The organism is Candidatus Hydrogenedens sp., assembly GCA_035361075.1.
Lineage (GTDB): Bacteria > Hydrogenedentota > Hydrogenedentia > Hydrogenedentales > Hydrogenedentaceae > Hydrogenedens.
Genome location: DAOSBX010000007.1, coordinates 1 through 57,671, shown reverse-complemented (window position 1 = coordinate 57,671; position 57,671 = coordinate 1). Strand labels below are relative to the sequence as shown.

Sequence of the window (57,671 nt, the reverse complement as noted above, 5' to 3'; positions counted from 1 at the left end):
AACGCTTTCTCTATCTCTCCTCGTCTCAAATAAGAATCGGCTCGTTGATAATGCCATCTCGCCAAATCTGGCTCAAAAGGAACCCATTTTACAGAGATAAAAATAAAACTTATAAAAAGAACGGATAACCAACGAGTCAAAACTAAATAATTTTTATTTTTAAGGCATAGCCATAAGAAATAAATGACGTTTGCACCTATTAAAAGAAATAGGGGTATTACAGGGACACGTGCTCTCCCATTTACAAAAAACATAAGAAAACTGCCTAAATATGTTGCAATAAATAAATAGATTATGAGTAATAATTCCACAGAATATGTGCCATCAGAGTAAACGAAAAGTTGAGATAGTTTCTTTTTTTTAAATCCAGACTTGATATTGAAAATCAGAAGCATTGTTCCTGTAATAAAGAGACCACCTGCCCACGGAAATGTTGGTAGATATTTTAACGGGGGATAATGTTTTATCTCATAATAAACAACTTTATTACATGTAATTTCGATAGGACACCAAAGAAGAATTGCTTTTTTTAAAACCTGTATTGCGGTCTCCTTAGGATGATTTTTAATATACTCTATTGCCATTTGTGTAAATATTTTTGAAGCATCAGCATGCTTTAAATTTTTTATTCCTAATTCTTTTCCCAATCCCTTTACCACATTCACATAATCACGTGCAGTCCAGTTTCCTGTTCCCTCCAATTTTTGCAAATATTGATTCCATGGCGTTGTGCCATCAGCCTCTGGATTGTTGCCGATAAATAAATTTTCACCAAAGTACGTTGAAATAAGAACCCACTCCCCCGATGCCACATAATTTCGAAGGGTAATTGGTATGATAGGAATAAAAGTAAAGATGAAAAGAGCAATCCACGAAGGAACAAATGCAAAATACTTTCTCTCTTTTAATGTAATCCAAACCATCCACAAAGCTATAAAAGGACCAAAAGAAAGAATATTTGGCCTCATGGTAGCATAAGCACCAATGACTAAGCCTAATAAGATACACCAGTACCACTTTTTATAAATACTCCACCGATATAGGATATAAAATATAAGCACGACAAAAAAGACAAATAATGCGGGGTCATTAACCTCTCCTTCCCAATATACAAACACACCATAAGTAGCGACTAAAAAACTAAATATTACGCCTACCCATTCATTAAATATCGCTTTACCTAAATAATAGGACAATAAGACTGTCAATATTCCCGCAATAGCGTTGATAATTCGGGGAGTCATGTAGCTATCGGAAATAAATCGATATAGGAAACTTAAAAAATAACCATGCCCTGGAGGACGAAAAAAAGGAGTTGTTCGCATTTCAGGGTCAGTTACACCTTCAGGAACACTCCAATCACCTGTCAAAATAGCCCGTGCAAAATAATCCTGAACTTCTGGGTCTTGTTGTAATGCTGAATAATCAGGTGCATAGCGATAAATCTCATACAAATACCAAACCCTTAGAAATACCGCAAGTAAAAGAATACAAAATAAAACAAACCGAACATTAAAAACCTTGGTCATTGCTTATAATTACCTTAAAACGGAAAAGAACAACCTCTACTTTTATGAAAGAACATGACTTCCCAAAAAAAATTATAATGCATAAATAAACGGGGAAATCACGCCTGCATTTCCAGCAAATATAAATAATGCAGCCAATAAAAGTAGTGTAATGATAATCGGGGCAAGCCAATATTTCTTACGAACTTTCATAAAATCCCAGAATTCTTTAATCAATTCTTTCATGAACAATGCCTCCATAAGAGTATTATTAGTTAATATTATACAAAAAATAAGTTCTCATTACTGCACTATATTCTTTACCCGTGTTAAGAAAGGAATAACTATTTCTTGTAACTCAATGCCAATTTCTTCTACCCTACGTATATACAAATGATAAGCCATCAATGATGGAATAGCAATAATAAGTCCCACTACTGTTGTAATTAAGGCTTTGGAAATACCTTGTGCAAGCATTTGAGCATTTCCAAGCCCTCCTACTGTAATTACATTAAATATATCAACCATCCCTAAAACAGTTCCCAACAGTCCCAAAAGAGGACTAATCACTGCAATTACCTGCAAGAGTGTTAGCCCCCGCTCAAGATTGGTTATTTGCGTCCTACCTAAAATATGAATATGTTCAATCAAAACTTCTTTAGGTTCGTTCTTCATGTTTATAATTTCATTAATAAGCGCACCTAATGGCGACGAAGACTTTTGAGAAGTTAATCGAATAGTCTCCAAATCCTTTTCTGTATGTACATAAGATAACGACTGAACAAGATGTGAAGGAATAACTTTTAACTTACGCAATGCAAAAAACCGTTCACAAATAATAGCCAATGAAAGAATTGAACATAACCCTAAAGGTATCATAACCCATCCACCTTGATACAACATATTCCACCAATTCATCATTAAACTCCTTACATAAAACGGAAAGTCCAACGTATTTGCAAGTTTTTATTCTGATATATATCTGGCACCTGAAATGAAAATGGAGAAAACGGTGAAGCCTTTTGCAAAGCTTCTTTACAAATTGCCGTATAAAATGGGTCATCAGGTTGCCCGACCACTTCTATTTTAACAATTTTACCTTCTGAATTTATCTCGCAATCGATAATAACTTCTGTAGATTTTGTTCCTGAATAACGAGTAAGCAAAAAATGAATCCAGTATTGTTCTACCTTCTTTTGAATCTGCCTTAAATAGGGTGCTAATTGGTCTTGGAGAGCTTCAAAACCAAGGATTCCCTCTTTTTTTACTTGATTATATATTTTACCTTGGGGTTTCTTAGAAAAAGATTTTAATAAATCTGATGGATTTTCTGTATCCTCCTGTACTTGTTTGGCACCTGTCTTATTTTCTGAATCCGTATCTTTTGGTTTAAAGGGACTACTTTTTTCTTCCATCACTACCTTAGGACTATCATTATTTCCCTTTAATATTTTTTTTGCTGAAACACCTTTTTTATCTGTTATATTTTCTGACGTTATTGTTTGAGATAAATCTTTTTTAGGAATTACATTTGCAACTTGCATTTTTTTAGATTCTGAACCTAATGTTTCATAATCCGACTTCTCGTTTAAAAGAGGGCCTGGTTTATCTCCTTGTTTTACCTCGAGACCTGATGCAACTGTATTTACTTCAGCAATATTTTCTGTATTTTGAGGTTTCTCTTCGGAAGGTTGAGATACTTCCACAAGTTTCTTAATTGATTTTTGTTGTTCTTGATTTATAAATTTAACTACAATGGGTTGTGTCTTTTCTGGAAATAATGCGACTTGAGAACGAACAGGAAGTTTCATCAATAATGACAAAAAAAGAAAATGCATTGCTATTGAAGTCACAATATAAAAACTCATACGACGTAAGTACAACGATTTTTTATCCACTGAAATTGAAGTAACCCTTATAATCATCGAGAGACATTCTTTTTAACTTTATTGTCCCGATTTCATAAAAACTATTGTTTCGTCTTTGATAGTATATATATATGTTTTGTCTAACCATTGAAATGTAATTAAGTCAAGAGCCGTTTTTAATTTCAGTTTATTTAAATAACACGGATTTACAGGAAGCATCTCTGTACCTGGCATTATTTCTATGGACAAACCTGTTTGATTGGCAATCACGGATACAACCTTTGATAACGGTTCTGCTCCATAATAAAAAGGTAATGATATTCTATTGTTTAATGTTACTGGCTTAGGAAGAGAAATAAGGACTTCTTTTTCTAATAAAGGATTTTTGGTTTCATTCTCAAAAGCCTTACAATTTTCCAAATCATTTTTGCGATTATTTAATATAGAATAATAAAATATAAAATTATCTGTGGCACAATATTTTAAGTTTTGTGGGACAATTCTGGCACTTTTTAGTATCATTTCTAAGGCAACAGAAAGTGGCAAGTTAGATATTACAATCTCACCCGACGGCAATTCAGCAATACTATTATCAGCAACAATATTACATCCATAAGTAAAATTAAGACTATTAAAGACATTGAATAATTGTGTGCCAGTTCCAAATGCAGCAGATACGATAATTGTGTCGTACTTATTAGGTAACCCTTCCATAGATAGGGCTGTCATATTTTCATAGATAGTTTGTTCCGCGGGATATAAAAAGAAATAATTGTTACTATTTTGTATAGACATATTTGTAACATTTGCGATTTGTGAAATTAACTCTGGAATTTCCTTTGCAGGTTTTTCAATTTTTACCCAACGCGTCTCTGAACCATTTAATATAGAAATTGAAATAGGCTGTTCAGTACCTAAACGACGTATAACTACATTTAACAAAGCAGACTCTTTTAGTATCTCACTAAGAGATTCATTTAATGTTATTACGTCATCATTTGTTGTGTTATTTATCGGCTTTTCTCTTGCAGATGTAGATTTGCATGAGAAATAACTTATAATCAAACCTATAAAGATTGTAAATAAAAATAAAGATTTTAATTGTTTCATATTCATTTCTGGATTATTTTATAGAACATAAATAGTTTAATAGAATATCATACAATCATATATCATATAACGAAAAAGAATAAAAAGGCGATACGGTTTTTATATCCATGAATTTACTAATAACATATATGACTATTATAAATATAATCAGCGGAGTAGTAACATTTTACGGAGAAATCCCTGAGGATGTTCCCACATTTCTTATTAAAACTTCAAAAGAGCAAACACAATTTTACGGTGCTATTATTATTCAAAATCAATGGCTCAAAGAATCTACCCTCCCAGAATTAACTGGAAAATCTGTAGAAATTGTTATCGATACTCCATGGGATACACCTCAAATACATCGACGGGAAATGGGACATCGTATTGAAATATCCTATGAGGCTCCTGTATTACGAAGAAAACGTTTAGAAGAAGGCTGGAGAAAAAATGGGTATACCCTAATTGATACAAAAAATGGTAAAAAGGTGATTAAAAACTCACTATATCAACAAGCACTTCAAGCAATAGAAATGGCTCATAATATTTATAACACAACCCTTCCGCCACACCTCTTACAAGAACCCACTCACTCCGAAATAGAAACAGAGGTGCAAAATACGACACTATTAAAAATTTGGGGACTACATATATTTATAATAACTATAGGAATTATTTGCTTATCTTTGATTATCTGGAAGTATTTTTTAACAGAATCAGAAATTTAAGTTATTAAATACTGATATCTTAAAAATTAGAGTTATAAAAGTTCTTTTATCTCGTAGGCAACAATAAATTGCTCTTTGTTCTTTACCTTGAATGTTCCGATAGGGACTCCTCTAACCCTATCTTTTAATTCTAACCATGTTTCATTCCCAACAACAATACTTCCGGGATTTGCCATATCACACAATCTCTTTGCAATATTGACCCTATCCCCTACAACTGTATATTCCATCCTTTTAGGAGAACCAATAAATCCTGCAATAACATCTCCAGTTTCTATTCCTATACCGAGTTGGAAAGCAGGTTTACCCTCTGAAATTCGGATTACATTTAATTCCTCATTGGTCTTAAGGATATTCAACGCAGCACAAACAGCCGCATATGCATCATCTCCAGTAGAAATAGGTGCACCAAAAACCGCCATTATTTCATCACCAATATATTTATCTAATGTGCCATGCCATGCAAAAACAATCTCGGTTATAGCGGTGAAATGTTCATTGAGTAAAGCTACTAACTCCTGCGGAGAAACACTCTCAGCCAACTTCGATGAACCTCGTATATCACAAAACATAGTAGTTACTCTTTTCTTATCACCTCCCAATTGTATATTAGAACCCGCTTTAAGAATTTCTTCAACAATCACATCTGGCAAAAATCTTCTAAAATTTTCACGCCTTTTCTCTTCTTCAATCATTTTTTGGTTAAGCTGAGCATTTTCTATGGCAAGAGCAATCTGATTGCTCAAAGAGAAGAAGAGTTCTAAATCTTCATCATCAAAAAAGGCTCTTTTTTGGATAGAATCTATGTAAATAGAACCTAAAATTCGATTTTCAATTTTCAACGGAACACACATAGCACTTGTAATCTTACGCATAATAACACTTTCTCGATTTCCAAACTCTGGGTTGGCTAACCTGTCAATCATAAGTACAGGCTCTCCATCAATTGCCGCTTTACCTGCAATACCCATACTCGGAGATGAGGCTTCTAATCCATTTTCCATCGCTCGTGCTACTTTGGTTACTAATGACTTCCCAGATTCATCTTTAAGCAGGATAAAACCTCTATCTGCAGAAAGAACTTCTATAACTAAGTCCAGTACTTGAGCCAACTTTGTATCTAAATCTGCAGCTGAACCCATTATTTGTGTCGCTTTGTAAAGCACATCTAAACGACGATAGGCACGACCTAATTTCTTAATATCAACAATAGGTGTATATGCTGTATCTAAAGCTTGACTATCTTCCTCCTTTTCTTTATTAATTTGAAACAGTGTACTTTCCACTTCTTCTATCTGTTCTCGAATATGCTCTACATGATGAATTATCTCTTCCTTTGTATCATTGATAGTATCTTCTTTCCACGTTTTCCCATATTGTGTGTCATCTCTAAAAATAATTCGACATTGACTACCTAACCATATTTCATCCATATGTTTCAATATGTGCTCTGTAATCCGCTGTCCATTTAGATATGTACCATTTAAACTTTTTAAATCTACAAGCACATAGTTAGCATCTCTCACAACAATTTTTGCATGGTGACGTGATATTTCCCCTGCACTTAACACAATATCACACTCACTCGACCTGCCAAGAACAATGTCCTTGTCTCCAATTGGCACCGTCTGAATAGATATTCCCGGTTGCTCAATAACCAGTTGCGGCAAAGCTAAATTATCTCCTTATCTGCTATCCACTTATAAATATATCAAACATTTAAATAGTTCTAAAAATTTTGGGCAAATCCAACTTTTACGGACTATATGGCACCACCTCTACTTTTTCGGGGCTTATCCCCTGAAGTTTTGCAGTAAATTCCCACGCTGCACCTTGATTATATATTGCCATTAACAATATATTATTTTTCTCTAACTTAACAGGAACATTGTCCTGTTCAGGAATCATAGTTCTTCCCTCTGCAAATGAATGAACCAGTTTCCCATTGAGCCATACTTTAACACCATCATTAGTACCCAATAATATCTTTCCTTCCACAGGTTCTGGCACTGTAATCTTACATGCAACATACGCTACACATTCTACTTCACCACCAGAATATTCAGCCAAATCTGCATAAATTAGACCATCGTCACGCACTTTTAAGGGCAAAATACGCCAATCTTTTACAGAATTTAAATCAGTCTCAGGAGGTAATGAAACTTCGTCAAATAACCGTCTTGCACTATAATCTTCCATTCGATATGGACCACTTATGCTCCACGAACATAGAAACTCACCTTTGTTTTTAAGACCTTTTAGCAAATTTTCTACCTCCTTAGCCTGATTGTCCTTCAAGTTAGGAAGCATCTCCTCTAAAATAGACATCGTTCTTGAAGGATAAGAAAAACTAATATTTTTTGCCACATTAAACCTTACATTAGCCCAATCCGCTTTTATAGTATCATTTACCTTTATTCCCTCTATAAAATCTAAAACCTCTACCAAACTTAATTTTGTAAAACCACCTAATATATTTTTCTGAATTGTAGGATTTTCCCCTGTCAATTTCCAAAGGGTGATATAGTAATCAAATTTCTGCTTATCCGTTAGATTCAGTGTTCTCAAAATATTTAGCGAACTTAGTATCCCTGCATTTTTCACCTCATCAACATTTTCTTTTTCAACCTCATTTATAATCTTCTCCAATGTATTTACGTCAACGCATTGCCCCATGGATTGAAAGATATTTGTTTTTAACGCAGGCTCGCTTGTCAAAAACCTTTCAAGCACTGCACACGCTTCTGGACTTTTAATATTCCCTAATAATGAAATCAAAGATTTCTTTTGTAAATCATTATTGCATTTCACCCACTGGTCCATTATAATTTTTACCTTTTTGCCTTCATCACCTGTTCTATCAATGATTAAAGAAAGAGCAGGAATATAAGAAGAACTATTTTCAATATCGGCCATAAGTTTATCAAACAAGAAAGGCAAATCCTGCTCATCCCCTAATATTGCAAAATAATTTAGGGCCTCATCTATAATATCCTTGTCATTTTTTATGATAGCGTTCTTCATAATCTCTTTTGCTTCAACAGCCCTACGTTCTGTAAGCAATTCAACGGCTAATTTTCTGACATCTAAATTACCTTTTTGCATTTTATCCATCAGATACTTATTCCCATCGGGATTATCCAATTTTATTAAAGCATCTTTTGCTGTTTCTCTAACATCACGAGGTCCACTTAAAGCAATATTCATTAACGGTTCAATAGCACGAGTATCACCTACCCGACTAAGACATTGAATTGCTGACAATTTCAATTCTCCATCAGATTTTTCTATAAGGTTTAACACCTGTGGGACAACGTCTGTAATCTTACGGGAAGCAATAACTTCTAACAAACCAAACTGAAGTCTTGGCTTTGCAGTTTCTAATGTACTTACACATCGTTCAGAAAGTAACGTATCAGGAAAGGCTTTATCTTTTAACAAATCAATACCAGAAGAAGAAAGTACTGTGTCTTCACTTCCAACACTTTGCCAGACTTCTTCAAAGGCATCTTTACCCTTTAACTGTACCAATCCCCTCAGGGCATATGCTCTGTTTATAGGGGTAACTTTATCATTACTGAATAAAGAAGAATAGATTTCCAAAGCCATATCTTTTTCAGTCAATTCTTCTGCCAACCGACTGGCAATTTTCAAGAGAGCAGACTGTACATTAGAATTTTCCAACATGGATTTACTTTTAGCCCAGTTCCAGAGAATACTCCCTGCTTCTTTCCCACCTATAGAACCAAGGGCAATTATCACTGAATTTTGTAGTTTCTGTGATGGATTTTCCAGATATTGGGACAATGTTTCAACAGATAAGCTATCTTTTCTTCTTCCCAGAGAATTGATAATGGCAACTTCATCATCTTCTGTTATAGACTCTTGTTTCAACACCTTTATAAGAGATTGCGTTGCTTCCTTGCCGGGGATTTGCTCTAATATTCGGCAACCAATATCAATTGTTTCGTTATTCTTCAATAAAGGTTCAATTCCCGGAACAACAGATGGTGTTGCAATCACAACTAATTGGCGTGCAATAAATCTTTTCCCATCAATGGTACATTTCGGTAAAACCGCTACAAGTTGTTTTGATAACTGTTCCTGTTTCACAGGGTCATTTTGAGTTGTCTTTACTGCATCAAGAATAGGCTCTAACGGTTCACGATTCATTCCAAACTTATACGTTTGTAGATAATTCAGGGCATCTTTAATGTTTGGAATTTCCTGAGCAAAGGTAGTCGATGTTAAAAATATCAATGTCAGGAATATGTTAATTAGAATATAAATATTTTTCATTTTTTATCTCCTTTATGTTTAACCTAATGTCCAAGGTGCTCTCATCGAAGGTTGCATCATGCGATTGGCTTCATCATCATTAACAAACATTTCTTTCTCTGGGTCCCAGTTCAATTTTCGTCCAAGTCTCATGGCAATATTTGCCATATGGCACATAGTTGCAGTGTGATAACCCACTTCCACAGGAGCCATCGGGTCCTTGCGGGATTTAACACATTCAATAAAATTCTTATGATGTCCCTTACTTCTGCCTAAATGTATTTCATTCGGGGCTATAGTTTCTTGAAGTAATGAAGGAGGATTGGCACGCAGGTCACCACCATGAATATAAATAAAAATCCATCCTTTATCACCCTCAAACTTAATTCCACGCGGTCCTACACTCTTTCCTAATAATTCAACACCATTAGCATACTCAAATCGAAATTCATAACTCATTGCGGTATTAAACAATCCTTCTTTCGGGAAAAAGCCTTTCCCTTCCACAGAGATGGGGAATGTATCATCCGTTCCATTACCTAATTGGCCTAAATCAATAATATGAGCACCTCGGTCTGTCATTTCTCCACCACTATAGTCCAGAATATATCGGAACCAGAAATGGCATCTTTTTTCTGTATAGGGTTCTTTTGGGGCAGGTCCCAGCCAGAAATCATAGTCAAAACCAGGAGGAATAGGCATTTCGGGCTGTGGAGGAATCGGGGTATGATTATCCACAGGCATGTTTACCCGTATCGTATGTAATTTACCTATTCTTCCATTCCTAACCAATTCACATGCATACCTTGCATTATCTCGGGAACGTTCATGACTACCTGTTTGAAATACTCTACGATATTTACGGACTGCCTCTACTACTGCTTTACCCTCGGGGATAGAATTTGCTAACGGTTTTTCACAATAAATATCTTTCCCTGATTGTGCCGACATAATGGATATAATAGGGTGCCAATGGTCAGGAGTCGCTATCATCACCGCATCCACATCTTTACGAGCAATGACATCCCTAAAATCATGGTAAACATCACAACCTTTATATTCGGGTATGTTCTTCTTTTGAGCATAAAAATCGTTGACTATTTTTTGTGCTTCCTGTGCATGATTATCATCCACGTCACAAACAGCAACTACCTGAACCTCAGGCAAACTTAAAAACGCCTTCATGTCATATTTGCCTTGACCTCCTACACCAATGCAAGCAACAGTTATTCTTTCATTTGGCAAAGTAGAAGGTTCCGCTCCCCATACATAAGAGGGGATTATCATCGGCGTAACAGCCATTCCCGCTGTTCCCATAAGAACATTCTTTATAAATGTTCTTCTTGAATACATTAATTTATTCATAAGATAAACTCCAATTAGATGTTAAGTAACCAATATCCTAATATCTATATCCAATCAAAAATATACAGGAATTCTAATGCAAACAGAGGTATCAAATAAAGTGAGTGACTACCACAAATCCAGCATCAAAGAAAAGGTTACTATCCGAGAGAGAATTTTAAAATTTTGGAAGATCTGAAAGAGATTGGGCAGTAACAGTTTTCAACTGATACCACGCTCGGAATAAGGCAACCCGAGCAGAAGCAAGTCTACCTTCCGCTTCAATTAAATCACGTTGTGCTTGATTTAAGCGGACTAATGACGTTTGCCCTGCTTTGTATTCCTGCTCCACCAAATCCCTATTTTTTCTAACATACTGTGCATTTTCCCTCTGTAGTTTCAGTTGTTCTTGTACCGATTTTAATTCCTGAAGGGTACTCTGAACATCAGTTATCACATCAATTCTTCCTGCATAATAATTTTGCTCTGCCTCTCGGAGTTTTGCACGTGCTTCTGCCCGTAATGCTCGGTTTTTACCCCCAGAAAAGAGGTTATATGAAATATCGACACTTACAGTAGTAGCAAAATCATCTGAACTAAATTCGCTGTCCACCGTCCTTGTCGCCGAACGGGACAAAGATAATCCCATCTGTGGATATAAAGTAGCACGGCTTTGTCCAATCTGTGCTTCAGATTGCTGGATAGCTAAAGTTAACATTTTCAAATCAGGTCTGCTTTGTAACGCAAGTGATAACAATTCATCCATATCGGGATTTTTTAAATCTTCATCTGTCTCATCTTTTAGTGGTGTTAATTTTACATTATCAGGGAGTATGCCTGTATTTAACCCCATTACGCCTGCTAAAGATATGCGAGCAATCTCACGATTTTGACGGGCATTAATAATTTGTGCTTCTGCTGACCTTAACTGTACTTCAAAATTTAAAACATCACTTAAAGAACCCGCTCCTAATTCTTGTTTTACCCGCGCTTCATAAAGAAGTCTTTCATTGAATGCTTTATCAGCTTCGGCTATTCGGAGATTTTCCTCTGCTAATTGTACCGCATAAAAACTATTTGCTACTGCGGACAATAATATTCGTATGGCTTCTTGACGAGACTCCTGAGCACTTTCCTCACCTAACTTAGCCAAAGCAAGAGTATACTTACGGGCAAAACCATCAAATAAGGTATATTTCATAATAAAATTCAACGCATAATTATTCTGTGACTCTGGAACTTTATCACTTGCTTGATATGCTGAAATCCATGAGTTCAAAATAGTTTCCCACGGTATCGAAGACATGATATCTGTGCTGGCTCCACCAGTACTTCTAAACATAGATTGAGAAATTACATTTGAACTTTGCTCCCATGCTGTACTCTGTGCACGCCGTATAGCAGTGTTCGATAGGTCTGTATGCGATGCGGTATAATTGGCAATAATTTGAGGATAATACTGGGCTAACGCTTGTTTGACTTTCTGTCGAGCTTGTTCTATCCGTTCTGTTACCGCTTTTAATGAAGGATTTTGTTCTAATGCTATTTTTTGTGCTGTTTGTAAATCTAAATACTCAGGGAGTTCTTGAGTAATTTTTGCAGTATCATCTGATTTTAATGGGAAAGAATCTACATCCGTCTCTCGTGAAGTAGCTGATAAACATATAAAAATACATAAACTTATAATCCATATGAAGAAAAATTTTTTAATATCGAAATTTGCGAATTCCATATTGTTTTATTAACTCCTCTGTTTGTTGTAATTTCTCAGGAGGAACACTTTCCAAACGATGTCCCACTTTTCGTGCTGGGACCCCTGCCCATATTTCCAGAGGTCCTACCTTCGTATCCTCTACAAGGACACTTCCCACACCAATAATAGCACCATCTCCAATTTCTACCCCCGGATGTATATAACAGCGACTTCCTACAAGAACATTATCCCCAATAATAATCGGCTTGGCTATGTGAGGTGTTAAAGCAAAATGCTCTTTTGTCCCCCAAAATATATGATTTGTATCTCGAATAACTGTAAATTCCGCAATAGCGGTATTACTTCCAATTTGTATCAATGCTGTAGATTCTAAAATTGTATAGTAACTCAATAATGAATGGGTCCCCATTATTATTTTTCCATCTTTATGAGTGCGAAGTATCACATAATCCCGAAACCGGCAATAATCCCCGCACTCCACATGCCCCTCTATAGTAAAGTGTTTTCCCTGAATACGACATTTTCTTCCCTTTCTGGCAAATTTCAAGCCATAATAATAACTTCGCCAACGAATTAAAAAAGCTTCAAACATGTTATACCATTCCTCCAATATCTATCCTCATAAGGAACTATTTTCTAATTGCCTTTTCTGTTCTAACATTGAAAATACAGGCTCTACTTCCTCAGGTTTTGGAATTCTTCGATTTCTAATTGTATATGCTAATCTTCGAACATCATTTAATATACCAATAATAGTAGGTATAAATAGAAGCGTGACAATAGTCGCAAAAACTAAACCTATGGCTAATGAGACTGCCATCGGTTTCAGGAATTGTGCTTGCATATCTCGTGTAAAAAGCAAACCTATAAGCCCTCCAAATGTAGTGGTTGTAGTTAAGAAAATAGCACGAAACCTTCTCTTACCTGCTTGAAGTATTGAAGAAATAAAACTATTCCCCTCGCCAAGGTTTGCATTAAAGCAATCCACAAAAACAATAGCATCATTAACAACCACACCAGCGAGGGCAACAATACCGAATAAACTCATAAGTGTAACAGTTTGTCCGAACAATAAATGACCAATCAATGCTCCTACAACACCAAATGGAATGGTAAGCATAATTAATATCGGTTGAGAATAAGAATGGAATATCGATGAAATAATCAGGAAAATTAATAACAATGCAATAGGGAAACCCACTTTTAAGGAGCCAAGTGCATCTCTACTATTTTGTTGAGGTCCTTCAAACGACCATATTAATCCTGGATATTTCCTTTGGAGCAATGGGAGAAAATTATTTGTTAAATCACCAATAATTTCTGTTGAATTTGCCTTTGTTGTCTCTATATCTGCTGTTACCACAACTCTTCGCATTCCATCAACACGTGTAATAGAAGAAAAACCTGGAGTAAAATCTACATCAGCCACAGCAAATAAAGGAACTTCATATCCTTGATTTGTCCTTATGCGAACTTGATTTAATATAGAGAGATAGCTACGGTCCTCACGAGGATAACGAACCCGTATACGGATATCATCTCTACCCCTTTGAATTCGAACCGCTTCTTCTCCAAAAAAGCCACCCGCTAATTGCCTACCTAATGAATCCAGAGTTATCCCCAATGTTTGCGCCTCTGGTTTCAGATAAAACCTCGCTTCAATTTTTGCAGGGCGATAATCATCCTCAATTTGATAAACTCCATCGTAAGTTTTAAGTTTTTCTTTTATCTCCTGACTTGCACGAATTATATCCTGAAGGTTCTCACTTCTTAGCCATAATTCAATTCCTGTTCCACGAGGTCCTCCTCCACTTACATCATATTTCTGTTTTAATGTTCCTGGGATAGTCCCTGTTTCCTTTGCCCACATAGAACTTAATTTCTTTGCATGAATCCCCCTTCGTTCTGTGGGTAATAATTCTACTCTAATTTCACCTACATTACTTCCCCCCTGAGCAGAAAATCCACTACTACTCTGCCCCACAACACTATAAACATTCTTAACCAACGGTTCGCCACTTATAGTGGTGGTTTTCTCTGCTAACCTTTTTAGGGCATCTTCCATTCTTTTTACAGCATCTTTTGTAACATGAAACGGTGTCCCCGCAGGAAACTCAACCTGTGCCATTAAATAGTCCCCATCAGCCTCAGTAAAAACTTCAAATTTAATAATTTGCCCCCGAACAAGTCCCATTATCGTTAATAATATAGCGATAAAGGCTGTTAACGAAATATAACGATGCTTTAACATGGTATTTAAAAATGGAAGATAAATTTTTTCAACAAAAGCATCGAGAAAATCACTAAAAAACCATCTTAGTCTTTTCAGAGGATGTCTCCGATTATCAGAGTTTGAAATGGTATGAGATAAATCAGGCAAATCATTAAGAGCAGGAAGCAAGAAAAGAGATTCAAATAATGATACACTCAACGCAGAAATAACAACTATGGGCAAAATACGAATAAACTTACCCATAATTCCACTCACAAACATCAACGGGATAAATGCGGCTATTGTTGTTGTTACAGCCCCTATCACGGGCAATCCCACTTCCTCTACACCCGTTAACGCCGCTTTCATGGGGGGCAATCCTCGCTGGCGATGGTAGTATATTGCTTCACCGACTATAATTGCATCATCAACCAGCATACCCAATACCATAATTAACCCAAATAACGACATCATATTTAAAGTACTGCCATGAAGATACATAATGCATATAGCCCCTGCAAAGGAAATAGGGATTCCTAAAGTAACGAAAAATGATAAACGAGCATTCATCAGTAACAATAACATCACAATAACAATAATCAACCCTTGAATACCATTTATCTCAAGCAGATTTAATCGTGCTCGAATTAATCGAGCTCTGTCGTTCCATACAGAAATTTTCACTCCAGGAGGCAGTTGTTTTTGCTTTGATTCTACATATTTTTTGACTGCATCTGATATGGCTATATCATCTTCTTCCTGAGTTTTGAAACATGAGATCAAAACTGATTTTTCTCCATTAAAATCTGCCTCTAAGGGGTCTTCATTAAAATCATCCCGTATTTCCGCTACCTGGTCCAGAGTAATCACTTCACCTGTGGGTTTGGCTAATACTACTATCTTAGCCAATTCATCTGCATAATATTTTCTACCTATTGTTCGAATTCGTATTTCCGCACCTTTAGAACGAATAAGCCCTCCAGAAATATTCAAGTTTCCGGAACGAATTGCCGAAGCTACCTGCGAAAAGGTTAGCCCTAACTTTTGAAGTTTTTCTTCAGACACTTCAATCCCTATTTCATATTGTTTTGCACCAAAAATAAAAACCTGCGAAAGTTCTGGAAGTGCCTGTAATTCGTCTTTTATCTGTTCTGCCCACTCTTTTAAGATTTTATCGGGTAAATTTCCAGATAATGCTACCTGAATAACCTCACGGCGAATAGTTACTTCATTCGTTATTGGTTTCTCTGCGTCTTTTGGAAATGTAGAAATAGAATCAATGGCATTACGAACCTTATCATATACCTTACTTAAATCATAACTATCCATCACTTCAATATTTGCCATTCCCATATTTTCCGAAGCGACGGTAGTATATCGTTTTATTCCTTCTACGGTATCTAAGGATTCCTCAATCTTACGACAAATACCTTCTTCAACTTCCTCTGGGTCTGCACCGGGATATATTACCTGGACTGTTATCATATCTAAAGAGAATTCAGGGAATAATTCCCTCCGAATTAACAACAGAGAAATTAATCCTGCAATAAGTATAACTGCAGTCAATATATTCGCAAAAACACGGTTTCCGACAAAATACCCTAAAAACTGATTCATGAATCAGATTCCTTATCTCCCGATTTTTGGATTTCCAACAGTGAATTCTCTATCGGATTAACCAAACGAGTTGTAACAACAACAGTCCCTGGCTTAAGACCTTTTACTATAACTTCATCACCTTGAATATATAATCGTTCCACTTGAACTGACTTTAAACGGTCATTCTCTGCGACATAAACTGTCCCTTCAAAACTTACTGCAGTATCTGGCAAACGAAATACACCCGATAATATCTTGCCTGGAATTTTTACCTGACAAAACATACCCTGAACCAATGGTATTTTATCATCAGATAAGGAAAACACATTTTCCTTTTCAATACGAACAACTGCATAAATTGTCCTCGTTTTTTCATCATATCTTTCGATACGATGTAACAAACCTTTCCATTTATGATTTTCTTTATCCTCTGTCCATAGAATTTCACATTCTTTAGGCTCTAATGGTGGAAACCATGCAGAATCAATATTGATATTATCCTTTTGAAATGGAAGCCACTGCGTTGCCTGTTTCGCATCTAAGGGGACTGATATTTCCAGAATGGAATCATCTGAAAGTGTCATTACAACAGAACCAGGGGTTACATATTGTCCTGCTTCAAGATTCACTGTTTTAATCCGTGCGTTAAAAGGAACCTTTACCTGTGTCCGTGATAGATTTATTTCTGCCTGGGATAATTGGGCTTCCGCATTTTTCACTACCTCCTCAGATTCTCTAACTCTTAAAGGATATAACTCCACAGATTGGACTAATAAATTATAAGCATCTAATGCCTGATTGTACGCCCGTTCTGTTTGCTCAACATTCGATTGTGTACCCACTTTTTCTCTTTCAAATAACTGCTTCACACGCTGGAACTCTGAATAAGCAAGGTCTTTAGTACGCTCTAATGTTTTAAGTCGTTCTTTATCGGAGGCAAACTGTTCCTGTGTCCTTTTCAATGTCTGCTTTGCCTGTTCTAAACTTGCTTGTGCAGATTTTAGGCGAACTTGGTAATCACTGGGATCTATTTCAAATAAGACTTCCCCTACAGGGATAACCTCACCGGCTTCCAATCTTGGATGAATATGAATAACACGCCCCGATACTTCCGGTGCTATAGGAACCGTTGCTAAGGTTCGGACTTCTCCAAAACCATTTAATATAATTGGAACATCTTCCGGTTGCACCTGAACTACATCAACAGGAATGGGACGCTCTTCCTGTTCTGCTTGTGCTGGAGGTTTGCGAAAAGAAGAAAAGAAAAGAAAGGAAACAATCCCCAATAAAAAGATTAAAATTGCAATTAAAAATGAGACTAATTTTGAAATTGTTATGTACTTTTTTATCTCATCGTCATTCATAAAATTTCCTCACTTTATTTGTTGTTATTCTGGACAGATATTAAATATTCTCTTATTTTTTTATAAACATCAACCCATTGAGATGCAGTTTCATCGCCTAAACCTTTTAATAAGTCACTTATCCCTGTTAACACTTGATTTTCATGCCATTTCAGGGTCTTACTGGCTTCTGGCGTTAAGCGGATTTGTATTTCACGACGGTCTTCAGATGACTGCTCACGAACTACCAGCCCCAATTCCACTAATCGGTCTAACATCAAACTTGCTGCAGGAGGAGAAACATACAAGTATTCCGCTAATTCCTTTAATTTTAATGGCTCATAATTTTTTATTGTGACCAACATCTGAAACTGAGGCATTGTGAGGTCATGCCCAAATTTTATTTTTTCCTTTTCTGAAGAACAACTATGAAACCGACTATGCATCCATCTCTGAATCATTTGAATTGTTTTCAATATCTCATAGGCTGACTCATCATATCGTTCCATTATGCATCTCCAACAATATGTGTAATGCTATCTTTATATTTTTTTCTTAACCACTTCAGTAATCTCATGGACTAATTCATCTGTAACAATTGTCTTCCCCTTTTCAACGCCTAAATCCGTTATCACAATATGCTCAAATGGTATTTGTCTCTTCTCAAATATTTTCTTTCCACAGGAAACAGGACAGCCATCTATTACTACATTCCTATCTGCTCCCAATGCAGATTGGATGAAGCCTGAAGAATCAGAGGCTACTCCTGAAAGACATGAACCACGACATACCTTATCTTTTACTAAATTTCTAACAACACGGTCTGCTACTAATCCTGTATTGGCAATACCTGAACATGAATAAACAAGAATAGTGCCTTTTTCATCGGAACAATTACATTGCATAATATCAATTCCTTGTTTTAATGATTTGTGAGTTTATTTTATCATAAAATAATTAATATTTCAAATTATTTATTTTACTTATTATTAAAATATTTAAATATTTTGTATTTTTATTAATAAACACTAAAAGGAAACAAAAAGTTCCCTTCATTTATTTTTTACCGTTATAATATAAGTAAAACAGATAACTCAATTTGATTAAAATGACAACATTAGTTAAATGTGAACTTTGTCCCCGTTATTGTGTTCTTGAACATGGTCAAAAGGGAGAGTGTCGTATTCGTATAAATATTGATGGAAAACTTTACGCAGTTACTTATGGACATCCCTGCTCTATCCATGTTGACCCTGTAGAGAAAAAACCTCTTTATCATTTTTTACCAGGGACACCTATTTTATCCCTTGCTACCGTAGGTTGTAATCTCCATTGTAAAAATTGCCAGAATTGGGAAATATCTCAGACAGAACCATACCAAATGGAAACGGAATTTGTAGAACCTGAACAGATGTCCGCATTGGCTATTCAGTATCAATGTCCTTCCATTGCTTATACCTATACAGAGCCATTAGCTTACTATGAGTATACGTATGAGTGCTGTAAAATATCTATTGAAAAAGGGTTAAAAAATGTTCTTGTAACTGCGGGATATATTAACGAAGAACCTTACAAGCAATTACTACCTTTTGTCCAATCCGCAAATATAGATTTAAAAGGCTTTTCAGAGGAATTTTATAGAACCGTATGCGATGGAACACTAAAACCTGTATTAAGAACACTGGAATTAACTAAAAATGCAGGGGTTGAACTTGAGGTCACTAATTTAGTTATTCCCACCTTAAATGATAAAGACGAAGACCTGCAACAATTATCCGCATGGGTAGCAAAAAATTTAGGGAAAGATACACCATTGCATTTTTCCCAATTTTATCCTCGTTATAAAATGACTCATCTACCCCCAACACCCTTAGAGACTCTTCTAAAAGCACGTCAAATCGCTTTAAATGAAGGTTTACAATTCGTATATATTGGCAATATTATCCATAAAGAGAGTTCAAATACATACTGTCCATCATGCAAAACCTTGCTTATAGAGCGATATGGTTTTAATATCCTTCAAAACAATATTTCACAGGGGAAATGTCCCAAATGTAACACGGAGATATATGGAATATGGCAATAAATAGAAGAAGATTTTTATCATATATAGTAACAGCCATAATTACAAGATATGGTATTAAAAAACCTTCATTAGTTCGACAAACATATGCGATACCTTTATCTAATAAGAAACTTTCTACCTACTTTAATTCTAAAAATAAAACAAGAAAATTTTCACCTAAACCGTCATCATGGATGGGTTGAAATTTAATATAATAAAAGAAGAATGAGTAAGGGAAGTATGATGAGTATTATGAAAACGTATTCTTATATTGGTTTATTCCTTATGTCCATCCTTCTTATCCCATTTGCATGTGGTGATAATTCTACCTCAGACCAAACTAAAGAAATACATTCTAAAAAAGTCTACCAGTCGTTAATAGCTGGACAATGGTATGATGCATCTCCCGAAAAACTAAAACAACAAATCTCAGAGTTGTTTAATAAAGCAGATGTAGAGCCAATAAAAAGTGTTATCGGACTGATATTACCTCATGCAGGTTATGCATACTCAGGATTAACCGCATGTAAAGGAATTAAAGCAACAGAAAAATCTTTATACTCAAGAATAATTATATTAGGGACAAGTCACAGAGCACCATTAGAAAATATAATAAGTGTTCCCTCTGTGGACTTTTATGAAACTCCATTAGGACAAATACCCCTTGATGTGGATACTATTCAAGAATTAAAAAAATTCCCATATTTTAAGGAATTTCCTTTGGCACAACGAGGGGAGCATAGCGTTGAAATTGAGTTGCCATTGCTACAATACTTAAAAAAAGACTTTAAGTTAATCCCACTGATTTGCGGACGGTTAGACATAGAAACCACAGAAAAAGTGGCTCAGATACTACAAAACTATATTGACGAAAAAACATTAGTCATTGCCAGTAGCGATTTTACTCATTATGGACCCAATTACAATTATGTCCCTTTTAGTGAGAATATTCCGGAAAATCTTAAAAAATTAGATATGGGAGCATATCAATATATAGAGAAACGAGATGTGAAGGGATTTTATGAATATATTAAACAAACAGGAATTACAATTTGTGGTCCGTATGGGATTGGAGTTTTGATGTATTTATTACCAGAAAATACTCAAGCGAAACTTGTAGAATATAAACAATCCGGTGAGATTGTAAATGATTATCAAAATTCAGTAAGTTATTTTAGCATTGCCTTTGCGGGAACATGGCAGAAAGGAGAAAAAAAATCTATGAATGTTTCAACAACATTAACACCTGAAGAGAAAAAGGATTTGTTAAAATTAGCACGATGGACACTTGAATATGTGCTGGAACATAACAAACTACCATCGGACAATGAGATACCCATTAAAATAACAGAGACAATGAAAACGCCCCGTGCCGCATTCGTTACTTTGAAAATAAAAGATGACTTGCGAGGATGTATTGGTGAAATTTTCGCAACGAAGCCAATGTATAAATCCGTTTTACAAAATGCATATAATGCAGGCTTTAAAGACCCCCGATTCTATCCTATCACGAAAGATGAATTACCTAAAATCAAGATTGATATATCCCTACTTACACATCCAAAAAAAATAAATCACTATAATGAAATTGAATTAGGGAAACATGGGATAATTATGAAAAAAGGATACTACCAGGCTTTGTTTTTACCACAGGTAGCCCCGGAACAAAATTGGAATTTACAGCAAACTCTGGAACATCTGGCTATGAAAGCGGGTTTACCACCAGATGGATATAAAGAAGGTGCTGAATTTGAAGTTTTTGAAGCAGAAGTGTTCCACGAAGAATAACTAAAGAGTAATTGTGAAAAAATATCTTTTACCCATTTCATTAGGTCTCTTTTCAATCACTGCACAAGCATTGCTCGTGCGTGATTTTCTGCATTGCATTGAAGAGAATGAACTTACCTTAGGTGTTTTTTACTTTTTCTGGTTTATATGGATTATTCCAGGTTCTTTTATCGGAAAACTTTCCTACAAATATTCATACTTTTTCCCATTTACCTCTCTTCTCTATATCCCTTCATGGTTGTGGGGACATTTTTTGGTGCGTAACTCACGATTTATCTCAACTATTCCGACATACGAACTTTTTAACATACATTCTCTTTTTTTATATTCCGCAATAGCACCTGCAGGAATAAGCTTCCTTACAGGATTTTTATTCACCCATTGTGCTTTATGGTGGCAAAACCATTTTACAAATGATGTTAGCAATTCCAAACCTTCAACAATAATTCGTTATGTATATGCTTACGAGGCTTTCGGTGCTGTAATAGGTGGACTAATTACTTCATTCAGTATTTACCTCGGACTTTCTCATTGGATACCTATTTGTATTTCTGCGTGGTTCCTAATAACTTCTTCCTTACTCTCACTAAACTATCCATTTCTAAAAAAAGTATTCCCTATCTTACTTCTACCTTTACTTTTGGTATTGGCATTCTTACTGGATTCGTGGGAAAACAAGTCTTTGTGGAATCGTATTACAAAAAATGAAAATTTTAGAGGCAAAATAATTACTCAAAAGGGAGAATACTTATATGGGTATGATGATAACCAATTCATTCTTTTACGAAACCTCAAACCCGCATTGAGTTTCCCAAATCAGGAATATGGTTTGCGGTTATTATCTACTTTCTTTGCTCAGAAAAATGATGCTAAAGATATTTTGCTCATCGGTGAACCCTTTATTTACACACTACCATACTTAGTAAGTATTAACAATATAGAAAAAATTTTATGGATACCTTTTGACTTCGAACTATCTAAAAATATTGTTTCACTATTACATGAAAATTCCCTTATAAATAGCGAAAAAATCATATTTCCACAAACTGAAGTCCGTACTTTTTTGAAAAATACTAATGATAAATTTGACATCATCCTTGTTTATACAGGCGACCCACAAACTATCACTACAAACCAATACTTGACAAATCATTTTTTTGATTTACTTAAAACTCATCTTACAGACAAAGGAATCGCAGGAATTCGTATGTCAGGCGGAGAAAATTTTTTAGGTGGCGAAATTGCAACACTTGGTTCGTCCATATATTTTACTTTTCAACAGGTATTTAAGCTTAATGCATTAAAACCAGGTGACGAGACATGGCTATTTGGTTCAGTATCGTATCCTTTGAGTGAACATATACCAACACTTGAACAGCGATTATCTGTTTTACAACAACAAATTTCAGACATCAAACCCAGTATCGTAAAAGACCTATATCCTGCTGATAGAATTATTTTCCAAAAAAATCGATATGAGGAAATTAAAAAATTTATTCGTGAAGATTACTTAATTAATACAGAAGACAAATATCTCGGCTTTCTATATAGTAATCTTTTTTATCTCTGGAAACAGGGTTATTCAGGGTTATTAGATAAAATTATTACCATTAAGCAACTGGTCTTTTTCCTGTTAATCTCATCTCCATTATGTTTTTTATTAGCACGCTGGATATATAAAAGGAAATCTATCCGAAAAGGGAAAGGGTCATGTTTTTATATTAATTTAGAAACATATTTTGCTATTTTCATTATTGGTGCTATTAGTATGGGGATTTCTATTCTCCTTCTTATACAATTTCAATACCATTATGGAACTCTCTCAACCTACATTGGTCTCTTATCCTCTATGTTTATGCTGGGACTCTCAATAAGTCCCCTCCTCTTTAATGCTTTGTATACAGATAATAATAAGCAATCGTTCTTCATTGTTTTCTTTCTTTTTTCTGTCTGTATTTGTTATACAATTGCAATAATTTTCGTATCATCCATCCATTTTTATACTTATCTCGCTATATTCTTTTTATGGGGGTTTGCTTTAGGTTTTCTCCTTTCCATGTTTCTCAATACATTAGATAAAGAATTAACCACGGCTCAAATTGCGGTAAACTTAGAAGTATGGGATAATCTCGGAGCAGGAATAGGGGCTTTTCTATTTCCAATTATGTTGCTCCCTCTTTTAGGGTTAAAGTATTCAATTGAAGTAATTTTCTATTATTTACTCATTACCTTCATTTTCATCCCCCTCCTAAAAAAAACTCCAGCACATCAGTCATCATTATGGGGAAGAAACCTTGGATACATACTCTTCCCAGTCCTTATTTTATGTTTTATCTCAACTGAAATATATAATCGCGTCACAACTCCTTTGCCCGAAGATACATTTACAATAATTGCCCAGGAATTATCCGACGGAGGAGAACTTCAACCCGAAATAATAATGCTTCCTGATAATAGACAAATCCGTTATTATACTGTTACAAAAAAAGATGAAAATCAGAATGAACATATCTCCTATATTTTTTCAACAGCTTCGCTATTTAAGGTAATTGGATATGGTGGAGAAATGGATATTGCAGTTAAGGTGTCTAAAGAAGGGAATATTGAAGATATTAAAGTTATCCAATCGAACGAAACCCCCGATTATTTATCTCTCGTTGAAAACTACTTCTTTTTGTATAAAGGGAAAAATATATTTCAGCCCGAAACAATCTCAGAAATAGATATTGTTAGCGGGGCGACAACAACTTCCGATGCTGTTAAAAGGGCTGTTCAATTTTCAGGAAAAGAATTTGCAAAAATTATTCAAACAAATAATATAACTCAATCCAAAATATCATTCTCTTACAATACGTTAGCCCATACAACTTACTCCGTATATATCTTTCTTTTATTTATTCTTCTGGCTATAATCCTTCGATTTTTCCATAATAACTTACTTCGGACATTATGGTTAATATCCGTAGTAATAGTTTTGGGTTTCTGGTTAAACATTCAATATGGGCTTTATTCCATTGTTCAGCTCTTATCTGTGGAGAAACTACAATTTCATTTGAATATCTCAACCATTTTAACTATTGGCATTCCTGTGCTTGTTCTAATCAATGGCAATATTTACTGCGGATATTTATGCCCATTTGGAGCATTATCTGAACTAATAAGCAAATTTAATTGGATAAATAGAAAAATAACCCCGACAAGACAAACATGGTACATAACTCGACAGTTTAAATACATCATTGCCTTTTTATTCTTCTTTATATATTTTATCGTGCGGGAAGCAACAATGATTAGCGTCGACCCCTTACTATCCTTTTTTACGTTGGACATATCAAACTACATAACAATATTTGGTATTTTTGTTTTAGTTGCAAGTCTTCTATATAACCGTTTCTGGTGCAGGGTACTTTGTCCAACAGGTGCTTTTTTAAGTTTAATCCAATCGCTTCGAATATTTTCATTTTTCTGGCAAAGAACCTTCCCTACACATTGCGATCTCGGAATTTCAAGACCTGAAGAAATAGATTGTATCCAATGTAATCGGTGCTACAAACATGAAAAGAAATGATTTTGTTTTTTTGAGCATTTCGTTACTTTACGCTATTACGTTTATCATTATTTCCGTCTATCATACGCTCCCTGAAAAATCATCGACAGAATTATCTTTTATACAAACGGAAGGGAGTCCTATAAAACCAACAGGAACCACAACTGATATTGAAAAAATTAAACGTATGATACAGAATAATAATCTTTCTGATAAGGAAGCTTTGTTTTACAAAAAATTGCATGAAGAAGAACAGAATAAAAAAGAAAATCTAAAACAACATCAACAACTTCGTAAACGTTGGAGACGAGGAAGACAAAGAGATAATTAAACTGGTTTTTAAATACAAATTCCGTTTAAAAATTTGTTAACATAAAAGCCAATTTACAAAGTGAAGACGCAGGAGTTATTTTGATGAATCAAAAACAAACAACTATTCTTTCTGAAAAACAAACATTAGATTTATTAGAAAAATACAAAATACCCATAGCAGACTTTCGCATTTGTTATAACATAGAGGAACTCATTTCCTCTTCAAAAAATTTAGAATTTCCGATAACAATAAAAGGTATGGCAGAAGGAATTGCCCATAAAAGCGATTTGGGATTAGTAAAAACAGATATAAAATCGGAAGAAGATTTATTAAAAGCAGTAAAAGAGATTCAGAACAATGCACAAAACCATAATCTATCGGGATTTTTATTACAAAAACATATTTATGGTAAACGCGAACTTATCATTGGCGGAATGAAACATAATGAATATGGTGTGTGTGTTTATATCGGTATAGGAGGTATTTTTGTAGAAGCGATAGAAGATGTGTCTTTCCGTTCTGCCCCCATTAGTGAAATTGATTTACAAGAAATGATCTATGAATTACATTTCAAAAAAATCTTTAATTCATTTCGCGGAGACCCTCCTATTGATACAAAAAAGATTTTCCCCATAATAAAATCTATTGAAAATCTATTAAGCAATGAAGCAAAAATCAGTCAATTTGAATTAAATCCTATTTTGATACATCGTGATACACCTATTGCAGTAGATGCCCTTGCAGTTAAAGGGAACATTTCGATAAAAAATGAACAAACAGAGAGAACATCACTTGATTTCAACACACTATTGAAACTATTTGAACCTGAAAGTATTGCCATTGTTGGCATAACAGATACCCCAATCAAATGGGGTTTTCGCGTCCTGTTTAATACTCTTGAGGGGGGATACACAGGAAAGATATATGGTGTTAATCCCAAACGAAGCGAGGTCTTGAATATTCCTTGTTATCCCTCTATTTTGGATTTGCCCGAAGTGGTAGATTTGGCGGTTATTATTGTTCCTCCACCAACAGTTCTACCTTCGGTTCAGGAATGTATCCAAAAAGGTATTCAGGTTGTCCTTGTCATAACAGCAGGTTTTGGAGAATTGAATAATGAAGAGGCACAAACTTCTCAGGAAAAATTAAAACAAATTGCACACGAAAATAATCTATATCTTATCGGTCCTAATTGCGCAGGTGTAGTCAGTCCATATCCAAAAAAATTGTATTGTTCAATGATAGGAAGATATCCTCAACCAGGTGGATTAAGTATCTTATCTCAAAGTGGGAATATTGGAAACACAATAATGAGTTGGGCTATGGAACACCATTTAGGACTATCTCGATTTATCAGCACAGGCAATGAAGCAGTTATTAAAAATTACCATTACTTGAACTTTTTCGGTTCTGACCCCAAAACAAAGGTGATTTTTTCTTATATTGAAAGTGCAAAGGATATTCGTCTCTTCTTCAACGAATTAAAAAAGACAACAAAGAAAAAACCTGTAATAATATTAAAAGGAGGCAAAACTCAGGCAGGTTCTCGCGCCGCTTCTTCACACACTGGTGCATTAGCCACTGATTACCGATTATTTCGCGGGATTTGTATCCAACAAGGTGCAATACTGACTGAAGATGTGTATGAAGCAACCGAAACAGCCTATCTTCTTTCGAATGTTCCACTCCCCCGAGGCAGGAATGTGGGTATTCTATCGCAAGGGGGGGGCTGGGGTGTTATTTCTGCAGATGTGTGTACAAAAGTAGGATTAAACGTCATTCCTCTTTCCGAAAACACATTAAAAAAATTAGATGCTATTATGCCTAAATGGTGGAATCGAACAAATCCTGTGGATATGGTCGCAGGAACAGATAGAAACTTATTTAAAAATTCAATGGAAATACTAATACAGGACGACGAGGTTGACATACTGGTTATCTTAGGCATTGGCTATATCGGTAGTGCATATGTGCGTCTCCAAAATTCAGAACGGGCAAAACATTTGGGACTTGACAAATTATCAGAGATCGGAACCCATTTTGAGATAAAAGATGCAGAGGAAATTACAAGACTTATGCAAACCTACCAAAAACCCATTGTAGTGGCTTCAGACACAACGATCCTATCTCACGGTCAAAATAAAAATCCAGTACTAAAAAAACTCGAAGAAATGAATATCTATGTCTTCCAAAATCCTACCAATATGGCAAAAGCCATTGCCCACCTCTGCCGATACAGCGAATACCTTCGAAACACCCCTCGTATTTTTTAAATTATCTTTTATTAATTAAAATATCTTTTTAGTACCTTTAATCTTAAATTTTTATTTGGACAGTCGTGGTTTGATGATATATTCTATCCAATTAATAAATTCGCATTCACGGATTTTATCATCAATTAAATCATCATCAATCTTATATTGCCAGCGAATATATTTTAATGAGGGATTTGCATGTACCATTTCAAGTCGTGTTACATATATCATCATGTCTTCGTGGTCTCGGAACATTCCCTGTTGAATAAGTTTAGGTTCACGTGCAATGATTAACCGTGCAACTTCATGCAGATTATATTCAGGATGATATTGAGTTGCCCAGAATACACCTTTCTTATAATGAACCTCACACGCTTGAACAGTACTCCAATCATTTCCCGCTAATAAAATTCCTCCATCTGCCAATTTGGTTACATGGTCATCGTGACTAACAAAATGAGAATATACTTCAGGTTTTCCCTTAAACATGGGGTGTTTCTTCCCTTCTTCTGTTAGTCTGATTTTTGTTGCAATTCCCATCTCGCGTCCTTTAGGATGAGGCTCCACTTTTCCACCTGCAGAATAATTGGCTAATTGAATCCCCCAACAACTTCCTATTTGAGGAATACCTGCTTCATAACAACGCTGACACAAGTGGATATGTGCTTGCACTCGTGGGTCATCTTCATGGTAAATCGTTAGATTACATCCAGGCCAGATAACACCTGTATATTGACTTAATTGTTCATCTGTCGGTGGAACGGCACCTTCATCACTACTATACCAGATATCATATTCTGCCTCTGGTAAATATTTTATAAGCAAATCTGCATAAAGTATTCCAGCAAGTTTCATTCCTACCTGATCAAATTGTTCTCGGCTTTTTATGGGATAGCCATCTACTATAAGAAATCGAGGGACTTTACTCATATTAGCTACTCCTTTACTACTTTTTTATTTTTTGTGTTCATAAAAAATATTATTTAACTCTCTGTATCCATTTCCTGAATAATACGGGGCAAATCTTCATATTTCTTGCAAATAGCATCTGGACAGGCCCCATCTAAAGGTCTTTCCTTCACTGCTGTTAAAAGCACACCCCTTGCACCTACAGATTGTGGTCCCAAAATATCATTATGAGGACGGTCTCCTACATGAACAATATTTTGTAATTCAATATTAAAATGTCGGGCTACCGCTTCAAAAACAGCTGGATGTGGCTTGGATACACCTATCTCATCAGAAAAAACAAAATAGTCGAAATAAGGATACATACCCGCTTCCTGTAATAAAATTCTCAAATTTTTGCCAGGAGTGAAAATAGCATCCGATACAATAGATAATTTATATTGTTTACTCAATTCTTTTAATGCATCGACTGCACCTGGCACAGGGTCGGGCATATATTGAATTTCCATATCTTCATAAGCTTTTACTATCCCATCAAACACATCCTTCGGTAAAGAACGACCTAACCCTTCTAATAACACAGAAACTCGTTCTGCCACAGTCCACGTTACAAGTTGGTCATGCCATACTTTACGAAAGGCCGAATCTACAACATCAAAAGCGGTGTCCACAAGACTACGGTCAATAGGTGCTATTTTTGATAATGCATTATGAAGTATCTCTCGTCGCGAAATTTTTTTGTTCTTTAATCCTGCCTTTGCTCTCTTTGGCTCATCACTATCATCTACAAAAAGGCAATCCCATAAATCAAAAGTAACTACTTTAACTTTTGCCACTTGTTTATTCTCCAGTTAATAATAATTTTTAATATATTTGTAATACATGAAATTAAAGAGGGGAAAAAAGATGCTTAATTATAACAATTATGAATCCCATTTGAAAACAGTTACAACAGGGAAATGGTCCGATGGATACCTACCTTCTTTGCTATAAACAACGGTTTCGCATTTTAACGGATGGAATGGTCCTTGATATAAAACCCAATCAATGCGATAATCGGAATTGAGATCCGGGTCTTTAAAGCCACACCATGTTGTCAAAGGACCTGATTTTTCATCTGTTTTCAACCACGAATCATTAAAACCATTATTTATAAAAATCTTCCACGGTTCTGATTTTTCACCTACTGCATTAAAATCGCCTGTAATTATAATCGGCAAATTTATACCTTCCTTTTTTATTCTATCACAAATAATCTCTGCTCCTTTTTGACGAGCAGTTTCACCTTTATGGTCAAGGTGAGTATTGATATAAAGCATTTCCTTACCTGAAGGTTTATGTTTTAATTTTAACCATGTAACAATTCGTGTACAAACAGTATCCCAAGATTTTGAACCTGGCTCTTCAGGGGTTTCAGAAATCCAGAAATATTTAGTATCTAAAACATCCCATAAATCCTTTTTATAAAATATAGCGGTCTGTTCACTTGAACCATCTTTTTCTCTACCTCTTCCAACATAAGAGTATGAAGGTATCTGCTCCGCAATATATGTTGCCTGAAAATCAAGGCATTCTTGTGTCCCCAATAAATCTGGGTCATATTTTTTAATCACCTCCACAAGAACATCCTTTCTTTTGTTCCAGTGATTGGCTCCATCCATCGCAGTTCCATAGCGAAGATTAAATGTCATTACTTTAATAGTTTCTTCTGCATAACTTTGCTCCGTAAAAAAAGCAACATTAAAAATAACCGAAAAACAAAAAAATAAATAAACAAAAAATACAAAGTGTTTCATAATTTATTCCTTTCCATCATATTTATTTAATATAACAAACTAACATCTTACGAAATATTTTTTTCGTTTATCAAATTTGCTCTAAACAAAAAAGCACAGGTCATATTTTTATGACCTGTGCATGAAAGAGTGGCAAATATTTACCTGCTTACTTCTTGCAGCCTGCTTTCTTCGCAGGAGCCTTCTTCGCAGCGGCCTTTTTCGCAGGAGCCTTCTTCGCAGCGGCTTTCTTTGCTGTGGCCATTTCCATTCTCCTTTTTATAGGTTTATTTGATTTGTAAATCACACAGGGTATACCAAAAGTTTATTTTGTGGTATACCAACTATATTTATACTACATATAGATACCATTTGTCAAGAAAATTTTTACTTTTTCAATAAATATTTTTATTTTAATTAAAAATTATTATTTTATTTTTATCTATTATTTACATTAATGGACTAAAAAATACTTTTATTTATTACCATAGAATTTCATATTTAATAGGGTCTAAAAAGACAAGCTAACAAATAGCATATAAACAAAATTGAATTAAAAGTATAAAAAAAGCAAAAGCAAGAAAAGTTAATTTTACGTACCTATCTATAAACCCCCATCATATTCTATACAATAGGCATGCTTCTTAATTGTCTTTTAAGAATTTTACCAGTGGGACCTTTCGGTAATTGAGGTAAAACAATAACATCTTTTGGCCATTTAAATTTTGCTATCTTCTCCTGCAAGAATTGCATTATTTCTTCAGGATGAATTTCTTCTCCTTCTTTTGGAGACACATATACTCGCACTTCTTCCCCCCTTAATTTATCCGGTATTCCCACAACAGCCGCTTCAAGAACTTTAGGGTGAGTATATAAAACTTCTTCAATTTCACGTGGATATATATTCATTCCCCCGCGAATAATCAATTCTTTCTTTCGGTCAACGATATAAAAATATCCATCTTTATCAGTCCGTCCCATATCACCGGTATGAAACCAACCATTCAGCATAACTTCCGCTGTTGCTTCAGGTCGTTTGTAATAACCTTTCATTACATTATGTCCACGTATTACAATTTCTCCTATTTCATCTGCATCAGCAAAAGTTCCATCATCTCTCATAATTCTCATATCAACACCCCATATAGGCTTACCAATAGAACCTACACGAACTTCTTCTCCTAATACTGTAAATGATGCAACAGGGCTCGTCTCAGATAAACCATAACCTTCAAGAATAGTAATCCCATATCGTTCTTGAAACCGCTGGTGAATATCTGCTGGTAATGCAGCACCTCCTGAAACAGCTAACTGAACACACGAAAAATCGTAGTCTTGCCAGTTCGGGGCATTAAGTATAAATGCATACATTGTAGGAACCATTGCAAGAACATTGATTCGGTCGCGTGAGATAACTTCCATTGCCTTTTGTGTTTCAAATCTCGGAAGCATTGACATTGTTCCACCCCGTAAAATACTTGCATTCATAACACAGGTCTGTCCGAAAGAATGAAATAAAGGTAACACAACCAACGCTACCTGCCCCGGTTTTACCCTCACTATCTCATGTGATGCATAATACGCATTGAAAAACATATTGAAATGTGTTAGTTCAGCACCTTTAGGTGCACCGGTTGTCCCGGATGTATATAAAATCACCGCAGTATCATCTGGCATTGTTTGGACAACATCAAATTCTTCACTGGATTCCATAAGCGATTTATTAAAATTTTCACCAACTTCTAAATCTTCCATATTACCCATTGGTGGAATAATAAAAAGATGCTTACAGGACTCAACCGACTGGTAAGCTTTTATTGCTTCACCAGAACACCCATGATACACAAAAAAGGCTACCGATTCTGAATCGCGGATATAATGCTCTATTTCCATTTTTTGATATAACACATTTACAGGAACTACAGCTCCTCCTGCTTTCAAAATCCCATAATATATCATAGGGAAATAAGGAAGATTGGGTATCATCACCGCCACCTTATCCCCTTTTTTCAATCCCTTTTGCTTCAAGATATTTGCTACCCTATTTGAATATTTATTCAACTGTTCATAAGTGATTTTTATGTCATCCAATATCACAGCTGTAATTGTTGGATAACTCTTTGCTGTTTCTTCAAGAAAGTAACCTAAGTTCAACATAACAAATCTCCTTAAAAATATCCTTAATTAAATCCATAATTCTGCCAAAAACATAATACTGAAAAAATATGTGATAAGCAAATTTGTATACAACTTTAAGTGGACAATTAACATCGACAATTATTGTATAATCAACCTTATTTTGTTTTTTTATGATAATAAACAATTTGCTTAGTAAACAATGGAGTCTTATCACGTGATACATATTTGGTCACAATATGCTATTCCTAATATACCATCTGTTATATTTTGGATTTTTGTTGCATCAGGTGTATTAATTCAAGGCATCAGCAAATCAGGTTTTGCAGGTGGAGCCGGAATTATTTCCGTTCCTCTTATGATGTTAGTTATGCCTCCTGACAAGGTTACCGCAACTTTACTACCCATACTAATATTATGTGACTTAAATGCTATTTATGTTCATAGAAAAAACAAACAATGGAAACCAATTTTAGAAATTTATCTTCCAGCTATAGTAGGCATATTATTGGGCTCAATGATGTGGTGGTATATGGGAAAAAATGGAATTCAACAATTTGAAAAACCCCTAAAACAATTTGTTGGAATCATCGCAATTCTTTTTGCTTTATATATCTGGGCTCGTGAATTTTCATTAAAATGGGTAGAACAAAAAAGTTTCGGCATTAAGGTTGGAATTATTGCCGGCATTCTTGCAGGTATTACTTCAACACTTGCTCATGCAGCTGGTCCTATTGTTAGCCTTTTTCTCTTCTCAAAAAATTTGGGAAAGAGTTTATTTGTAGGCACAGTAGCATGGACATTTACCTTAATTAATTTAACTAAACTCCCTTTCTATATTGCAGTAGGATTGGTGGATTGGTCTGTATTAACATTTGATATTTTTCTAATTCCATTTGTTCCTATTGGCTCTGCTCTTGGGGTTTGGTTACACAATAAAATTTCAGAACGAACTTTTAATTTTGTTATCATGATTCTTACAATAATGATTGGTATTCAATTATTAATTGGGATAAACCCGATCGAGTTACTTGTTAAAATGTTAGCAAAAACACCTGTATCTGTTTCATAATATAGACTATGTCTAACAGACCTGAACATTTTAAACTCTCAATTGTTGCTCCTGTATATAATGAAGGAGCATACCTCGAACATTTTGTATCTGAGATTATAAGTACTCTTGAAAAACTTAATTTAAAAGAATTTTCAGAGATCATTCTCATCAACGACGGGAGTACAGATGACACAGGCAAAATAGCAGATTCATTAGCTGAACAATATCAAAATATTATTGGCGTGATACATCTTGCACGGAACTTCGGTCAACCTTCTGCTATTACTGCTGGCTTGCACTATGTCCAAGGAGATTGTGTTATCATCATGGACTCAGATGGACAAGATGACCCAAAATGTTTTTCAGATTTCATCAAACTATGGCAAGAAGGATATGATGTGGTTTTTGCAAAAAGAACAAATCGAAAAGAAACCATTCTATTCCGTTTTTTTGCATGGTTATTTTACCGTCTCTTATCCATCAGCGCCCAAGTTAATTTACCTTTAGACGCAGGCAATTTTGGACTATTGGATAAAAAAGTGGTAGATGCCATAAAGACATGTCCCGAACGAAATCGATACCTTCCTGGTTTAAGAAGTTGGGTTGGCTTTAAACAAACAGGTATTGATGTAGAAAGAAGAGCAAGATATGATAAGAAAAACAGAGTCGGACTACGTGGCTTATGGACACTTGCCATGAATGCCTTCTTTTCTTTTTCCTATGTGCCTCTTTTCTTTTTCCGACTTGCTGGCTTTTGCAGTCTTTTGTTATGTTTTATTATTATCGTTTTCGCTCTATATCATAAATTAATCACAGGTCTCGCTGTTACTGCTTGGGCTTCTCAACTAATTTCGGTTTCTTTTTTTGGAGGAATTAATTTGCTTGGAATTGGCTTACTCGGTGAATATATTGCCCGAATTTATGATGAGGTAAAACAACGACCTTTATTTATCTGTACCCGAACAACAGGTTTAAAAAATAAAATTACTGACGATTTCAATACTACAAAATACTAATAACATGGTAAAATTAAAGTATTAACATAATAAAAGGATATTATCGTGGCTGTGAATCCCAGTCATAATATTCATAAAGAAATAGGTCCTAAAAGTGAAGAACGGTATATATTCAGTTGGAATAATAACTCAGTGGAAGTCTGTATGATTTCAGATATTGGGAATCGCCGAACTAATAATGAGGACCGTTGTTTATTTTCTTGGTCAGATAATCCAGAACAAACTAAACAATTAGGCATATTAACCGCAGTAGCCGATGGCATGGGTGGAGCGGCTGCTGGTGAACATGCCAGTGAGATTGCGGTAAATTGTCTAAGTGATACCTACTTTAATTCAAATCTTGCAAGCATTCCTGAAACACTCGTTCAATCTGTAAATGTCGCAAATCAAACAATTTTCGACTTAAGCGAAAATGACCCAACTTACTTCGGAATGGGAACCACAGTTTCTGTTTTAGTGTTACATGGAGATATTGCTTATGTAGCACAAGTAGGTGATAGTCGTATTTATCTATACCGACCCGAGTATCCAATAAAACAAATTACTGAAGACCATTCCATTGTCGCAGAACAACTCAAAGAAGGGCTAATAACAGAAGAAGAGGCTCGCAACCATTCATTAAAAAATCTTATCACACGGGCTTTAGGGATTAAAGAAAATGTAGATATCGATTTATTTGCATTTCGAGTAAAAGTAGGCGATATTATTCTTCTATGTTCCGATGGGCTAAGCAACTTTATTTCTGAACGACAACTTCAAAAAGAATTAGAAAAAGATAATTTACTTACAGGTATTACTGCACTTGTTGAAAAAGCCATAAAAGAAGGGGGAACAGACAATATCACTGCAATTGGAATACGAATAATGGGTGCTTTGGATTCAAACGAATTCAGTAATTACAGAAATATGGTGATTATTTCTCCAGAGGGGAAACCTTCTTTATGGAAAAAGATAATTCACTTATTTAAGGCTCAAAAATAATTACCTTCTCCTTCGTGGACCCCGATGTTGAGCATGCGGACGTTTCTTATGTGATGGATTACGGCGTGGTTCTATTTCCATCTCTTTTCCACTTTCATCGTTAACCTCCATTTCTATAGAAGAAGCTACATTGTAGCTATAACATCGTGGACACTGAGATATTTCTTCCGCATCCGTATCCAGATAAACAAATGCACAATAAGAACACTTCCATACATTTTGGTTCTTAAACATCGTATAAATTTTTCTTGTACCAAATTCAGATAAGCCCCATAAAAAAACGCCCACGAACGCTATGATGACTGAATAGATAATAACCGCACTTGTAATTGAAATTTCTATCATGGTAATACCTTGGTAAAGCGATAACGGATTGTTACTTTTTGCTCTTGCGAATCAACCTGAATTAATGGTTCAAATCGTATTTTATTCACCTCCACCCGTATATACTTTGAAATTTCATCTTCTGTAATGTTTAAATCCAATACCTGAGAAACACTTCCGTCCGGTAATACTGTTAGCATAAAATCATACATCCCTTCTTTCTCCGATAAGTTTTCTTTAGATGTTTCTAACAATCCTGGAACAAATAATAGAGCCCTGTTAAATGGCGGGGTTATCCAACGATATATAATTTCTAAATTATTACTCAGCGATTGTTTCATTAACGGAGAAGCAGTGTCTCGAAAAGACTCCTTATCTTTTGGTTCCTGTCCAACAAATGGGCTTAATGCACTAATGGATTCTCTAATTCGATTAATCCCCTCTCCAAATTGAGCCCAACTATCTTTGTATTCCGCTATCAATGGTTCTAATGACGTGTCCTCTTCTGTCAACATACTGCGAAGTCTAAGTTTTTCCAACTGTTCAAATTCTAATTGCGGTAGTTCAAATTTATTTGTTTGTTTGAGTGCCTCTATATCACTTGCATCTTCATTTTCAAATGTTTCCAAATTATTAGATAGTTTTAAACGTTCTGCCCTGTCTGAAATTGAACCTTCTGACATATCAGTTTGAATAACACGAATATCTAAATATTGTAAATCTGTCCTCGGAATATACACAACAATCTTAAATAACGTCACAGCAGATAAATGTAAAATCAAAGCAAAAAGTATCATTTTAATGAAGCGACTTCGATCCTTCTTTAGTTGAATTAGTAAATCCCCCTGTGGCGTCGACGAAATACGATATTCCCACCCCTCCTTTTCATATTGTTTAGGAATAAAATCCTCCGAGATTTTAGGAACTACAAATGTCCCATCATGCTCTTCATCATATTTATAGTCTTTCTCGTGCTTGCGCACGGATTTTCGCGTGCGCCTCTTTTTCATAATACCTATCTTTTCTTATTGTGTTGTTTCGGATGTTGCTGGTATAGCAGCAATTCCGTAATGCTTTATGCCTACCGAATTTGCAATGCCAAGAACTTTGACCAGTCGTTCTGTAGGGACACGACGGTCAGGACGAATTAAAAGAAGTCCCTCGGGCCTCCGTTCATAAAAGTTCTCCAAAGCCCGCGTCAATTCATGCCAACTTTTAATTGGAACTTCACTATCCTCTGTATAATATATTTCCCCTTGATTATCTGGACCACCTTCTCCAAAGGCTAAAGTAACAGTTGCATCTTTCTGCTCCAATTGCTCGGATGAGTCACTTTTCGATAACTCCACAGGAATAGATGCCTGAACCACAAATGTTGAAGTTAACATGAAAAAGAGTAACAATTGAAAAACAACATCAATAAGAGGCGTTAAATCAATTGTTGCCTTTATTAACTTACTTTTATCTGATGCTCGTTTAAATTTCATGGTTAAATCTCCTTATCCCCCTGATGCCGTGTTAATAAATCCACCAATTCAGAAGAACTAATTTCCATTTCTACAATCATGTTATCTACCCGCGATACAAAGTAGTTATAAAAAACCAATAACGGTATCGCAACAGTAAGACCTGCAGCTGTTGTAATCAATGCATTTGATATACCTTCCGCAAGGTCTGAAGGATTTACCTGCCCTCTCTTATTTTGAATTGCTGCAAAACATTTAATCATTCCTTGCACCGTCCCAAGCAATCCCAACAACGGAGCTATACTTGCACACGTGGCTAAAGCAGATAAATATCGTTCCAATCGGGGTATTTCCATTTGTCCCGCATCCTCGATGGCTTCCCGTATCTCATCTTTCGATTTTTTATACCTCATGATTCCTGCTTTTAATATTCGTGCCACAGGGGCATCAACTCGATTACACGTATCTATAGCATCTTGAATACGGTTCTGTCTCAATATCTGGCGAATGGTATCCATAAATTCACTGGTATCAATTCCAGCTCTACGCAGGAACCAAAAACGCTCAATAATAATACATACACCTATCACCGAACAAAGCATGATAGGCCACATGAGAATTCCACCTTTAAACATAATTTCAAGAGGGTCCATTGGCATTGTTTAGTTCTCCTTTCAAAATATTTTCTTTACTCCACAAAATTCTTGCAAAATTATCAGGAAAGATATACAAGCGTTCCCAATCCTTCCCGAGTAAAAATCTCCAGAAGCAAACTGTGTGGGATACGTCCATCAATTATATGCGTTTTGCGAACACCACTATCTAATGCTTTCAAACATGCTTCTATCTTGGGAAGCATTCCACCTGTAATAACTTTTTCTTCTTTTAAACGATGTATTTCACTGGAAGCTAACTGGTGTATTAATGTATCTGGATTTGATGGGTCTCTCAACAATCCTGGGGTGTCCGTTAAGAATACCAATTTTTCTGCTCGCAAAGCGGAAGCAATATCCCCTGCCACTGTATCCGCATTTACATTCCAGACATTTCCCCATTCATCTGTTGCTAATGGTGCAATAACAGGAATAAAACCTGCTTCACATAGAACTTGTATCAACTTGGTCTCGATACGTGTTATTCTTCCTACCTGCCCAATATCAGTCCCATCATCTGCATATTTTTTTACTGCATAAATAATTGGACCATCCTTTCCACAAATCCCAACGGCAGAACCTCCCGCCTTATTTATTAAAGCGACAATATCCTTATTCACCGTCCCCCCTAGAACCATCTCTACGACATTCATTGTCTTTTCGTCTGTAATTCGTAATCCTTGTGGATTAAATTGTGGTGTTATTCCAAGGTCCTTTAACATCACATTTATAGAAGGACCACCACCATGTACAATAATAGGGTTCATCCCTACATACTTCATCAACACAATATCCTCTGCAGTACTTTGCCGTAGTCGCTCATCAAGCATAGCCGCACCACCATATTTTATTACAACCGTCTTACCAAAAAATTCACGGATATACGGCAAAGCCTCGACTAATATCCCAGCTTTTTCAATAATCTTTTGCATGGTTTTTCCTTATCTAACTATGTTCTATAATCAGCATTTATCTTTACATAATCATAACTCAAATCGGAAGTCCAATAACATACTTCTTCCGTTCCTAATCCCAAATCTATACAGACTGAAAATTCTTTATTCTTCATAATTTCAGCAACCATTGTCTCCTCATATTGAGCAGGAAGTCCCTGTTCAAACACCTTTACATCTCCAATCCATAACACTATTTTTTCGGGAATAACAGGCACACCACTATATCCTACTGCACAGAGAATCCGTCCCCAATTAGGGTCACCACCAAAAAATGCTGTCTTACATAATTGGGATACAGATACTGCCTTCGCTACCTTACGGGCATTTTCTTCTGTATCAGCACCCATAACGTTCACTTCTACAATTTTTGTTGCCCCTTCACCATCCAAAACAATACTACGGGCTAACCATACACACACCTGAAGCAATCCATTATAAAAAATAGTTTCATCCTCAGAACCTTCTTCAACCGAAATAGACGATGCACCATTTGCCAGTAAAACAACAGAATCATTTGTGCTCATATCGTTATCAACAGATATACAATTAAACGATTTATTCACTGCACGTAAAAGAAGCGATTTTAATTGCTGTTGCGATATCTTCGCATCTGTTGTTATTACTGATAACATCGTTGCCATATTCGGGCAAATCATTCCTGCACCTTTTGCCATCCCTCCAATATGTACTATTCCTTTAGATAATTGAACAGCAACTGCATATTCTTTCGGTACCGTATCAGTAGTCATTATCGCTTTAGCCGAATTTAAATGATTCTCTACTGACAGAGAACGGACACATTCTTCAATGCCTTTCCGAATTCTATCCATTGGCAAAGGAACTCCAATAACGCCAGTACTCATCACAAGAATATGTTCTTTTGGAAGATGCAACAAACTCGCTAATTGTTCTGCTATCGTCTCAACATCCCTCTTCCCTTGTTTACCTGTACACGCATTTGCATTGCCACTATTTATAAACACTGCACGTGCCACACCATTTTCACACACTTTTTGACACCACAATACAGGTTCCGCCTTTACACGATTCGTAGTAAATGTCCCCGCCACATGTGCGTCGCTTTTAGAAACTACTAAGGCACAATCTAAACGTTTTTGTTCAGGATTTTTAATCCCTGCCGAAACTGCAGAGGATTCAAATCCCAAACTCGCACATACACCACCATCTATCGGTACAATATGCATTGTATAACTCTCCATATACAAATTGTTTAATATTTTTATTTCTACGGCATCATCCCCGGAAGACGAAGCCCTGTATCTTCAGAAAAACCAAATCTAACATTCAAACATTGTAAGCCCATGCCCGCTGTTCCACCTACAAGATTATCTATTGCACTTACAATAATAATATTTCCCGTCCGTGAATCATACATCCAACCTATATCACAAAAATTGGAATTACGCACATAATTAATCTCAGGAAACTGTCCTTCTGGCAAAACACGGACAAAAGGTTCCTTTTCATAGCATTTATAAAGTTTTGAAGGGTCTATCGGCTTTGTCGGTCGTAATGTTATCGTGGTCAGGATACCACGTGTTAACGATGCAACATGAGGTGTAAATTGAACCTTATGTTTCCCCCCAATCTCTTGTTCTATTTCTGGTATATGTTGATGATTTCCAATCCGATATGCCCGCATATTCTCATTCATATTCGGGAAATGAAACAATTCATTTAATCCTCTCCCCGCACCTGAAATTCCCGAAATAGAATCAATAACAATAGGCACCTCCGGATCAGCATGTTCAACCAGCGGACGTAAAGGTAGTATTGCACTTATTGGAAAACATCCCGGTACCGCAACTAATGTTGCCTTTTTTATCTCTTCCCGATACCAAGGAACCAATCCATAAACAGAGGTTTTTAAAAGTTCAGGATGTGTGTATTCCATTTTATAAAATTTGACATATACCTCAGCATCCTTTATACGAAAATCGGAACCTAAATCCATCACAGTAACATTTCTCTTTATCAATTCTACTGCTAATGGCATTGACTTACCTGCTGGCAAAGCAAAGAAAACAACATCACAACGTTTTGCAATAGAATCCGCATCAAAAGGCTCCAATTCTAAATCTATAAGTTTGCGAAAATTGGGAAGCACATCTTGTAATTTCTTCCCTGTTTCCATTTCAACTGCACATACTAATTTTGCATCAGGGTGTGATAATAAAAGACGAATAAATTCTCTGCCTGCAAAACCAATTGCACCTACAAGACCTACTCGAATCATAACCATCTCCTAAAATAAATAATTACCCATCTATTAATTTGTTACATTGAAAAAACATGCCTTTTTAACGTATACTAATTCTCAAAAAAAATATACGTGGGAAATTAAACGATATTATACTCTTCACAATGTATTTTTTTAAAATATTGTCTATATACCTTCATATATCCCAAAAGATTTGAATTCCAAGTAATAAAACAATAGAATATATCGCTTTCTTTGAGATAGAACGTTTTTTTAATTGCAGGAGAAAATATATGCATCCTTATCGTACTCATCACTGTAATCAATTAAGAAAATCGGATGTCGGAAAAAATGTCCGCTTATCTGGCTGGGTTCACACAAAACGAGACCATGGCGGAGTTATTTTTATAGATTTACGAGACCATTACGGTATCACTCAAATTGTAGTTAATCCGGACAAACCTTTTTTCCCTGAGGTTGAAAGCGTTCGGAATGAAAGTGTTATCACTATCGAGGGAGAAGTAGTAGCACGCACCCCTGATACAATTAATCCCAACATAGACACTGGTGAAATTGAAGTTGTAGCAACTCAATACCATCTCGAATCTGCATGTGAACAGCTTCCTTTCCCTATAAATAAGGAACTTGAAACACCAGAAGAATTACGGTTAGAGTATCGATTTTTAGACTTGCGAAGAAATACGTTACACAAAAATATAATGCTCCGAAGTAAGTTAGCCCAGCTCGTAAGAGAACACATGCTTTCTCGTGGTTTTAATGAATTCCATACACCAATATTAACAAGCTCCTCTCCTGAGGGTGCTCGCGATTTCCTTGTGCCAAGTCGACTATATCCAGGGCAATTCTATGCCCTTCCTCAAGCCCCACAACAGTTCAAACAACTCCTTATGATTTCTGGCTTTGACAAATATTTTCAGATTGCACCCTGTTTCCGTGATGAAGACTCACGTGCTGACCGTAGTCCCGGTGAATTCTATCAAATTGATATTGAGATGTCATTCGTAACACAAGAAGACATCTTTTATGAACTTGAATTACTTATGGTCCGTATCTTCAAAGAACTTTCAAATAAAAAAATTATCTGGGAAAAATTTCCACGAATCCCTTATAGAGAAGCTATGGAAAAATACGGAACCGACAAACCTGACTTACGTTATGGACTGGAAATGCACGATTGCACTGATATATTTGCTCAATCAGAACTTAAAGTGTTCAGTTCTCAGGTAACGACAGGTGGAGTTATTAAGGCGATTCATCTTGAAAATGCTGACCAGCAACCCCGAAAATTCTTTGATGACGCGGAAGAATTCGCAAAAAGTGAGGGAGCCAAAGGACTTGCGTGGCTCATCTTAAAAGAAGGCGATTTCAAAGGTCCTATTGCAAAATTCATGAAAGACCATGAGAAAAAAATGCTTATTGAACGGCTACAAATAAAAGAAGGGAGTGCTGTTTTCTTTGGTGCAGGGAAACGAGACCAAACAAACACACTCATGGGAAAAGTCAGAACTTACCTCGCAAAACAACTTAATATGATAAATACAGATGTCGTTGCTTTTTGCTGGATAGTAGACTTCCCTATGTTCGAATGGAATGAAGAAGAGAAGCATTATGACTTTTCGCACAATCCATTTTCTATGCCTCAAGGTGGAATGGACGCTCTTATGAATAAAGACCCTCTCGAAATATTGGCATTCCAATATGACATCGTTTGTAATGGTGTCGAGTTATCCTCCGGCGCTATTCGTAACCATAAGCCTGAAATCATGCTAAAAGCATTTGAAATTGTCGGCTATCCCCCTGAAGTAGTTAAATCAAAGTTCCCAGCATTATGGAAAGCATTCCATTATGGGGCTCCTCCTCACGGTGGAATTGCTCCTGGCTTCGATAGAATCCTTATGCTACTTACCGACTCGCCTAATATTCGTGAAGTTATTGCCTTCCCACTAAATCAAAAAGCACGTGACCTACTTATGGGTGCTCCCAGCGAAGTAACACCGAAACAACTGCAAGAATTAAGTATTGCTATTGTTCCACCTAAAAAATAAATCATCTATCATTTATAACTTCATCGAAACACTGTTTTACCCAGACTTCACTACCAATCTTCAACCCTCCATCCTCTAACCAAAAGAAGTCCACCTCTTTTGATAACTGCATATTAGGTCTACGATAAACAAAAAAAGGTAAATCTCTCTGTTTTATATGTTCCGTTTTTTCTATATAGTCTTTGTAAGAAATATTTAACATGTCTATATTTTTCCTTCCGTTTCTGCCAAAGGGCAAAAAACGATATAGATGCCACGCATGTATCTTTGCTCCTTGCTCCCACAAATGAAACAAATAAGATGCCATCCCATTTAGTTCCTCTGCGTTCACCCTACACACGACCGTTGAGATGGTAAATGATATAGATTTTTCTACTAAATTTCTCAATCTTTTTTGAATAATATCATAATGATTTCTAAATCCAGACCTTAAATAATTGTGAATCATGGGATGTATTGAATCCACAGGAAGAACATATCGATCTGCGTCCAGTTGGTCTATCACTGTTTGAGTTAAACCTACTCCATTTGTTCCTACCTGTGTATAAAAGCCAATCGACTTTGCATAATGAATTACTTCCGACAAATCATACCCCCATTGCAAAGGTTCACCCCCTCCAAAAACAACGCTTTCCATCTCCCTATCTTTCATAATTGACAATACTTCCTTAACGTCCTCCTTGTTCATTTCTCGCACAGCATTCTCTGTAATACAAAACAAACAACTCATAGAACATGCACCATGAAGCATTACTACACCTACCCTGCGATATTGATTATTTGATTCTTGCATAACTACTTCATCCGAACAGCCGAGATAGCAAACCTCAGCCCTATAAATAATTCATAAACCAAAATTTCAGGTAGTAAAAATATTTTACGGAAATAAAACTTGCCATCTGCCAAGTCATTCTTAAAATGAACCCACCACCTATTAATACTTCTCCGTCGTGCAACAGATTTCACTAACATTTCCTCATATTTTCGTGTAATCGTTTTTCGGATAAAACTATCAAATCGGGTTAAATCCTCCATATTAGGAACACGAAACTTAAAATTACTTAATTGCTCTCGAATTTCATCCATTTCTTTTTCTAACCTCTTTTGAATTCTGCGATTAATCCTACCCGATACGTGTGACAGTTGCAAAATCAACTCGTTCGACTTCTGGAAAATATTCTCATATTCCTGAGAAACAAATTGGGCATATTGGTTCGTATGTAATATCCGGAGAATTTGCGTGTGAATTTCCTTTATGCTTGAATAAAGTGAGGCCAAACAATCTCGTTTCTCCTTTAATTGTTTCCGTGTCAACAACCAGACTTCCTGATATTCATAAAAAACCTGCATTATAACCTTTAATTGTTTTACAAAATCTCGTACTCTCCTGCGAATAAAAACTAAATGTGATTCTTTCTCCATCGTTGGACGTCGGTCTCTACGCAATTTACGTCGTATAAATCCCATACTCATTGGATGATTACTCAACAGTGTCGAATAACGATTCCATAACGTCAGCCAAAAGATATTCCAATATTGTTCTGGTGAACATCTCAAAAGAATTTCAATAATATTATCTTTAGAGTAAAACAAGGACCATGCTTTACGCCACGTTGCCTTCAATTCACCCTTTTTAAAATTAGGATGTGGAAAAGTCTCATGACAGCTATCATAAAAATTATAATCCTCTTCAAGATGTTCTCCCCTTTCAAAACGTTCCTTATGGTCCCTTGAACCAGGCAAAGGCGTCATAATAAAGAAAGAGGCTTCATCTACTCTTAGTTCATTTTTTAGCAGTTCAACATCACGAACAACACTCTTAAGTGTATCAAATGGCATACCAATAATATATCCAACATGAACCAGAATACCCGCTTTATGCCATGCTTCTACCATGTCAACATATTCAGACGTTTTATTCTGTGTCTTTTTCATTGCTTCTAAATTATCTGGATTTACACTCTCCATACCCACAAAGACAAGATAACAACCAGCTTCTCCAGCTAACGAAACAAAATCAGGAATTTTCCATGCCTGTGTATCTATTTGCATCATAAATCGGATTTTCTTTCCCTTCTGTTTCAGTTGAATTAATCCTTCAAATAACTCTCGCCATACAGGAGAACGAGACAAATTATCATCTGTAAAAAAATAACTATAAAATCCATTATCATAATTCTTTTCAATAGCCTCGAGTATCATTTGAGCCGAACGACATCGAATCTTTCTCCCCTGTACATTAATAATCGTACAAAATGAACAGTTAAAAGGACATCCCCTACTTGTATCAATTGTACACATAGGTTGCATAAAATGTTTCAAATATCCCGGCTCCGCTACCGGAACTCTGGCTGATGATATATCAGGTGAGTCATGAATAATATAATACGGTTTTAATCGTCTTCGGATTGCATCATTTAATATCCGTGACAAGACACCCCGTCCTTCTACTTCACCACAAACAATACTAACACCATTATCAATCAGCATCTGTAAATCTGATGTAGGTTTACCGAATAATTTCATAACCCCACTTACATGAAAACCTCCAATAAGAACTGGCACTTCATATTTTCGGAACATCAGTGCCAAATCTGTAGCCCTCGAAAACATATTTGATTGAACCCCAACTAATCCAACTATAAGATCCTCTTTTTGTCTACGACAGTCATATACTATTTTTTGCACATCAATTTCATGTACAAAATCATCTCTCATCTCCACAGATATTTCATAATCACCTTCTATCTCTCCATCTTCCACTATCTGCTCAGTTAAAGCCTTCATACATGTCGATGTGTTTGATGGAAGCAATGCCTTCCAAAAACGGAATGGATAACCATCATCATCATAATGAGAAGGTAAGATATACAGTATTTTAACCTTCTTTTTACTAACACTACTATAAAAACCATTAAAAAACAAATCTTTCAATTTCATAATCTCACTCTCAAATAGTCATTAAAATAAAGTAATATATTATAATACTTTCATTCTTGCTACTTGAAAAGAACAACAAAAAAATAGATAATTTATGTATTAAACGAAACCTCACAATAAAAGGAGACAAAAAATGATGAAAGGTTTGCTTTTTATTTGCATTCTATTTGCCTTAACATTACTCATGGGCTTAACACAAAACACTGCATATTCAGAGTCCCGATTCAAAGACGATGTAGAATTCCTAAAAAAATATGTAACAGTCATTCTTCTAAAAGACACCGATTCTGAAGGGCAAGTAGCCGTTGTTCCAGAGTATCAAGGGAGAATTATGACCAGTACTGCCGAAGGCCTCGAAGGATTAAGTTTCGGCTGGATTAACCGAGAATTAATCTCGTCAAAAAAGATAGAACCCCATATTAATGTTTTCGGTGGCGAAGACCGTTTCTGGATAGGTCCAGAAGGTGGACAATATGGCATCTTTTTCCCGCCTAATTCGCCCTTCGACTTAGACCACTGGCAAACACCACCCGTTATTGATACCGAACCCTATGAGGTTGTTTCTCAAAATGAAAAGCAAGTCTCATTCCATAAAGAGGCAAAATTAAAGAACTGGACTGGAACCGATTTCCAAATTTCAATTGAGCGAACTGTTAGTATCCTATCTAAGGAACAGATTGCTGGAACATTAGGTGTTCGTATCCCTCAAAACATCAAATATATAGGTGTCGAATCAAAAAATCGAATTAAAAACATCGGCAATGAAGATTGGAATAAGGAAAAAGGCTTGTTATCCATCTGGATTTTAGGTATGTTCAATCCTTCACCAGATACTACAATTGTTATACCATTCCTACCAGGAGCAGAAGAATATCTCGGACCTAAAGTCAACGATGCTTACTTTGGCAAAGTACCTCCTGACCGATTAGTGGTAAAAGATAATATATTGTTCTTCAAAGGGGATGGACAATACAGAAGCAAAATTGGTGTTTCCCCCAAACGGGCTCTATCTGTTTGTGGTAGTTATGATGCAAAAAACAAAGTCTTAACGATTGTTCAATATAGCAAACCTGATACACCTAAACCCTATGTTAATTCTATGTGGGAAATGCAAAAAGACCCATATGGCGGTGATGTTATAAATTCTTATAATGATGGACCCTTAGGTCCTGGGAAAAAACCACTAGGTCCATTTTACGAATTAGAAACCTCATCGCCTGCAGAAGAACTTAAAAAGGGAGAATTTGTAGAACACACCCATAAAACATTCCATTTTATTGGAGACGAAAAAGAGCTTAATTATTTAGCAAATGAAATATTGGGCGTTGACCTACAAACAATACAAAATGCCTTTTCAAGCAAATAATATTTAATACACAATTAAGAAAGGCACACTTCTCTCCAAAGTGTGCCTTTTCCTTTTTATGCAGTTTTTTACTCAAATACTTGCATTTGAAATTTGTTCTATCATACTAATCATCGGATAGAACAACGATACAAATAAAGTCACTACGATAATACCCACTGCTATTGTAAATATTGGTTGTAAGGCTTCCCCTAATGTATTCACTGCAATCTGAACTTCGTTATCATATATATCCGCTATTTGCTCCGCTATTTTATCCAAACTCCCCGATTCCTCTCCTGTAATCAACATATCTGCAACCACAGGTGGAATTACATCAGCAGACGCACGAAGAGGTGTCTCCAATCCTGCCCCACGTTCAACCGAATCCCTCAATGTCTGTAAACTTTGCGCCACTGCTTGATTGTGGATAGCATTCTTTGTAAGCTCCAGAGAGGACATCATGGATAGACCACTCTTCAACAACAAAGACCATGTCCTCATCATTTCAACAATTGCATATTTGTGCATAATTTTCCCAATTATTGGAATCTTTAACTTAAAACGATCCGCAGATAAACGTCTCAATGGATTACGAATAAACCATACCTGATAAACAAGGATCAATAACAAAATCAATACAATTGGTAACCACCACCATACACGGAACCAGTTTGAAATTTGGAAGAATAACATTGTAGCAGATGGAATATTTATATTTTGTTTCTCATACATATCCTGAAATTGAGGAACAACAAAATTCGTTAACAATAATAGAACTGCCAAACATGCTATTACTAACACAATTGGATAAAATAATGCCCCCCTCACTTTTCGACGTAATAAATCTCTTCGTTGTCGGTAATCCACAAGCCTCTGCAATACAGTAGTTAACGTTCCGCTTGCCTCACTTGCTTTTATTAAGTTTACAAATACCGTATCAAAATAACGAGGATGCCTATCAAACGCCTGCCATAAAGGATTCCCTTCCTCTACATACATTGCCATATCATTTATCAATCCACGAATAGCTTCAGTTTGACCACGTTGGGCTAATGTCTTTAATGATTTTAGCAATGGTGTCCCTGATTCTAAAAGCATAATCAATTGACGCAAAAAATCCGTAATTTCTTGATATTTAACTGTTCCTCTTCGCAAAAAGGAAAAACTACTCAATGAAGAAGCACCTATCACAGATTCACGGGAAACAATTTCTTCTTCTTTTACAATTTGTGAAAGGCTCTGCACTTTTCCTTTGCCAGATTTACGAACCTTTTTAATTCCTTCACTGTTCTTCTCAGCCATTGCTGTTCTCCTTTATAGATATATTATGTATTTTCCATCACTACTTTTTTTCAGTCGGGATTCTTTTGCTCCATACGATTTTAGGAACATCTTCTATGAAAACAACTCCTGTCTCATGAGATGAATACACTTTATTATATTTTTTCCCTGAAACAACTCTACTTAACTCCGCCGTAACAACAATTCTAAAACTTGACGATGTATCAGTAAAAGGAAATGGAAAACCTGCAGTAGCATCTTCAACCTTAAAATTAAATGTATTGGGGTCTTTCCCCAAAACTGTTATTACATCGTTAACAGTATGAAATGGCTTTGCACTAACAATCTTTTGTGCTTCTTCCAAATTAATATTAAACCAAGCCATTAATACCTCCACTGGAGCAATGTTAATATTTAAATAGGATTGCGGTCTTTCAGGGTCTCCAGCATTCCATGACGACAAATATTGAAAAGAATTAACATCCACTTGATTCTTGTTCAACCAACCCCGACTAAACAATTCATCTACCAAATAAATCCATCTGCCTTTATCTGAGACATTAGTTTGAGCATTTAAATTAGAGACGATCTGACGTGCCGAAGCACCATCTATTTTTAATATTTTTTGTAGAACACTTGCAGGACTACAGTTGATATTAACCTTACCACTCTCATCATAAATATGAATTAAAACATTTACCTTAACTGTATCAGACGGCTCCAATGGTAAATTATCATTAACGTTCCATACCTGTTTATAGTAGGGATACTCATATTGAAGAGGACATCTACTCAACAACTCAGAAACGCTATTCGTTTGTCTTGCCTTATTTAACTCTGCTAATGCGGTATTTAATCCAGCCTTAGCATAATTATTCGCTTTTAATTCATCTATAAGTATAACTGCCCTCCTTAATTCTGTCTCATTGTCACGAACATAATACATCCCAAGTAATGCAAAAACTCCAAGCACAGATATAGCAATCATTAACGCCACACCTGCATTCCTTAAGGAACTCGATTTAATATGTCTAATAAAATGTTCTCTCATAACATATTTCCTAACCAAAAAGTACATTCCCGAACCATCTGTTCCCATAACCTGTTCTCATCTGCAAAAATAAAACTCATTTTTACTGCTTTTGGATACACCTCTTTTTCCCAACTATCTACCCAATTTTCCCCATCATAATAATGCACCCGCATCCCAAGTACCCCAGAAATCAATATTTCTCTCGCTCCGTTCGGATGCTTCTCATTAAGAGAACCCACCACTCGCACAAGAGATGGAACCCCTCCTAACGTTCTATCAATGTAATAAAATACCCTGACCACCGAGTCATTTCCCTCACTTTTTGCGAAAATAATAGGGAAAGAAATAAGGTCATCATCTAAGGGAACTGACTGATAACGTTTCTGCTCTTCTATACGACGAACCCCGAACATCGCACCTCCTGTAAAGGTAGATGATGCAATTTGGTCAAAATCTTCTTGTAGACGATGACTTAACTGTAAAAAATGGAGATTTAATTTCTGCTTTATTTCAGAGACTCTTCGGTATTCCATAATTCGTGTAAAGATAACAATCCCAATTGTTGAAAGGACAGCCAAAACAGCCAGTACTGTTATAATCTCGATTAACGAAAAACCTCTAAATCTATTCAATCTCACGTCTTATTACTCCTAATTATCGTATCCACCTGAAATCGTGGCACTATTGAAGTCTCTGTATAATATCTCGTCCTTCCCCCTTCTTTATAAATAACTATAACAATCACTTCATAACAATTCTCATTACTATTTGATATTTTTCCATAGGCTTTCCAACGAAATTTTTGATTTGCATTTTTATATTTTCGAAAACTTGCCCAATCAGGTGGTGTAATTTTAGGCTCTTCAACAGGATTCCCTGATTTTGGTTCTTCATTAGATGTTAATATAGGAAAATAACCTCCTTCTTTTCCCGCCTCAGAGATTTTCCACAAAAAACACTGTGGATTATTTATTAAATAATATAGTTTGTCTTGTGCAATGCTATTCGCCAATATTATATTCTGTGACCGTTGAGATAAATTTAAACTTATGGAGAACATTTGCACCAGCCCTGTTACCGCAACACTAACAACAGCCAATGCAACAATTAGTTCTATCAGAGAAAAACCATACAAACACTTAGAAAAAAATGGTATACTTTTATCACAGAAGTTTTTCTTAGTATAAAAACCAAATCTCATATTAAATCTCATTTACAAACACTATGTTGTTTTTATATATTTTTATACATAAAAATATCAATAGTCAAATAAAATTATGACAAAAAACACAAACTCAAAAATAATCAATATTAATATACAATATCTAAACCAGTTTTACAAAATATCTTTGCCTCAACAAGGATATATCGGTACTTATAATTTATCACTTCCTCAAACAGAAAAAAATATATGCAAAATATTCAACGATGCTATCCAAAATCCTATCGGAAATATAGAGAATATAAAACACAAAAACCTTTCTAATAAAAAGATATCTATAGTGATTTCTGACACGTTCCGATATACAGGGGTTGAACAGTTTTTGTCTTTATTATTAGAGATATTATTTTCCTCTGGATGTCAATCAAAAAACATTCAATTTTTAGTATCAGCAGGTTCTCATCGTCCTCCCACAGAAAGTGAATTATCAAAAATAGTAACAGAGGAGATATTTAATCAATTTAAACAGCAAATTATCATTCCTGACCCTTCTGACTTGAAACAATACCAACATTTAGGAAAAACAACAAGAGGCACACCTGTCTATGTCCATCAAGAAGTAATGTCGAGTGATTACCTCATACTTACAGGAACAATTCTGTTTCACTATTTTGCAGGATTTGGAGGAGGTAGAAAATCAATTGTACCAGGTCTATCTGCATTGCCCACGATACAACACAACCATGCATTAAGTATCCACCCAGAAAGATGTGAAATCCACCCACAGGTAAAGATAGGCGTAATGGAAGGGAATCCCGTTGCAGAAGACCTCATAGAAGCAACTTTTATGACGCAAAAAGAATACCTCATCATAAATACAGTATTATCACCCCAAAAAAACATCATAAAAATATTCTGTGGAGATTTGATTCACGCTCATGAAACAGGTGCAAACTTTGCCAAGCATATTTATTCTATAAATATCCCACAACAAGCAGATATAGTAATTGCTTCCGCAGGTGATGCCAAAAACTTTCTCCAAAGCCATAAAGCACTGGTAAATGCATGGCAAGCACGGAAACAACCTCACGGGAAAATAATCTTCATTGCCCCATGCCCGGAAGGACTTGGTGGACACAAATTCAAAGAATGGCTTGAAATAGGAGATACAAACAAGCTGTTATCTACATTACGAAAAAATGGTGAGGTCAATGGCCAAACTATTATCTCAACACTTGAAAAGTCACAACACACCTATTTCCTTACAGAATTACTCGAATCAACTGTATTACTTTTGGGAGGAAGAAAAATCAGCACCCTCGAAGAAGGCTTTAATCTTGCATGGGAGGAATTAAAAAAACAAGGGATAAAAGAACCAACCTGGATGTTTCTACCAGATTCCGCATATTCTGTCCCAACAATATAAACAGTCTCATTACTACATACGATCAGGGACAGGAATACCCAAAAGCGATAATGCATTCTCCATCACTTGTAATGTCGCCCAACAAATTTGCACCCGCATATTTATAACATCATCATTCTCAGCAAACAATACAGGACAGGCATGATAAAACGACGTAAAAACATGAGCCAAATTTAGAGCATACCCAGCAATAATAGCTGGATTATATTGTTTTATACTACTTAAAACAATGCTGGGAAATTCAGAGATACTTCGCAATAAAAGCCATTCTTCATCTTTTTGTAGCGGTAAATTTTCAGGTAAATCATAAGGAATGGGCTTACCATATTTCCTAAGTATCGACTTTATCCGTGCACAACTGTATTGCAAATAAGGTCCCGTATCACCTTCGAATGATAGAGCACTGTCCATATCGAAGATAACATTTTTAGAAGGCGTTACTCGAAGAACAGAAAAACGTATCGCAGACACAGCGACCTTCTCCGCTATCTCTTGCTGTTCCTCCTCCGAAAGTTCCTTACATTGTTCCCGAACCCGCTCCAACGCTAATGACGATGCATTATCTAAAAAATCAGAGAGCAATACTACATTTCCCTGACGTGTTGACATCTTTCCTTCTTTTAATAAAATATAAGAATAAAAAATAGGCTCAGGTATCCTATAACCTGCACTCCTCAAAATCAACCCTATTTGTTGAAAATATAATTTATGGTCTTCTCCCAATACAATCAAATTCTCATCGGTTCCCCTATGCCCTTTATAAATCGTATATGCCAAATCACGATAGCCATACATAGAGCTCCCATTTGCTCGACGCAAAACGAAATATCGTCCCTCCTCCTGAGTAAATCCCAACTGTGCCAAATCCACGGTTAAACGATTTTCTTCATCTATAAATAATGCTCCTTTCTCTTTCAGAATCTCAAGGACTTTGTTTAACTCTTCTGATTCGATAAAATCGGATTCTCTATCAAAATAGTCATATTCAATACCCAATCGTTTCAATACTTGCAATTGTCCTCTCAGACACAATTCAGTTACACGAACAAATTTTTTCCTGACCTCCTCATCCCCTTGCTCCATAAGAGCCAATAACTCATAGCCCTTATTGGCAAATTCAGGTTCATTTTCAGCCCTCTGGTTAGCCTGAACATACGCATCAAGAATACCATTAAAATCAAGCTTCTCCAACTCATCGGCGATTAAAACTAACAGCCCTATCTGCCGACCCATATCATTCACATAATAATGCACCTCAGTCTCATAACCCTCAAAACGAAATAATCGAGACAAACAATCTCCTAACATGGCATTTCTTGCCCTACCCACATGAGGACTCGCATTCGGATTAATACTTGTATGCTCAATAAGTGCTTTCTTTCCAAATCCTGAACTCAATGACCCATACTTATCCCTTTTGGAGAATACGTCTTCAACGATTTTTACTGAACAATATCCTCGGTCAAGAAACAAATTCAGATACCCACCCTTCTGTTCTACCTTTGTAACCCATGGTTTTATCTCCAAAAGAGGCAAACAGACTTCTACTATAACTGGTAATGAAATGTTTAACTTTTTAGACAAAGCAAACAGTGGAACAGCAACATCACCCATCTTAATGTCTGGTGGCGTAGCAATAAGAATATCATCGCTACCCAAACCTGGAAATGTTTCAATAATACGCCGTCTAATCTCATCTGTTAAGCCAAACACAAAAAGAAAATCTCCTCTCTTAATTTACCTTACCAAAATTGAATACGAACAAACACCTTCTCCGCCACCATAAAAATTTTTAACTCTTGTCAAGTATTTATATCTCTAATAACAACTAAATACCTTCGAGACATTTCAATGTTGCTCTTAACGTATCTTCGTAATTATCAGTAGAATGACCACATTCTAAAGCAACAAAACCTTTATAATCCGTACCCGCAATAGCTTTAAATATATTGTGATAATTCAATTCTCCTGTTCCAGGTTCCTTCCGTCCTGGATTGTCTGCCACATGGAAATGGCCTATCCTACTTATATTCTCTGTTAAATTTCGTATCACATTTCCTTCAGTAATCTGTTGATGATAAATATCGAACAACATCAAAACATGTGGGCTATTCACCTCTTTTAATATCTCCATCGTATCATCAGTTCTACACAAAAAGTATCCATGATGGTCAACTAATGGGTTTAACGCTTCAACGACAATATAAACCTGATTATCCTCTGCAATAGGTGCTAAACGCTTTAAACACGTAATAACATTCTCCTTTTGTACTTCCCGAGATACATCGGTTCTCTCATTTCCAGTAAGCCCTATTAAGCGCTTGCAATTTAATTGCTTCGCCACTTCAATCCGTTCTCTAAATTGTTTTTCAAGTCGGTCATGGTCCGTCTCATCAACCATTTGTCTCGGAGCAATAGCACCAACACCTACAATACAACTTAATTCCAACCCGAGCGAATCTGCTTTGTTTCGTATAGACTTAAAATCACCTTTCGGATGCAACCACTCATAGGCTGGTAAACCCCAAGCAGATACCGCTTCTAATTTATCTTCAGGCTTCTTACCAGGAAACCAATCCAGAGGTGCACTCATTCTCAACTTAACGTTGGAAAAAGGCTTATCTTCTGGTAACGCAGAATATGACTTTCTACCAGCCAAAAAAACACCACCAGCAATAGCACTGGCACAAGTAACAAAGAAATTCCTTCTTTTCATCTTTATTCTCCTTACATTAACTTTATATTTTGTTTTCACAATAAATACAAATTTTCCCGCTTGATTATACTATGAATAAAATTTTATTATCGAGTTTGCAATATATATTATAAAAGTAACGAATCAAGAAAAACATTAAAATCATAAATAAGGTGTATGCTTAATAAAATGAATTTGTCTTTTGTAATACCTGCCGTCAATGAAGAATTAACAATCGAACCCTTAATCGAAGGGATTATCACTCATTCAAAACCACATAACATACAAATTATTCTTATTGACGATGGAAGTTCTGACCAAACATTCTCCTCAATGAAAAAAATGCAAGAAAAATACCCATCAGAAATAGAAATTATAAAATTCCGAAGAAACTTCGGTAAAAGTTGTGCACTTGCTACAGGCTTTAAAAATGCCACAGGCGATATAGTTATTACAATGGATGCGGACCTACAAGACGACCCCAAAGAAATTCCCAGATTAATTGAAAAAATTCAGGAAGGCTACGATGTTGTCTGTGGTTGGAAAAAACACCGCTTTGACCCATGGCACAAAACAATCCCGTCAAAAATATATAATGCCTTCATCCGCAAAGTTTTTAAGGTGCCTCTGCATGATATAAATACAGGCTTCAAAGCCTTCCGCAAGGAAGTTATCCAAAATATACCCCTGTATGGTGAAATGCATCGACTTATTGCTGTCCTTGCAGTAGAATCAGGTTTTAAAATCACTGAAATCCCAGTTGAACACCATCCAAGAAAATATGGCAAATCAAAATTCGGTTTTAATCGATTTTTCCATGGTGCCGTTGATGTCTATACAGTATGGTTTCTGTCAAGGCACGGTCAATCCCCAGCATACTTCTTTACAAAACGTGGCTTATTATCCATAGCATTAGGTTCATTAGGATTAATTGCGAGTCTCGCAGGATTCTATATTCATGGCGACCAACTAAGATATGTATTTTTAGGAACTGTTAGTACCGTATTCATTGGAATTGGTTTCTTAACCATCGGCATCGGACTAATTGCTGAAATACTGCGTAGAGAATTCTCATTCCAACAAAAAAACATATATGTAGATGTCATATTAACATCTGATAAAAAACCTATCAATAACAAATAATATAATGCGAGGCCTCTGAACAAGAGGAGTAAAAGGTTTGGATGTAAATTATACTTATTTTCATAGACAAAATCTGGTTGGAAATCAAAGTAAACAAGAATTCAGAAGCTTATTCTAATCTATTTCTTTCTATTTCCGCCTATCTTATTTGTTATTTTCTATCGTTGTTCCTCTTTTTATCACCTATGCATGCTTCTTTGCCTCCTGCATCAATCCCCCATATATCTGCTTCTAATCATAGCCCACTATTAATAAGAAATGATACACTCCATTCTTCTCTAAACCCCGAAACCGACACCGCACATATCACATCCAACGCTTTAATTTTGTGTAATTGTCCAACTACTTCCCTGCTCTTTATACCACTTCCCTCTATTTTTGTTTCACTTTTTTTTCACAACACTTTCCCTTTATAATTTATCTCCAAAATACTAACTTGCTTGAAATAAACCTCGTTCAGAGATCTCAGGTATTTTTAGGTAAAATTCAATTATGTAAAATATAATGTCAAATTAATGTATATGTTGTAAAAAGGTTTTAGATGAATAAAGAATTGTTGAGAACATTAAACTGGGTTTCTATTGGAATAACTCTACCATTATTACTTTTGCTGGCGAGATTTTCTGATGCGGAGCAGAGACCAATACGGCTCTGTGATGAATTGCTATCAAAGCGTGTATTACCAGAACACAGCATTTTCATCCCTGGAACTCAATGGAAGGTAATTAATAATGATGTGCAATGGTCGAAAGAAGATGGCGAGGGATTGAGAATTAGTGGTTGTCGTGGGAAAGAGATAGTTTGTGTATATCAGTTTGTAGAACCTATTCGATTGGAGGATTACTCATGTCTCAAAGTAAATGTGAAGGTATTCGATGGAGAAGGTACCGCCACCGTATGCTGGAATGACAACTACGGAACCTATCAAAAAGTTGGTTGGAGAAACTCATACAAAGTCAAACTTAACGGAGATGTTGAAGAAATAAATCTCGCCCTAAAGTATAATTTGGGAATTGCAACAGAATTATTACTTTTATTTAACGGAGAGTTTGAGAAAATTAAACTGCGTTCTACAGAACTCTTTCCTAAAAGTATAAAAGAGCCCCTTTATTGCAAACTTAACCAGGTTCGCCTGCCATGCATTTGGGAGGATGAAGCTAAGTGGGATCTTCACATTAAACAGGGCGACTTCCTGCAATTCGCCATTGGTTGTTTGTGGTTAAAGGGCTTCACTCAAGAAGTTTTAAAGGTAAGTGATGGGTTCAAATTTGGAATAGATGTGGATAGTTCTAATGGGAAAAAGAAGTTATTTGAAAAAGACTATACGGAAGAAGAATTGGTTAATCTTATAAAAGATGGATGGAGATTTTACCGTACTGACCTTGGAGAATATGCCGACCAGAACATAAGACTCATACTCAAAATAGATCAT

General features: G+C 35.8%; 47 protein-coding genes (1 of these 47 running past the window's edge). 14 read left to right on the top strand and 33 right to left on the bottom strand.

Annotated elements, in window-relative coordinates; genetic code table 11:
* From PLJ10_03625 to PLJ10_03605, 5 genes are all read right to left on the bottom strand, one after another.
* On the bottom strand, window positions 1-1,529 hold the 5' end (the start) of the coding sequence (locus tag PLJ10_03625; protein ID HOK08732.1) for a tetratricopeptide repeat protein. It extends 2,254 nt beyond the left edge of the window; the window shows 1,529 of its 3,783 coding nt (coding positions 1-1,529); the start codon lies at window positions 1,527-1,529; its stop codon lies beyond the left edge, outside the window.
* A 72-nt stretch (window positions 1,530-1,601) separates the two neighbouring features.
* Entirely contained in the window at window positions 1,602-1,754 is a 153-nt protein-coding gene (locus PLJ10_03620; protein HOK08731.1) for a DUF5989 family protein, read from the bottom strand.
* Between the two features lie 57 nt (window positions 1,755-1,811).
* Entirely contained in the window at window positions 1,812-2,426 is a 615-nt protein-coding gene (locus PLJ10_03615) for a MotA/TolQ/ExbB proton channel family protein (protein HOK08730.1), read from the bottom strand.
* A gap of 11 nt (window positions 2,427-2,437) precedes the next feature.
* On the bottom strand, window positions 2,438-3,433 hold the full coding sequence (locus PLJ10_03610) for a TonB C-terminal domain-containing protein (GenBank protein HOK08729.1): 996 nt from the start codon (window positions 3,431-3,433) through the stop codon (window positions 2,438-2,440).
* A 21-nt stretch (window positions 3,434-3,454) separates the two neighbouring features.
* The gene (locus PLJ10_03605) at window positions 3,455-4,486 is read right to left on the bottom strand and encodes a hypothetical protein (protein HOK08728.1); all 1,032 of its coding nucleotides are present in this window, start codon (window positions 4,484-4,486) and stop codon (window positions 3,455-3,457) included.
* A 107-nt stretch (window positions 4,487-4,593) separates the two neighbouring features.
* Here PLJ10_03605 and PLJ10_03600 point away from each other — a divergent pair, with 107 nt between their 5' ends.
* Entirely contained in the window at window positions 4,594-5,196 is a 603-nt protein-coding gene (locus PLJ10_03600; GenBank protein HOK08727.1) for a hypothetical protein, read from the top strand.
* A gap of 32 nt (window positions 5,197-5,228) precedes the next feature.
* On the opposite strand, the gene PLJ10_03595 is transcribed toward PLJ10_03600, so the two are convergent.
* From PLJ10_03595 to PLJ10_03555, 9 genes are all read right to left on the bottom strand, one after another.
* Complete coding sequence (locus tag PLJ10_03595) at window positions 5,229-6,866, bottom strand: adenylate/guanylate cyclase domain-containing protein (protein HOK08726.1); 1,638 nt, start codon at window positions 6,864-6,866, stop codon at window positions 5,229-5,231.
* A gap of 85 nt (window positions 6,867-6,951) precedes the next feature.
* A complete protein-coding gene (locus PLJ10_03590) occupies window positions 6,952-9,495 on the bottom strand; it encodes a HEAT repeat domain-containing protein (GenBank protein HOK08725.1) in 2,544 nt (847 codons plus the stop codon).
* A gap of 18 nt (window positions 9,496-9,513) precedes the next feature.
* Window positions 9,514-10,839, bottom strand: coding sequence for a Gfo/Idh/MocA family oxidoreductase (locus PLJ10_03585; protein ID HOK08724.1), 1,326 nt, complete (start codon window positions 10,837-10,839; stop codon window positions 9,514-9,516).
* A gap of 157 nt (window positions 10,840-10,996) precedes the next feature.
* Complete coding sequence (locus PLJ10_03580) at window positions 10,997-12,550, bottom strand: TolC family protein (GenBank protein HOK08723.1); 1,554 nt, start codon at window positions 12,548-12,550, stop codon at window positions 10,997-10,999.
* On the bottom strand, window positions 12,525-13,124 hold the full coding sequence (locus tag PLJ10_03575; GenBank protein HOK08722.1) for an acyltransferase: 600 nt from the start codon (window positions 13,122-13,124) through the stop codon (window positions 12,525-12,527). Before PLJ10_03575 ends, PLJ10_03580 begins: the two co-directional genes overlap by 26 nt.
* A gap of 27 nt (window positions 13,125-13,151) precedes the next feature.
* Entirely contained in the window at window positions 13,152-16,361 is a 3,210-nt protein-coding gene (locus PLJ10_03570) for an efflux RND transporter permease subunit (GenBank protein ID HOK08721.1), read from the bottom strand.
* The gene (locus tag PLJ10_03565; protein HOK08720.1) at window positions 16,358-17,707 is read right to left on the bottom strand and encodes a biotin/lipoyl-binding protein; all 1,350 of its coding nucleotides are present in this window, start codon (window positions 17,705-17,707) and stop codon (window positions 16,358-16,360) included. Before PLJ10_03565 ends, PLJ10_03570 begins: the two co-directional genes overlap by 4 nt.
* Window positions 17,708-17,721: 14 nt before the next feature.
* Complete coding sequence (locus PLJ10_03560) at window positions 17,722-18,195, bottom strand: MarR family transcriptional regulator (GenBank protein HOK08719.1); 474 nt, start codon at window positions 18,193-18,195, stop codon at window positions 17,722-17,724.
* A 33-nt stretch (window positions 18,196-18,228) separates the two neighbouring features.
* On the bottom strand, window positions 18,229-18,591 hold the full coding sequence (locus PLJ10_03555) for a putative zinc-binding protein (GenBank protein ID HOK08718.1): 363 nt from the start codon (window positions 18,589-18,591) through the stop codon (window positions 18,229-18,231).
* 203 nt (window positions 18,592-18,794) lie between these two features.
* Here PLJ10_03555 and amrS point away from each other — a divergent pair, with 203 nt between their 5' ends.
* The 5 genes from amrS (at window position 18,795) to PLJ10_03530 (ending at window position 27,672) form a co-directional block, all read left to right on the top strand.
* A complete protein-coding gene (gene amrS / locus PLJ10_03550) occupies window positions 18,795-19,772 on the top strand; it encodes an AmmeMemoRadiSam system radical SAM enzyme (protein HOK08717.1) in 978 nt (325 codons plus the stop codon).
* 222 nt (window positions 19,773-19,994) lie between these two features.
* A complete protein-coding gene (gene amrB, locus PLJ10_03545; protein ID HOK08716.1) occupies window positions 19,995-21,539 on the top strand; it encodes an AmmeMemoRadiSam system protein B in 1,545 nt (514 codons plus the stop codon).
* A 13-nt stretch (window positions 21,540-21,552) separates the two neighbouring features.
* On the top strand, window positions 21,553-25,107 hold the full coding sequence (locus PLJ10_03540; protein ID HOK08715.1) for a 4Fe-4S binding protein: 3,555 nt from the start codon (window positions 21,553-21,555) through the stop codon (window positions 25,105-25,107).
* The gene (locus PLJ10_03535; GenBank protein ID HOK08714.1) at window positions 25,094-25,417 is read left to right on the top strand and encodes a hypothetical protein; all 324 of its coding nucleotides are present in this window, start codon (window positions 25,094-25,096) and stop codon (window positions 25,415-25,417) included. Before PLJ10_03540 ends, PLJ10_03535 begins: the two co-directional genes overlap by 14 nt.
* Window positions 25,418-25,500: 83 nt before the next feature.
* Window positions 25,501-27,672 carry an acetate--CoA ligase family protein gene (locus PLJ10_03530; GenBank protein ID HOK08713.1) on the top strand — a complete coding sequence of 724 codons (2,172 nt, stop codon included), beginning with the start codon at window positions 25,501-25,503 and terminating at the stop codon, window positions 27,670-27,672.
* 51 nt (window positions 27,673-27,723) lie between these two features.
* On the opposite strand, the gene PLJ10_03525 is transcribed toward PLJ10_03530, so the two are convergent.
* From PLJ10_03525 to PLJ10_03510, 4 genes are all read right to left on the bottom strand, one after another.
* Entirely contained in the window at window positions 27,724-28,584 is an 861-nt protein-coding gene (locus tag PLJ10_03525; GenBank protein HOK08712.1) for a type 1 glutamine amidotransferase, read from the bottom strand.
* Between the two features lie 53 nt (window positions 28,585-28,637).
* Window positions 28,638-29,399 (bottom strand): HAD family hydrolase, encoded by a 762-nt coding sequence (locus tag PLJ10_03520; GenBank protein ID HOK08711.1) that lies wholly within the window; start codon window positions 29,397-29,399, stop codon window positions 28,638-28,640.
* A gap of 87 nt (window positions 29,400-29,486) precedes the next feature.
* On the bottom strand, window positions 29,487-30,359 hold the full coding sequence (locus PLJ10_03515) for an endonuclease/exonuclease/phosphatase family protein (GenBank protein HOK08710.1): 873 nt from the start codon (window positions 30,357-30,359) through the stop codon (window positions 29,487-29,489).
* A 603-nt stretch (window positions 30,360-30,962) separates the two neighbouring features.
* Window positions 30,963-32,495, bottom strand: coding sequence for a long-chain fatty acid--CoA ligase (locus PLJ10_03510; protein HOK08709.1), 1,533 nt, complete (start codon window positions 32,493-32,495; stop codon window positions 30,963-30,965).
* Window positions 32,496-32,691: 196 nt separating this feature from the next.
* Here PLJ10_03510 and PLJ10_03505 point away from each other — a divergent pair, with 196 nt between their 5' ends.
* From PLJ10_03505 to PLJ10_03495, 3 genes are read left to right on the top strand one after another with little or no spacing between them, the layout of a single operon-like run.
* The gene (locus PLJ10_03505) at window positions 32,692-33,546 is read left to right on the top strand and encodes a sulfite exporter TauE/SafE family protein (protein ID HOK08708.1); all 855 of its coding nucleotides are present in this window, start codon (window positions 32,692-32,694) and stop codon (window positions 33,544-33,546) included.
* 8 nt (window positions 33,547-33,554) lie between these two features.
* Window positions 33,555-34,544, top strand: a complete 990-nt coding sequence (locus PLJ10_03500) for a glycosyltransferase family 2 protein (protein ID HOK08707.1) — start codon at window positions 33,555-33,557, stop codon at window positions 34,542-34,544.
* Window positions 34,545-34,589: 45 nt separating this feature from the next.
* Window positions 34,590-35,525 carry a Stp1/IreP family PP2C-type Ser/Thr phosphatase gene (locus PLJ10_03495; protein HOK08706.1) on the top strand — a complete coding sequence of 312 codons (936 nt, stop codon included), beginning with the start codon at window positions 34,590-34,592 and terminating at the stop codon, window positions 35,523-35,525.
* Here the strand turns inward: PLJ10_03495 and PLJ10_03490 are convergent, their stop codons facing one another.
* Genes PLJ10_03490 through argC form a run of 7 tightly spaced genes read right to left on the bottom strand, consistent with a single transcriptional unit; the run spans window position 35,526 to window position 41,181 of the window.
* Window positions 35,526-35,870, bottom strand: coding sequence for a hypothetical protein (locus PLJ10_03490; protein HOK08705.1), 345 nt, complete (start codon window positions 35,868-35,870; stop codon window positions 35,526-35,528).
* A complete protein-coding gene (locus tag PLJ10_03485) occupies window positions 35,867-36,859 on the bottom strand; it encodes a hypothetical protein (protein HOK08704.1) in 993 nt (330 codons plus the stop codon). The genes PLJ10_03490 and PLJ10_03485 overlap by 4 nt, the downstream gene beginning before the upstream one ends.
* A 15-nt stretch (window positions 36,860-36,874) precedes the next feature.
* On the bottom strand, window positions 36,875-37,336 hold the full coding sequence (locus PLJ10_03480) for a biopolymer transporter ExbD (GenBank protein ID HOK08703.1): 462 nt from the start codon (window positions 37,334-37,336) through the stop codon (window positions 36,875-36,877).
* Window positions 37,337-37,338: 2 nt separating this feature from the next.
* Window positions 37,339-37,974 carry a MotA/TolQ/ExbB proton channel family protein gene (locus tag PLJ10_03475; GenBank protein HOK08702.1) on the bottom strand — a complete coding sequence of 212 codons (636 nt, stop codon included), beginning with the start codon at window positions 37,972-37,974 and terminating at the stop codon, window positions 37,339-37,341.
* 56 nt (window positions 37,975-38,030) lie between these two features.
* A complete protein-coding gene (argB, locus tag PLJ10_03470) occupies window positions 38,031-38,900 on the bottom strand; it encodes an acetylglutamate kinase (GenBank protein ID HOK08701.1) in 870 nt (289 codons plus the stop codon).
* 17 nt (window positions 38,901-38,917) lie between these two features.
* Entirely contained in the window at window positions 38,918-40,129 is a 1,212-nt protein-coding gene (gene argJ / locus PLJ10_03465; protein HOK08700.1) for a bifunctional glutamate N-acetyltransferase/amino-acid acetyltransferase ArgJ, read from the bottom strand.
* Between the two features lie 41 nt (window positions 40,130-40,170).
* Entirely contained in the window at window positions 40,171-41,181 is a 1,011-nt protein-coding gene (gene argC / locus PLJ10_03460) for an N-acetyl-gamma-glutamyl-phosphate reductase (GenBank protein ID HOK08699.1), read from the bottom strand.
* A 257-nt stretch (window positions 41,182-41,438) separates the two neighbouring features.
* Between argC and aspS the strand changes: the two genes are divergently transcribed.
* Entirely contained in the window at window positions 41,439-43,211 is a 1,773-nt protein-coding gene (gene aspS / locus PLJ10_03455; protein ID HOK08698.1) for an aspartate--tRNA ligase, read from the top strand.
* Window position 43,212: 1 nt separating this feature from the next.
* On the opposite strand, the gene PLJ10_03450 is transcribed toward aspS, so the two are convergent.
* Window positions 43,213-44,004 carry a radical SAM protein gene (locus PLJ10_03450; GenBank protein HOK08697.1) on the bottom strand — a complete coding sequence of 264 codons (792 nt, stop codon included), beginning with the start codon at window positions 44,002-44,004 and terminating at the stop codon, window positions 43,213-43,215.
* Between the two features lie 2 nt (window positions 44,005-44,006).
* Window positions 44,007-46,151 carry a radical SAM protein gene (locus tag PLJ10_03445; GenBank protein ID HOK08696.1) on the bottom strand — a complete coding sequence of 715 codons (2,145 nt, stop codon included), beginning with the start codon at window positions 46,149-46,151 and terminating at the stop codon, window positions 44,007-44,009.
* Between the two features lie 133 nt (window positions 46,152-46,284).
* Between PLJ10_03445 and PLJ10_03440 the strand changes: the two genes are divergently transcribed.
* Complete coding sequence (locus tag PLJ10_03440) at window positions 46,285-47,517, top strand: hypothetical protein (protein ID HOK08695.1); 1,233 nt, start codon at window positions 46,285-46,287, stop codon at window positions 47,515-47,517.
* A 72-nt stretch (window positions 47,518-47,589) separates the two neighbouring features.
* Here the strand turns inward: PLJ10_03440 and PLJ10_03435 are convergent, their stop codons facing one another.
* Genes PLJ10_03435 through PLJ10_03420 form a run of 4 tightly spaced genes read right to left on the bottom strand, consistent with a single transcriptional unit; the run spans window position 47,590 to window position 51,014 of the window.
* Entirely contained in the window at window positions 47,590-48,801 is a 1,212-nt protein-coding gene (locus PLJ10_03435; GenBank protein ID HOK08694.1) for a type II secretion system F family protein, read from the bottom strand.
* A 40-nt stretch (window positions 48,802-48,841) separates the two neighbouring features.
* Window positions 48,842-49,831 (bottom strand): type II secretion system protein GspK, encoded by a 990-nt coding sequence (locus PLJ10_03430; GenBank protein ID HOK08693.1) that lies wholly within the window; start codon window positions 49,829-49,831, stop codon window positions 48,842-48,844.
* A complete protein-coding gene (locus PLJ10_03425; protein ID HOK08692.1) occupies window positions 49,828-50,451 on the bottom strand; it encodes a prepilin-type N-terminal cleavage/methylation domain-containing protein in 624 nt (207 codons plus the stop codon). The genes PLJ10_03430 and PLJ10_03425 overlap by 4 nt, the downstream gene beginning before the upstream one ends.
* Entirely contained in the window at window positions 50,448-51,014 is a 567-nt protein-coding gene (locus tag PLJ10_03420; protein ID HOK08691.1) for a prepilin-type N-terminal cleavage/methylation domain-containing protein, read from the bottom strand. The genes PLJ10_03425 and PLJ10_03420 overlap by 4 nt, the downstream gene beginning before the upstream one ends.
* Before the next feature lie 76 nt (window positions 51,015-51,090).
* On the opposite strand from PLJ10_03420, the gene larA reads away from it, so the two are divergent.
* Window positions 51,091-52,401, top strand: a complete 1,311-nt coding sequence (gene larA / locus PLJ10_03415; protein ID HOK08690.1) for a nickel-dependent lactate racemase — start codon at window positions 51,091-51,093, stop codon at window positions 52,399-52,401.
* A 12-nt stretch (window positions 52,402-52,413) separates the two neighbouring features.
* Here the strand turns inward: larA and argS are convergent, their stop codons facing one another.
* Together argS and PLJ10_03405 are read right to left on the bottom strand one after the other, a co-directional pair.
* Entirely contained in the window at window positions 52,414-54,114 is a 1,701-nt protein-coding gene (argS, locus tag PLJ10_03410) for an arginine--tRNA ligase (protein ID HOK08689.1), read from the bottom strand.
* 115 nt (window positions 54,115-54,229) lie between these two features.
* Complete coding sequence (locus tag PLJ10_03405; GenBank protein ID HOK08688.1) at window positions 54,230-55,117, bottom strand: TIM barrel protein; 888 nt, start codon at window positions 55,115-55,117, stop codon at window positions 54,230-54,232.
* Between the two features lie 168 nt (window positions 55,118-55,285).
* Between PLJ10_03405 and PLJ10_03400 the strand changes: the two genes are divergently transcribed.
* Complete coding sequence (locus PLJ10_03400; protein ID HOK08687.1) at window positions 55,286-56,239, top strand: glycosyltransferase family 2 protein; 954 nt, start codon at window positions 55,286-55,288, stop codon at window positions 56,237-56,239.
* 541 nt (window positions 56,240-56,780) lie between these two features.
* Window positions 56,781-57,671 (top strand): hypothetical protein (locus tag PLJ10_03395; GenBank protein ID HOK08686.1); only part of this gene is annotated, 891 nt, incomplete at its 3' end.

Excerpts from the sequence above, each read along its gene's own strand:
- PLJ10_03620 (HOK08731.1), bottom strand. The coding sequence starts at position 1,754 with ATGAAAGAATTGATTAAAGAATTCTGGGATTTTATGAAAGTTCGTAAG.
- PLJ10_03610 (HOK08729.1), bottom strand. The coding sequence starts at position 3,433 with ATGATTATAAGGGTTACTTCAATTTCAGTGGATAAAAAATCGTTGTAC.
- argC (HOK08699.1), bottom strand. The coding sequence starts at position 41,181 with ATGATTCGAGTAGGTCTTGTAGGTGCAATTGGTTTTGCAGGCAGAGAA.
- larA (HOK08690.1), top strand. The coding sequence starts at position 51,091 with ATGACAAAAAACACAAACTCAAAAATAATCAATATTAATATACAATAT.
- amrB (HOK08716.1), top strand. The coding sequence starts at position 19,995 with ATGAGTATTATGAAAACGTATTCTTATATTGGTTTATTCCTTATGTCC.
- PLJ10_03570 (HOK08721.1), bottom strand. The coding sequence starts at position 16,361 with ATGAATCAGTTTTTAGGGTATTTTGTCGGAAACCGTGTTTTTGCGAAT.
- PLJ10_03565 (HOK08720.1), bottom strand. The coding sequence starts at position 17,707 with ATGAATGACGATGAGATAAAAAAGTACATAACAATTTCAAAATTAGTC.
- amrS (HOK08717.1), top strand. The coding sequence starts at position 18,795 with ATGACAACATTAGTTAAATGTGAACTTTGTCCCCGTTATTGTGTTCTT.
- PLJ10_03445 (HOK08696.1), bottom strand. The coding sequence starts at position 46,151 with ATGAAATTGAAAGATTTGTTTTTTAATGGTTTTTATAGTAGTGTTAGT.
- PLJ10_03600 (HOK08727.1), top strand. The coding sequence starts at position 4,594 with ATGAATTTACTAATAACATATATGACTATTATAAATATAATCAGCGGA.
- PLJ10_03530 (HOK08713.1), top strand. The coding sequence starts at position 25,501 with ATGAATCAAAAACAAACAACTATTCTTTCTGAAAAACAAACATTAGAT.
- PLJ10_03430 (HOK08693.1), bottom strand. The coding sequence starts at position 49,831 with ATGAGAGAACATTTTATTAGACATATTAAATCGAGTTCCTTAAGGAAT.
- PLJ10_03420 (HOK08691.1), bottom strand. The coding sequence starts at position 51,014 with ATGAGATTTGGTTTTTATACTAAGAAAAACTTCTGTGATAAAAGTATA.
- PLJ10_03515 (HOK08710.1), bottom strand. The coding sequence starts at position 30,359 with ATGAAACACTTTGTATTTTTTGTTTATTTATTTTTTTGTTTTTCGGTT.
- PLJ10_03590 (HOK08725.1), bottom strand. The coding sequence starts at position 9,495 with ATGAAAAATATTTATATTCTAATTAACATATTCCTGACATTGATATTT.
- argB (HOK08701.1), bottom strand. The coding sequence starts at position 38,900 with ATGCAAAAGATTATTGAAAAAGCTGGGATATTAGTCGAGGCTTTGCCG.
- PLJ10_03480 (HOK08703.1), bottom strand. The coding sequence starts at position 37,336 with ATGAAATTTAAACGAGCATCAGATAAAAGTAAGTTAATAAAGGCAACA.
- PLJ10_03440 (HOK08695.1), top strand. The coding sequence starts at position 46,285 with ATGATGAAAGGTTTGCTTTTTATTTGCATTCTATTTGCCTTAACATTA.
- aspS (HOK08698.1), top strand. The coding sequence starts at position 41,439 with ATGCATCCTTATCGTACTCATCACTGTAATCAATTAAGAAAATCGGAT.
- PLJ10_03450 (HOK08697.1), bottom strand. The coding sequence starts at position 44,004 with ATGCAAGAATCAAATAATCAATATCGCAGGGTAGGTGTAGTAATGCTT.
- PLJ10_03510 (HOK08709.1), bottom strand. The coding sequence starts at position 32,495 with ATGTTGAACTTAGGTTACTTTCTTGAAGAAACAGCAAAGAGTTATCCA.
- PLJ10_03615 (HOK08730.1), bottom strand. The coding sequence starts at position 2,426 with ATGAATTGGTGGAATATGTTGTATCAAGGTGGATGGGTTATGATACCT.
- PLJ10_03555 (HOK08718.1), bottom strand. The coding sequence starts at position 18,591 with ATGCAATGTAATTGTTCCGATGAAAAAGGCACTATTCTTGTTTATTCA.
- PLJ10_03435 (HOK08694.1), bottom strand. The coding sequence starts at position 48,801 with ATGGCTGAGAAGAACAGTGAAGGAATTAAAAAGGTTCGTAAATCTGGC.
- PLJ10_03405 (HOK08688.1), bottom strand. The coding sequence starts at position 55,117 with ATGAAAAGAAGGAATTTCTTTGTTACTTGTGCCAGTGCTATTGCTGGT.
- PLJ10_03560 (HOK08719.1), bottom strand. The coding sequence starts at position 18,195 with ATGGAACGATATGATGAGTCAGCCTATGAGATATTGAAAACAATTCAA.
- PLJ10_03500 (HOK08707.1), top strand. The coding sequence starts at position 33,555 with ATGTCTAACAGACCTGAACATTTTAAACTCTCAATTGTTGCTCCTGTA.
- PLJ10_03525 (HOK08712.1), bottom strand. The coding sequence starts at position 28,584 with ATGAGTAAAGTCCCTCGATTTCTTATAGTAGATGGCTATCCCATAAAA.
- PLJ10_03535 (HOK08714.1), top strand. The coding sequence starts at position 25,094 with ATGAAAAGAAATGATTTTGTTTTTTTGAGCATTTCGTTACTTTACGCT.
- PLJ10_03490 (HOK08705.1), bottom strand. The coding sequence starts at position 35,870 with ATGATAGAAATTTCAATTACAAGTGCGGTTATTATCTATTCAGTCATC.
- PLJ10_03585 (HOK08724.1), bottom strand. The coding sequence starts at position 10,839 with ATGAATAAATTAATGTATTCAAGAAGAACATTTATAAAGAATGTTCTT.
- PLJ10_03475 (HOK08702.1), bottom strand. The coding sequence starts at position 37,974 with ATGCCAATGGACCCTCTTGAAATTATGTTTAAAGGTGGAATTCTCATG.
- argJ (HOK08700.1), bottom strand. The coding sequence starts at position 40,129 with ATGCATATTGTACCGATAGATGGTGGTGTATGTGCGAGTTTGGGATTT.
- PLJ10_03605 (HOK08728.1), bottom strand. The coding sequence starts at position 4,486 with ATGAAACAATTAAAATCTTTATTTTTATTTACAATCTTTATAGGTTTG.
- PLJ10_03580 (HOK08723.1), bottom strand. The coding sequence starts at position 12,550 with ATGGAATTCGCAAATTTCGATATTAAAAAATTTTTCTTCATATGGATT.
- PLJ10_03485 (HOK08704.1), bottom strand. The coding sequence starts at position 36,859 with ATGAAAAAGAGGCGCACGCGAAAATCCGTGCGCAAGCACGAGAAAGAC.
- PLJ10_03575 (HOK08722.1), bottom strand. The coding sequence starts at position 13,124 with ATGTTTGAAGCTTTTTTAATTCGTTGGCGAAGTTATTATTATGGCTTG.
- PLJ10_03400 (HOK08687.1), top strand. The coding sequence starts at position 55,286 with ATGAATTTGTCTTTTGTAATACCTGCCGTCAATGAAGAATTAACAATC.